This is a genomic window from Magnetospirillum sp. (genome assembly GCA_027532905.1).
Classification (GTDB): Bacteria; Pseudomonadota; Alphaproteobacteria; order CACIAM-22H2; family CACIAM-22H2; genus Tagaea.
In genome coordinates, this window is sequence record JAPZUA010000001.1 from 850,032 (window position 1) to 906,347 (window position 56,316).

The following is a 56,316-nucleotide window of genomic DNA, read 5'->3' on the forward strand; positions in this document are numbered from 1 at the left end:
CGAAGAGCCGCCCCTCGATTCCCGTGAGTGCGAAGAGAGGGACAAAAACCAGGACAATGATCATCGTGGCGTAAACGATGCCCGATCGCACCTCCTGGCTTGCTGAAACGACGACTTCAAAGACCGAACGCGGGTTCCCTTTCTCGCGATTCTCACGTAGCCGCCGGAAGATGTTCTCGACATCCACCACCGCGTCATCGACCAGTTCTCCGATGGCGATGGCGAGGCCACCCAATGTCATGGTGTTGATGGAAAGGCCCATCAAATGGAAAATGATCGCAGTGACCAGGATCGAAAGCGGAATAGCCGTCAGCGAAATCGCAGTGGTGCGGGCGTTCATCAAGAAGACGAATAGAATGATCGCGACGACCCCGATCGCTTCCAGGAGCACCTTTTTCACGTTGCCAATCGACGTCTCGATGAAGCTTGCCTGCCGGAACAGCAACTGATCCGCGCGTATGCCATTCGGCAAGGTCGCGGTTATATCGCGAATGGCTTGCTCAACTTGAGCGGTCAGGCGGATCGTGTCGATGTTGGGCTGCTTCTCAACAGACACAATGACGGCGGAACGCCCCTGGAACCCCGCGTCGCCTCGCTTGATGCGCGGCGCGAAGGATACATCGGCGATCTGCCGCAATGCGACGGGCTGCCCTGCGACCGTAGCCACAACGACACTGCGGAGGTCATCCAGGCTGTGGGTACGGCCGATGTTCCGGATCAGGAACTCGCGGCTGTATTGGTCCGTGAAGCCCCCGCCGGTATTTGCGCCGAACTGAGCGAGTGCCGCTTCGACTTGCGACTGATTGACGCCCAGCGCGCGCATGGCGGCGGGATTGGGCGACACGCGGTATTGCCGAACTTCGCCGCCGATCGGAATGACCTGCGCAACGCCGGGGATGGCGAGCAGGCGCGGCCGGATCGTAAAGTCGGCCAACTCGCGCAGGTCCATTGCCGAGACGTGATCCGGGCCGGTAACGGCGATCAACATGATCTGGCCCATGATCGAATTGATTGGCCCCATTTGCGGGACGACGTTAGCCGGAAGCTGGGCTTGGACGAGCGACAAGCGTTCCGCGATCTGCTGGCGATTTCTGTAGATGTCCGTGCCCCAGTCGAACTCCACATAGATGATCGACAGCCCGACTCCGGACGTCGAGCGCACGCGGGTTACGCCGGGAAGCCCGTTCATCTGCGCTTCGAGGAGGACAGTGACGAGTTGCTCGACCTCAGGCGGTGCCAGCCCCTCGGCCTCCGTCATGATCGTTACCGTCGGCCGGTTCAAGTCCGGAAAGACATCAACCGGGAGCTTGGTGACGGTGAAGGCGCCATAAAGAACCAGCACGGCCGCAAAGGCCAGCACGAAGAGCCGGTTGCGCAGCGATTGCGTGACGAGAAAGTTGAACATCGCCTGCGCCTCAACGAATCTGGTTCAGGAGCTCGGCACCTTGTGTGACGATGCGTTTGCCGGCTTCGATCCCCGAGACGATCAGCAATCGACTTCCGTCAAGCGATTCGAACCGCACCTCGCGCGGCAAGAAGCGTTCGGCGTTCGTGTGCTCGTAGACGATCGATTGGCCGTTCGGGCCTCGAATGACGCTGGGGCGCGGAACCGCTATGCCCGTCCGTTCATCGCTGGTGGATGCGAGAACGGTCAGCAGTTGGCCGGCTCGAAGGCCGCCTACCGCCCCCTCCACGCTGAACTGGATCGGGATCGCCTGATTGCGCTCAGCCAGCCCCGAACCGCGGTAAGAGAGCGGCAAGGTACGTCCATCCCCCAAGCGCCCGTTTGCTGACCCGTTGATGGCATGAACTTCGAAACTCAACGCCTCCACCCAGAAACGCGAAGGATCGACGATCTGGAAGATGATCGCGTTCGGTTCGGCGATTTGACCCGCGATCGCCTGAACAGCCGCAATGACTCCCGAAACCGGGGCGACTAGCCTCTCGGCTTGCCGCTGAGCCCGCTCGAGATTGGCTCGCCGCGCGCGTAGCCCTTGCAGTTCTAACTCCGCATCTTCGAGCTGAGATCGGGCAATTACACTCTGGAGTTGCCGAAACCGCTCGAGACGGCGCTCCACAATAGAGATCTGCTGGTCGAGTTCCCGCGACTGCTGCTGTTGGCTGGTGACGTCTGCGGCCCCGACGGCCGGTTGAACTAGGGCAAGAACGTCACCGGCCGTAACGCGAGTTCCAAGCCGGGGGAAGCCGCCCGGCGGGGGAGCAAGCCGTCCGGCCACGGATGCCTGGACATAGCCCGCTGCGTTCGGGTCTGAAATGACGCGCCCAGGGAGTTCCACAGTTCCCGAAAATGTCCGAACCTCCGTGAAGACGGTCCTGATGGCGAGAATGCGCTGGGTCGTTTTCGGAACAAAGATTGCGCCGTCGGCAAATCGCTGTGCCACATCCCGCTCTGCGATCGCGGGAACGGAAGTCGATGGCTCGGCAGCGTCGGAAGGCGTTGCATTCATAAGGATCAGTGCCGCAAGCGCAACCATGGCCGTCTTGCGCGACAGTCGGCGGAACATTGCGGCCACAACGAGACCCGCAACAAATGCCAGACCGCCGACTATCCAAAGGCTGGCGTCTCTGTTTGCAAGCCGTGTCTGGATGACCTCTGCCCACAGGCCCCCAAAGATTGCATTCAACAGACCGCCACTTGCCCCCTGGCGTGCCGGAGGCTCGGGAATGGCAAGCGTAGCCGTGAGAACCTCGATTGTATCCTTGGCTTGGACAGTGAATGCGATATCGTAACTGCCGGGCCGAGCCAGCCACGGCGCGTCGACCATATAGGCGCCATCCGGCGTCGCCGACGCCTTGATCGTCCCAGCCGGGCCGTCTAGTTCGATCTCGGCATCGTGGATGGGCTCGTTGCCTCGAAATGTGTCGAGATAGATTCTCAGATTTGGGCCACGTGCAATAGCGACCAACTCGAAATCCGCCGACGACGCGTCTGCGCGCGGCGCAATCGTCAAAGACACCGGCGGCGGCGGCGCGCCGTGGTCATGCCCTTCGTGAGCCGCAGTTGGCAACGCGCCGAAAAGCATCGCCGACACCAACAGAAAAAACAGTTTATTCAAGGATTTGGAGATCATATCGGCCCTGTCGATGAAATGGTCCGACAATGACCGTAGTGAACGCTCTGCCAGAAATGATTTCGGCTCTGTAACCGATTATTTCAGGCCGAGGGCTGCGCCTTGGGGAGACTGACAGAAGCGACCAGCCCGCCATCAACGTGATTTTCGAACGTCACGGTGCCACCATGTCCCTCGATAATCGTATGCGCGATCGTGAGGCCAAGTCCGAACCCGCCGGTTTCCTGATTGCGTGATGGTTCGAGGCGGACAAAAGGCGCAAGGGCACGCTTAACATCATCCGGCGCGATGCCTGGCCCCCTATCTCGGATGCTGACGACGACGGTCTTGGGTCGATCCTCGACAACTACTTGTGCGAGGCGGCCATACTTGATCGCGTTGTCGACTAGATTGCCGAATGCGCGCTTCAATGCGAGACGTCTGCCGGAAACGCTGACGTTGGCGGCGCCTTCAAGCGTGACGGAACGCCCGCGATCGGTCGCGTCGTCCATAATCGTTTTAAGGATTGCGACGATGTCGATTTGCTTGATTTCCTCGTCGGCTCGATCACCGCGCAGATAGGCAAGCGTCTGGTCAAGCATCCTTTCCATCTCATCGAGGTCAGCCGCAATTGCTGCCCGCGTTTCTTGCTCCGCAACGTCCTCGATCCTGAAACGCAGCCGTGTGATCGGCGTCTTGAGATCATGCGAGACAGCCGCCAGCGCCTGGGTACGATCATCAATCAGTCTGCCGATGCGGCGCTGCATTTCGTTGAAGGCGACCGCGAGTGCTCGGACCTCGCGCGGCCCGTCTTCCGGCACGAGGACAGCGACCTTGCTTCTGTAGAGTTCTTTAGATGCAGCAGAAAAGCCCGTCAGCGGTCGCGTGAGCCAACGGACCAGCAGCACCGAGACGATGATCGCGCCTATCGCCATCAACGTCGTGGACAGAAGCGTCCCATGCACGACAGGCACCCGCGGGTTCCAGGCCACAAGGCTAACGTTGATCCATGACTGATCCGGCAGCCGGATCGAAAAAAGGGCGAGATGAGGATCGTCGACGGCGCGCCGGTTCGCCCCGATCACAAGGCCGTCTTCTGCGATTTCCGGGGCGACCTCCCGAAGACGCCGCCCCAAAGCCTCCCACTGGCCAGCCCCAGGCCCACCCGCGATTGCGTGCTCGGTACGGCTCCAATGCGCTTCTATCGGCCCCCCGGACATATCATGGGCGATCGGCTCCCGTTCGCGCTCGGGCGCCCTCATTACCGCCCGTTTGATCGCGAGGAGTTGGTCGGCCAATCGGGCTTCGTTTGCCAGATCCAATTCGCGCGTCAGGGAGTTCTGGTACGTCCAGAGGCTCGCAAGGTGCACGACGCCAATGCCGACCAACACAACTATCGCTGTGCGCAGTGCAAGACTGTCAAAGCGCCGCCAGAGACCAATGATCCCGTCCGCTCGTCCTTCACCCACGGATCACGTCCGCTGCAAAAAGATAGCCTGCTCCCCGGACCGTCTTGATGAGATCTTCGACGCCGTTGAGCTTGCGCCGAAGGCGGCTGACCTGAACATCGATGGATCGGTCGAATGCGTCGATCGATCGGTTTCGGGCCGCATCGAGCAGGAACTCCCGCGTGAGAACGCGCTGAGGCGCTTCCAAAAACGCGAGCAAGAGGTCGTATTCGCCAGTCGACAAGTCGACGACGACGCCGCGGGGATCTGTCAGCTCGCGCTTTAGGGTGTCGAGGCGCCAGCCCGCGAATTGCATCGCCCGTCCGCCTCGCTCGAAAGGTTGCTGATCCTGGGGCCGCATGCGCCGCAAGACGGCGTTTATCCGGGCGAGCAGTTCGCGTGGATTGAATGGCTTCGGCAAGTAATCGTCTGCACCGACTTCAAGCCCGATGATGCGGTCGGTTTCCTCGCCCTTTGCCGTCAACATGATGACGGGAATCGAAGATGTCCGACGCAGATCGCGGCACAGATCGAGGCCACTCCGCCCGGGCAACATCAGATCCAGAACGATCAAATCGACAGCTGTATGTTTAAGAGCCTCGTTCATTTCCGGGCCGCTGCGCGCTGTATGAACCCGAAATCCGTTCGTGCGAAGAAATTTGGCGACGAGGGAAAGCGTTTCGCCGTCATCATCGACGACAAGAACTTCGAACGACAGGGGCAATGGTCCCTTGTTGGTCTGCGCTTCTCGAACGATATCCCGACTCATCATTCAACCCGCAAAAACGTTCTGCCTCGACCGCGCGATGGGTTCGATTAAATTGACAAACTTTCCCAAAGTAACCTCCGAGCAATCTGATCGACCTTATCACAGGTCTGGTTCAACTTTCCTCCGGCGTGCAGAAGCGAACGTCGGTGGGTATCCTTCGTCCGAGAACAGCATAACCATGTAGTCGACAGGTACCAATGCGGCTCGCCGTCTGATCATTGCCGGCTCAGATCCTCGATAGCATCGAGGATGAGACCGGTCCCGGCCGCAATCAAAAGGATGTCGGCACCGACTCGCACATATTGGGAACCGCTCGGAATGTTCAGTCGGGCGCTAAGGCCTGCCGGCAGACCGTGATAGATTACGTCGCCGGGCAGACGCCGTCCCATCACCCACTTCTTCGCCTGGCCGGGCGGCATGCAGCCATTGTTCTTCTTAGAAAGCCCCGGCGGGCATCGCCCGCTGCTGAATTCGCTTCCGTAGTAGGCCCGAATGGTTTCGCGATCTGAATCGCCGATGCGGATGCTGATCGAAGCGCCGGCTTCATCTCCGGGCCCGGAGCGGCTCTTGTTGCGGCCGGGCGGATCGGCCAAGGCGGTACCCGAAACAAGCAAGCCCGCCAGAAACACTGCTGCGACCGATTTCAGCATCGAGCCCTCCGCTGTCGTGGGGTCGATGAACGTGACTGGGAAATGCGCCGTTTGTATGTCTGAGCCGCCTCAGAATTCGTTGAAACGAATATTCCAAGCTGCCGAGTTTTCAGAGCGGCTTTGCATTCCAACAGTGAATGGTAACGTCGTGGGCAAGTCGCTCTCGGTCTGGAAAGCCGCGGCAAGCGGCGTTCGCCCCGATCGCAACTTCAGAAATTCCGAACCGCTTTTTCTGCCCTTCGCCGGATCGGATAAAGCCTCTGAAATTTTGGCGATATTCATGGTTTTTCGTTGCACCCGAGGCTCGTCTGGATACGCACGACGGTGCGGCTACGGCTTCTTATCCGCCTTGCCCTGACTCTTCTTGGCGTCGCCTTTCGGGGATCTCTGGTCGTTCAGTTGCTTGACCTGGTCTGCGCGCTCCCTGCCGCGGACCTCGCCGCTCTTGTTGTCGCGCTCGGGCTTGGCTGGCTGCTGCGCGCCGGCAGAACCGAGCGAGAGGAAGATTGCCGCTGCGACGGCTGCGATTGCTATCTTCTTCATTTGGATCCCCTCTTGTGATTTGATAATTCGTATTGGAGATAAGTCGTCGATTACGGACTTGCCAAGCTAAAGAGCTCTAGTTTTTCCGAAAGTTTGAGACTGAAAAAGCGCGTAGCATCGCCGTTTTGAGCCACTTTCTAGTCTCAAACTTTCTGAGATCCTAGAGCCTCTCACACGTCGAGATTGGCCACTTTGAGCGCGTTCTCGACAATGAAGTCGCGACGCGGCTCGACGACGTCGCCCATCAATGTGGTGAACACGCCGTCGGCGTCGGCCGTGTCGGCGACTTTTACCTGCAGGAGATGGCGCGCCTGAGGGTCGAGCGTCGTCTGCCAAAGCTGCTCGGGATTCATTTCGCCAAGACCCTTGTAGCGCTGGAAGGTGAGGCCTTTTTTGCCCGCCTCCAGCACCGTGTCGATGAGCTTGATCGGCCCGACGACGTCGACCGCGCTGCGGTCTTTGGTTTCGAGGCGCGCGCGTTTGGCGTAGAGCGACTGCAATTCGGCCGCCATCTCGACAAGTCGGCGGGCTTCGATCGAATTGATCGTGACGGCGTCGATCGAAGCGCGGTCGGTTTCGCCGCGCAGCTTGCGCTCGAAATGCAAAGCGCCGTCCTTCGCACTGCCGACCCAGCCTCGCTCGGTTTCCGGTGCCAGCACGTTGAGACGCTTCGCGATTACGTCGGCGATCTGCTGGGCCTGGTTCGCATCGGCGAGGAAGCTCGGATCGAGGGCGCCCAGGATCGCAGCCTGCTCGACCGCATCGCGCGAGCCCACACGGCGCGCAAGGGCCAGGATCATCGATTTGGCCGCGCGCGCGCGTTCGACCGCCGCACGCAGATCGGGGCCGGCGCGCATCGCACCGTCGGCCCCGGTCAAGGTCATGCCTTCGATGCCGCCCGCGATCAGATGGTCTTCCATCGCGCGCTCGTCCTTGAGATAGACCTCGGACGAACCCTTCTTGACCTTGTAGAGCGGCGGTTGGGCGATATAGACGTAGCCCTTCTCGATGAGGTCGCGCATCTGGCGATAGAAGAATGTCAGCAGAAGCGTGCGGATATGGCTGCCGTCCACGTCGGCGTCGGTCATGATGACGATCTTGTGGTAGCGCGCCTTGGCGACGTCGAATTCCTCGGTGCCGATGCCCGTCCCGATCGCGGTGACGAGCGTGCCGATTTCGGCCGAAGACAGCATCTTGTCGAGCCGTGCGCGCTCCACGTTGAGGATTTTGCCTTTGATCGGCAGGATCGCCTGGTAGGCGCGGTTGCGCCCCTGCTTCGCCGAGCCGCCGGCGGAATCGCCCTCGACGATGAACAGCTCGGACTTGGCCGGGTCGCGCTCCTGGCAGTCGGCAAGCTTGCCGGGCAGCGACGCCATGTCGAGCGCGCCCTTGCGGCGCGTGAGTTCGCGCGCCTTGCGGGCGGCCTCGCGCGCGGTCGCGGCCTCGACGATCTTCTGCACGATGCGCTTGGCGTCGGCAGGGTGCTCGTCGAACCATTGCGTGAGCTTGTCGTTGCAGATCTGCTCGACGACGGGCCGCACTTCGGAGGAGACGAGCTTGTCCTTGGTTTGCGACGAGAATTTGGGGTCGGGCACTTTGACCGACAGCACGCAGGTGAGCCCCTCGCGCGCATCGTCGCCGGTCAGAGAGACTTTTTCCTTCTTGCCCGCATTCTCGCCCGCCACGCGCGCGATGGTGCGCGTGAGCGCACCGCGGAAGCCCGCCAGATGCGTGCCGCCGTCCTTCTGCGGGATGTTGTTGGTGAAGCACAGCATCGTCTCGTGGTAGGCGTCGGTCCATTCCATCGCCACTTCGACAGTGATGCCGTCCTTCTCGCCCTTCATCGTGACGGGCGCGTGGATCGCCTGTTTCGAGCGGTCGAGATAGCGCACGAACGCCTCGATGCCGCCTTCGTAGTGCAGCTCGACGCGCTTGGGCTCGACGCCGCGCGCATCCGACAGCACGAGCCGCACGCCGGAATTGAGGAACGCCAACTCGCGCAAGCGATGCTCGAGCGTGTCGAAATCGAACACGGTCTTGGTGAAGGTTTCAACCGACGGCAGGAACGTGACTTCCGTGCCGCGTTCAGCACCGGCCGGCCCCGTTTCGGCGAGCGGAGCCACGGCCACGCCGTGGCGGAACTCCATCGCATAGGCCTTGCCGCCGCGCCAGATGCGAAGGGTAAGCACCTGCGACAGCGCGTTCACGACCGACACGCCCACGCCGTGCAGACCGCCCGAAACCTTGTAGGAGTTCTGGTCGAATTTGCCGCCCGCATGCAGCTGCGTCATGATGACTTCGGCCGCCGACACGCCTTCTTCCGTGTGGATGTCGGTCGGGATGCCGCGCCCGTTGTCGCGCACCGTGACCGAGCCGTCTGCATTGAGCGTGACGCCGATCGAATCGCACCAGCCCGCCAGCGCTTCGTCGATCGCGTTGTCGACCACCTCGTAGACCATGTGGTGAAGGCCCGTTCCGTCGTCGGTATCGCCGATATACATGCCCGGGCGCTTGCGCACGGCATCGAGGCCGCGCAGCACTTTGATGGAATCGGCGCCGTAGGCGGCGGAAGCGTCTTCGATGTTCTTGGCGGGTTCGGTCATTTTCGCGTGTCTCGCAGTCTTTCAGGCAGCAACAATGCCGCCCGCCTCGACGCGCAGCAGATGCGCGCGTCCGGCGAGCGGGGCAAAAGCTTCGGGATCCGCACCGCTCGCCCAGAACTGCGCGCCCAGAGCGAGCAGTTCGTCGAACAGATGGGTGCGGCGGGCGGGATCGAGATGGGCGGCGATTTCGTCGAGCAGCAGCAAGGGCGGAGCCCCGTGCTCGGCGGCCAGCTCGCGCGCATGCGCAAGCACAAGCGAGACGAGCAGCGCCTTCTGCTCGCCCGTCGAAAGCTGGGCAGCGGGCGCATTCTTCTCGCGCCAAGTAACGGCCAGATCGCCGCGATGCGGGCCGAAGGCGGTGGTGCCGCTCTGCGCGTCGCGCGCGCGGTCGGAAGCCAGGCGCGCACGCGCGAAATCTTCGAGCGCCAAAGCGGGCATGGTTGCGCACAGCGTTTCGATTTCGCCGGCAAGCCCCAAAGACGGCGTGGGGAACGGGCCCACATTGGCACACGCCGCACGGTCGAGCCGCGCCACGAGCTGGGCACGCGCGATCGCGATGGCGACACCGTGGCGCGCCAGCGAATCTTCGAGGGCTGCGAGCCAATCGCTGTCGGCGCTGCCGTCGGCCAGCAGACGGGCGCGCTCGCGCAACGCGTGCTCGTAGGAGGCGACTTGCGTGGCGTGTTCGGGATCGAACGCATAGGCGAGCCGGTCGAGAAAGCGGCGGCGCGCCCCCGCCCCTTCGGCAAACAGCCGGTCCATCTCGGGCGTGAGCCACACGACGGCAAGGTGTGCGGCCAAGCCCGCCTGCCCGCGCATCGGCTTGCCGTCCACGCGCACGACGCGTTTTTCGCCGTCGCCGCGCCCTGTGCCGATACGAACCGTGTCGCCTTGCGTGACAAGCTCGGCCGAAACCGCCCACGGGTTTTGCGAACCGTGGCACTCGACCTCGCGCCCGCGCGCCCGACGCAATCCCTTGCCGGGGGCAAGAAACGACAAGGCTTCGAGCAGATTGGTTTTGCCGGCCCCATTCGGCCCCACAAGGGCCACGGGGCCAGCCGGGACCTGCAGATGCAGTTCGCGGTAGCTTCGAAACGCGACGAGATCGAGCCGCGTGACGGCCAAGGACGCACGCGAAAGCCCGGCCTGCGCCGGAAAAGCCACGATGCGGGCGGGTGCCGCCGTCACATCAAACGCGCATCGGCATGAGGACGTAGAGGGCACTCGCATCGGCCGAATCGCCGAGGATCGTGGGCGAGGCCGCATCGGCCATCTTGAACGCCGCGTTCTCGCCCTCGAGCTGCTCGGCAATATCGAGCAGATAGCGCGCGTTGAAGCCGATCTCGAGTGCTGCGCCCTGGTAGGCGATTTCGATTTCTTCGCTGGCAGTACCCGCATCGGGGCTGTTGGCGGTCAAGGTCAGCAGATTCTTCGACAGCGCCAGTTTCACCGCACGCGACTTCTCGGTCGAGATCGTCGCCACGCGGTCGACCGCAGCGGCGAACAGACGCCGATCGACTTCCATCGCCTTGTCGTTGCCCGACGGGATCACGCGCTCGTAGTCAGGGAAGGCGCCGTCGATGAGCTTCGATACGAGCACGGCCTCGCCGAAAGCAAAGCGTACGCGCGTGTCGGACAGCGTAACCTGCACCGCCCCTTGCGCCTCGTCGATGAGCTTGCGCAGTTCCATCACGGTCTTGCGTGGCAGGATAACGCCGGGGATGTTTTCGGCCCCTTCGGGCAACGGCATTTCGATGCGCGCCAGGCGATGGCCGTCGGTCGCGACTGCGCGCAGCACCTTGACGCCGTTCGAACTGGCCGCATGCAGATAGATGCCGTTGAGATAGTAGCGCGTCTCTTCGGTCGAGATCGCAAAGCGCGTCTTGTCGATTAGCGTCTTGAGGTCGCCTGCCCCGATCTCGAACGCGTGCGGCAATTCGCCCGCCGCCATTTTCGGGAAATCGTCGGCCGGCAACGCGGCAAGGCCGAAGCTCGAGCGACCGGCGCGCAACGCGACCTGGCCCTTTTCGGCCGACCATTCGAGCCCGACCTGGGCCCCTTCGGGCAGCTTGCGCACGATTTCGTAGAGCGTGTGCGCCTGCACGGTCGCGGAACCCGGCTTGGCAATTTCGGCCGCCACGGTTTCGACGAAAGCCACGTCCATGTCGGTTGCCGTCAGCGCGAGCTTGCCCGCACCGCCCTTGGCCGCCGAGGCTTCGAGCAGCACGTTCGACAGAATCGGGATCGTGTTGCGGCGTTCGACGACGCTCTGGACATGGCCCAGCGCCTTCAGCAAAGCGGCGCGCTCGATCGTGATTTTCATAGCGGGAACAATCTCGGCAAAAGGGTTGTCGCGCGAATCGATTTTTCAGCGCCTGAGTATAGCAGAACCGTATGCCGACAAAAGCCCCGCAATTGCCGAGGGAGGCCGCGAAAAGCTGCTATTTCAGGGCTTTGCGCGCAAGCTCCGCCAGTGCGATGCGGATCGCCGCAAGCTGCAGACGCAAGCCCATCGAGGCGGCTTTTTCCGGCCCCGCAAGCGTGCCGCGGCGCAGGGCGTCGGCGACCATTTCAGGTGTGGCCGGCACATGCACGAAGCCGCACGGACGGACTTCGGCGCGCCCCACGAGATGGTAGAAAACGGCATTGCACAGATAGCGCCCGGCATCGTCCGACAGGCGCGCCGGAATGCCCGCCGCCAGCAGGCGCTTGAGGATCGCAGGATAGGGCAGGCTGCCGCTGCGCGCGGCAGGCCCGCCGCGCAGGATCTTGCCGGTCGGGCTCTTGCCGTCATTGTCCGGAAATGGAAATTTGAGCGCGTTTTGCGCCGTGCGCTCGAGCCGGATGCAGCTTTCGCCGCCCGCAAGCCCCAGGGCCAGGATCGCGGCTGGCTGGACCTCTTCGAGGAGTGCCTCGAGGGCGGTTTCGATCTTGCCGATCGAAACCGGCAGCACGCGCCCGACCACGCGCGCATCGCCGACCCAGTCGCCGTCAAGGCGCTTAGCGAGGCTTTCGGTCGGGTTGGTGCGGTGCGGCCCAAACGCCTCGAACCCGGTCAGCAGCAAGCGCGGGACACGCGCGGCCAATTCAGGCCTCCAGCATGCGCCGCAGCAATTCGACGTCTTCGCTGAACGCCGCGTCGGCCGCACGCAGCTCGTCGATCTTGCGCACCGCATGCATCACGGTCGTATGGTCGCGACCGCCGAATTTGCGGCCGATCTCGGGCAGCGAGCGGCTGGTCAATTGCTTGGCCAGATACATCGCGACCTGGCGCGGGCGGGCGACTTGGCGGGCCCGGCGCGGCGAGTGCATGTCGGCGAGGCGAATCGCAAAATGCTCGGCAACCTTCTTCTGGATCTCCTCGATCGTCACGCGGCGATCGGAGGCGCGCAGCAGATCGTGCAGCACTTCTTGCGCACTCTCGAGACCGATGGGCCGGCCCACGAGCGTGGAGTGCGCGACGATGCGGTTGAGCGCACCCTCGAGTTCGCGCACGTTTGCCACGATCTTGTGCGCAAGAAACTCGAGCACCTTGGGCGGCATCGGCGTGCCGAGCTTCTCGGCCTTCGACTGCAGAATGCCCAAGCGCAGCTCGTAGGTTGTGGGATGGATGTCGGCCACAAGCCCCCAACCGAGGCGCGAACGCACGCGGTCTTCGAGACCTTCGAGATCGGCCGGGCTCTTGTCGGCCGACAGCACGATCTGCTTGTTCTGGTCCACGAGCGCGTTGAAGGTGTGGAAGAATTCTTCCTGCGTGGCGTCCTTGCCGGAGATAAACTGCACGTCGTCCACGAGCAGCACATCGACCGAGCGGAACTGCTCCTTGAAGGACATCGTGTCCTTGAAGCGCATCGCGCGGATGAACTGGTACATGAATTTTTCGGCCGACAGATACACCACGCGGCGCTGCGGATTGCGCTTGCGGATGTGCCAGGCCATCGCATGCATGAGGTGCGTCTTGCCGAGACCCACGCCGCCATAGAGGAACAGCGGGTTGAACGGCACCTTGCCCTCGTCGGCCACGCGGCGGGCGGCTGCAGCGGCGAACTCGTTCGACTTGCCTTGCACGAAAGTTTCGAAGGTGAAGCGCGGGTCAAGAGGTGCGCCGAAACTTTCGACGTCGTCCTGCGTGCGGCCGATCATCGCGGTCTGCAGGGCCGTCTGCGCCGAAGCATTGGCGGCCTGCGGCGAGGCGGCCATGCGGTTCGCCGCCTGGCCGTTGGCGCTCGCCGACGTGTTGGCACTGCCATAGACATTGCGGGACGCGGCCGACGCGGTCGGGCGCTGCGCCGTACCGGTGGCCTGGACCGGTGCGGGTGCTTGGTTGCCGGCGGCGGCCTGGACCAGGATCTCGACCGTGCGCACCATTTTGTTTTCCGCGCGCCACAAGGTCTTGATGCGGTCGGCGTAGTGCTGGCGCACCCAATCCTGCATGAAGCGCGTGGGCACTGCGATGCGAGCGACGCCGTCATCGATGCCGATCAGCGTCAGCGGCTTCAACCAGCTTTTGTAGGCGGCTTCGCCGAACTCGCCCTTGAGACGGGCGCGCACGCGCACCCATTGGGCTTCCAAGGAGGGGCCGAAATCTTGCGGACGCATGGCGGCTACTCCTGCGTCCAGGCGAGGCCGGCGGCTTTCCAGCCGCCCGACTGGCCGCGATGGCCGGCCGCATCGCGGTCGCCCTCGAAGCCGCCCGCAAGATTGTAGGCGCGGGTGAACCCGTTCGACGTCATCGCGATCGCGGCCGATTTCGAGCGTCCGCCGGAGCGGCACAGGAAAATCGCCGGCGCGTCTTTTTCGACCGCACTCGCGATCGCGGCCGCGAACTGCGGATTGGGTACCATCTGGGCGCGGCCGTCCAAACTCGTCGAATAGTTCTGCCACGAAACGTAGAGCGGCGCCTTGCCGAGCGCGGCGAGGCTGGCCACGCCCACGAACGTCCATTCCGCACGGCTGCGAACGTCGATCAAAACGGCGTTCTTCTCGCGCGCCAGCATGTCCCACGCTTCGCGCGGCGACAGATCGCCCGAATAGCCCAACTCGTGGCCGTCGCCTGCGGCCTGCTCTGCTGATTTCGCCGTATCGCCCATCGTACCCAACCGTTCTGTCGTCTCGTCGCCCGCTTGTCGTTCACGCAGAATGTAAACCGCGTGCTCGGGATCTCTCTCGTGTGCCAGTCATGTTTGCGCGCTGCAGAAGGCTCCGGGCCGAAAGGCTCGGCAGCTTCGCGCGCAATGGGGAACGTATGACGTTCCCCCGCTTGACCCGCGTCAGCTGAAGGCTGAGCGGCGCGTTCGCGCGCGATAGGCGATCAGGCGGCGATCGAAATACGAGCGACGGCGGGCGACAAGCGCATCGGAGTTGTTCACGGGAAAAGACCCCTGTCGTTGCGTCTGTTGGCGTTCAGACTTTTTGTGGTTGAGCGCGGCCGATGCGCGCGGCTTTTTGGCGAGAGCGAAACGTGACGAATTTTCGTACATGCAACCCATCGTCCCGTCCTGCTTTCCTCGCGCGCCCTTGCCGAGGGGGCGCAAAACTCGATCGGCATTTCGTTCGCGCTGCGAAGCACTCGACTACGCGCATTCGCGGCGTCACGAAGACGCAAAATAAAACACGGCGCTTGGCCGCAAGCAACAGGTCCGTTGTGCGAACAAGCGAATCGCATCGCATGTGGCACGGATACGACGCGTGGAAGTTTTGAAATTTTATTTGCGAAGAATGGAGAAAACTTCAGACGCGCTTTCGCACGCGGAGATTCAATGACTTGCACGACGATGCGCGTGCGGAGCGGCAACTTTGCGGACGGCGTTTGCGCATCCGCGAAGCTGTTGCCCAAAAAATCAAGCGCCGTCTTCGAGGTTTCGAAGACGGCGCTTTGTCGTCTGGAAGATTTTCGCGCGCAAGGAATTGCGAGCGAGGCGGATCTCGAAGCGTCAGGCCTTGATCGCCTTGATACGCGCCGACAGCCGCGAGATTTTGCGCGACACGGTATTCTTGTGCACGATGCCGACCTTGGCGGTGCGCATCAAAATCGGCTGTGCGGCCTTGAGGGCTGCAGCGGCCGCAGCCTTGTCGCCCGAGGCGATCGCTTCTTCGACCTTCGTCACGTAGGTGCGCATGCGGCTGATGCGCGTGCGGTTAACTTCCGTGCGGCGCAGCGTCTGGCGCGCGGCCTTCTTTGCGGACTTCGTATTCGCCATGGTCTTTCGATCTTTCGGTTGCGGCAGGTCTGTCGATCACCGACAGGTCTGCATTTCGTTCAAAGGGGTCTTCGCGGCAGCCGCCGGGACCGCCCAAAAAGGTCGCGCGTTATAGCCCCCCCGGGCAGGGGGCGTCAACCCCGGCCGATCAGCGGTTTTTCCAGACCGGCGGGCGCTTTTCGACAAAGGCGGCCATGCCTTCTTTTTGGTCTTCCGTCGCGAAGGTCGCGTGGAACACGCGCCGCTCGAATTTGATGCCCTCGGCAAGCGTGGTCTCGTAGGCGCGGTTGACCGCTTCTTTGGCCATCATGACGATGGGCTGCGACAGGCCCGCGATCTTTTCAGCCGTCTTGGCGGCCTCAGCGAGGAGGTCGGCCGCAGGTACCACGCGGCTAACAAGGCCCGCGCGCTCGGCCTCGGCCGCATCCATCATGCGGCCGGTGAGGCACATCTCCATCGCCTTGGATTTGCCCACAAAACGCGTCAGGCGCTGGCTGCCGCCAGCCCCCGGGATCGTGCCGATCGTGATTTCGGGCTGGCCGAATTTGGCTGTGTCGGCAGCAATGATAAAGTCGCACATCATGGCAAGCTCGCAGCCGCCGCCGAGTGCAAAGCCAGCCACCGCCGCCACGATCGGCTTGCGGCAGGTCGTGACCCGCTCCCAGCCCTTGGTGATGAAGTCGGCGAGATAAACGTCCATGTAGGACGACGTCGCCATCTCCTTGATGTCGGCCCCGGCGGCAAAGGCGCGCTCAGAGCCGGTCAGCACGATGCAGCCGATATTGGGATCGGCTTCGAACGCGTCGAGCGCCAAGCCCAGTTCGGCGATCAGGGCAGCACACAGCGCGTTCAGCGCCTTGGGCCGGTTCAGCGTGACAAAGCCGACCTTGCCCTTGGTTTCGACCAGGATGTTTTCGTAGGCCATCGGCGCAATCCTCATTCGGGTGTCAGAAAAAAGCGGACCTTGACGGTGCCGCGCGCGTCGGGCGGGTCGGCGTCGATCGCGAGTTTCTCGCCCTCGCGCACGAATACGTTGCCCGTCGTCGCGCGTCGCCAGCCGAGTTCGAGCAACGTGCGCGCATAGAACGTCGCGACGGCCCCCGCCGGCACGCGGCCTTCGGCGAGCGCCTCGACCACGCGCCCTTGCGGACTGTCGAACACGCTTGAGTCGCCGGTTTGCGCCAGGCCCGGCATTAGCGGCAGATCGTCGATGCCGTCCACGAAGCTTTGCGCGGCCACCGGCACAGCCAGCAGCAGCAACCCGAGCACCAGCGTGGCAAGCATGCGCATGGCGTCTTTCATACGTCAGCGCTGGCGCTTGGGACAATAGAAAGTCGAGCGCCCGGACTGCACGATGCGCTTGACGCTTTTGCCGCAATCGCAACCCGGGCACGGCTGGCCCTCGCGGTCGTAGACGCGCCATTGATGCTGGAACCAGCCAAGCTCGCCCGAGGCTTGCACGTAGTCGCGCGCCGACGAGCCGCCGGCTTTGATCGCGTCCTCGAGCGTGGCCTTGATGGCAGCGCACAAAGCAACCGCGCGGGGCCCCTTTACGGTCGAGGCTTTGCGAAGTGGGCTCAAGCCCGCCCGGAACAGTGCCTCGCACACATATATATTTCCGAGACCAGCCACATTGCGTTGGTCGAGCAAGGCCGACTTCAGCGGGCTCTTGGTGTGGGAAAGCGCTTGTTCGAGGCTGGCCGCATCGAACGCCGCATCGAGCGGCTCGGGGCCGAGTTCGGCAAAGCGCTTGTCGGCGGCAAGATCCGCCGTGTCGAGTGCGTCGACCACGCCGAAGCGGCGCGGATCGGTGAAGCGGATCGTGGCACCGGCATCGGTGACGAAATCGACATGGTCGTGCGGACCTGGCGCCGGGGCATCGCCGGGGAGCAGCACAAGCCGCCCCGACATGCCGAGATGCACAAGCACGCTTGTGCCGCGATCGAGGCCGAGCACAATCCATTTAGCGCGGCGCTCGACGCTCTGCACCACCGCCCCCACCACGCGCTGCACAAAGTCGGGGGCAATGGGCGTGCGTATGTCCGCGCGGCGCAAGACCACGCGTGCGAGGCGCTGCCCTTGCAGGTGCGGGCGCAGGCCGCGCACCACGGTTTCGACTTCGGGCAGTTCGGGCATGATCCTGCCACCCTGCCCAACTGTTCTCCCAATTTCCAGTGCGGCTTGCTATGGTGCGCCCCGCAAATGACCCAAGCTTCTGACGAAACGACCCATTTCGGCTTCCGCGAGGTGCCCAAGACCGCCAAAGCGGGCTTGGTGCGCGAGGTTTTCGATTCCGTCGCCGGGCGCTACGACCTTATGAACGACGTGATGTCGCTGGGCGTGCACCGGCTGTGGAAACAGGCGTTTGTGCACCAAGTGGCCCCGCGCACGCGCGAAAAATTCATCGATCTTGCCGGCGGGACTGGCGACATCGCGTTTGCGCTGGGCGAGGCCGGCGCCGACGTAACCGTGTGCGACTACAATGCGCAGATGCTCCAGCAGGGCCGCAAACGTGCTGCCGACAAGGGCGTGACCGACGGCCCGCTGTGGGTTGCGGGCGATGCGATGGCGCTGCCTTTCCCCTCCGCCTCGCGCGATGCGATCACGATCGCGTTCGGTCTGCGCAACGTTACCGAGCCCGCCAAAGCGCTTTCCGAAATTCGCCGCGTGCTGAAACCCGGCGGGCGCTTTTTCTGTCTCGAATTCAGCCAGGTCGCCGTCCCCGTGCTCGACCAGCTTTACGACGCCTATTCCTTCAATGTGCTGCCGCGCCTGGGCCAATGGATTGCCGGCGACGGCGATTCTTATCGCTATCTCGCCGAAAGCATTCGCCGCTTTCCAAGCCAGGATCGGCTGCTTGCAATGCTGGGCGAGGCCAAATTCGGCCAGACCGGCTATCGCAATCTTTCGGGCGGCATCGCCGCGATCCATTGGGGCTGGCGCACCTGATGCTGGGCTTCAATCTGCCCGGCCGTTTGGTGCGCATCGCAAAGATCGCGCGCACGCTCGTCGCCTACGACGCGTTCGAGGCGTTGCGCCTGCCGGAGCTTTCGCCGATGGCCGCCCGCTTGGCCGCACGGCTGCGGCGGCGCGATTTGCCGCAGCGCCCGGGCCAGCGCCTCGCACTCGCTTTGGCCGAGCTCGGGCCCGGCTTCGTCAAATTGGGTCAGGTGCTGTCCACGCGCGCCGATCTCGTTGGCGAAGCGGTCGCGGGCGATCTCACCAACCTGCAAGACCAAGTGCCGCCATTTCCCTTCGCCGAAATCGAAGCCACGCTTGAACGCGAGTTCGGCCGCCCGTTGGCCGAGCTCTACACCTCGATCGACCGCACCGCGATCGCCGCCGCCTCGATCGCGCAGGTGCATTTTGCGGTGGCGCTGGACGGGCGCGAAGTCGCGGTCAAGGTCTTGCGCCCGGGTGTGGAAGCAGCATTTGCGCGCGACGTCGATCTGCTCGCGTGGTTCGCAAGGCTTGCCGAGCGCTTTGCGCCGAGCCTGCGGCGCTTGAAGCCGCAGGCGGTGGTCGAGACCTTGGCGCAGACCGTGCGGCTCGAGATGGATCTGCGCCTGGAGGCGGCCGCCTGCGACGAGCTTGCGCAGAATTTCAAAGACGACGCCGAATTCCGCGTGCCCAAAGTCGATTGGACGCGCACCGCCAAGCGCGTGCTGACGACCGAGCGCGTGATCGGCATCCCCATCGACGAGCGTGAAAAACTGATCGAGGCGGGCCACGATCCGCAAGAAATCGTCGCCAAGGCCGCACGCGCCTTTTTCCGCCAGGTTTTCCGCGACGGCTATTTCCATGCCGACATGCATCCCGGCAACATGTTCGTGGCGGCCGACGGCGCTTTGGTCGCGGTCGATTTCGGCATCATGGGCCGCATCGACCGGCCGACGCGCATCGTGCTGGCCGACATGCTGGCGGGTTTCCTCAACCAGAATTACCGGCAGGTCGCCGAGGTGCATTTCCGCGCCGGATTCGTGCCCGCCTCGCAGGATATCGGCGCGTTTGCGCAAGCAGCGCGCGCCATCGCCGAGCCTATCCTGGGCCTGCCGCTCGAAGAGATTTCGCTCGCGCGCCTGCTCGCCCAATTGTTCGAAGTGACCGAGCAGTTCCAGATGGAAACCCAGCCGCAATTGCTGCTCCTGCAAAAGAGCATGCTGGTCTGCGAGGGCGTGGGCCGCGCCCTCGATCCACACATCAATATGTGGACGCTCGCCCGCCCCCTCATCGAAGACTGGATGCTTGCCAATCGCGGGCCTTTGGCGCGGCTTGGCTTCGGCAGCGAAGCGTTGCTGGCGCGCCTTGAAGACCTGCCCGGCCTCGTCGCCAATCTCGACCGCGCGGCAGCCCAGATCGCCGGCGGCGGCGTGCGCCTGCATCCCGACACGCTGGCCGCCTTCGGCGCCGGGCGCCAAGCCCCGCACTGGCCCTGGCTCGTGGCGGGTTTGGTTTTCGGCGGGTTGGCGGTCTGGCTTTTCCATTGAGCGATTCCCTGTTGCACGCAGTGTAGTTTGTGGTTAGATTTACCCCCTTGCTTTTGGGTAAATCAGCATGCTTGCCGGCAAACGCGTCCTTCTGATCATCGGCGGCGGGATCGCCGCCTATAAGTCGCTCGATCTCATTCGCCGCCTGCGCGAAGGCCTGGCATCGGTGCGCTGCGTGCTCACCCCGGCGGCCAAGCAGTTCGTCACACCCCTGTCGGTCGGCACGCTGTCGCACGAACGCGTCTACGACGATCTGTTCGACCTCACGGCCGAGCACGAGATCGGCCATATCCGCCTTGCCCGCGAATGCGATCTGGTGCTGGTCGCACCCGCGACAGCCGATCTTCTGGCCAAGATGGCGTTGGGGCTCGCCAACGATCTTGCCAGCACGGTGCTGCTCGCAACCGACCGACCGATTTTCGTGGCCCCCGCCATGAACCATGTGATGTGGGGCAACGCCGCCACGCAAGAAAACGTCGCGAAGCTGGCCGCACGCGGTGTTGCCATCCTCGGCCCCGACGCCGGCGAATTGGCCGAGGGCGAGATCGGCCTTGGCCGCATGCGCGAACCGGCCGCCCTCGTCGCTGCCATCGCCCAGCATCTGGCGGCGTACGCGCCGCTCGCCGGCAAGCGGGCTCTTGTCACCAGCGGCCCCACCTACGAGCCCATCGATCCCGTGCGCTACATCGCCAACCGCTCGTCGGGCAAACAGGGCCATGCGATCGCTGCCGCCCTTGCGAGCTTGGGGGCTGAGACCACGCTCGTGAGCGGGCCCACGCGCCTCGCCGATCCGCCGGGCTGCCGCGTGGTTCATATCGAAACCGCGCAAGAGATGCTGGCCGCAAGTTTGGCCGCGCTGCCCGCCGACATTGCCGTGTGTGCGGCTGCCGTCGCCGATTGGCGCCCGGCTCATGCGGCCGCCGCCAAGCTCAAGAAAGACGGCTCGGCCCCGCAGGCTTTGGCACTCGCCGAGAACCCCGACATTCTGGCGACCCTTGCGCAGAACGTGGCGCGCCCGCGCCTCGTGGTCGGGTTTGCCGCCGAGACCGACGATTTGCTCGCCCACGCCGCCGCCAAGCGCGTGCGCAAAGGCTGCGACTGGATCGTTGCCAACGATGTCTCGCCCGAAACGGGCACATTCGGCGGCGACGCCAACACGGTGCATATCCTCGATGCGGCCGGCACGGAAACCTGGGCGCCGATGTCCAAAAAAGACGTCGCAGCCCGCTTGGCCGCGCGCATCGCCAAGGCGCTCGCATGACCGCAGCGCCCGTCAAAATCCCACTTGTGCGGCTTCCGCATGCAGCCGACCTGCCGGTGCCGAGCTACGCGACGGCGGGGGCCGCCGGCCTCGATCTATTGGCTGCGATCGACAAACCGGTCGATCTGGCGCCGCGCCAATTCAAGCTGATCCCGACAGGTATATCGATCGCCTTGCCGCACGGGTTCGAGGCGCAAGTGCGCCCGCGCTCAGGCCTTGCCCTCAAACACGGGCTCACGATCCTCAATTCGCCGGGCACGGTCGATGCCGACTATCGCGGCGAGATCGGTGCCTTGCTCATCAATCATGGCGAAGCCGTCATTCGCCTCGAACGCGGCATGCGCATCGCCCAGCTGGTGATCGCCGCCGTCGCCCAAGCGCATTTCGTCGAATGCGCGTCTCTCCCCCCCACGGTGCGCGCCGAAGGCGGCTTCGGCTCGACAGGAACATAGGAACCTCAAACCGCCATGCTTCGCCTGACCAAAAAACTGCTGTTCGGCCTCGAAGCCGTGCTCGACATCGCCTACAACGCGAAGGCGCGTCCCGTGCAGGCCGCCGCCATCACGCGCCGCCAAGGCATTCCGAAACGCTATCTCGAACAGGTGCTGCAAGCGCTGGTGCGCGACGGCATGCTGATCGGCCAGCGCGGCCCCAAGGGCGGCTATCGCCTTGCCAAGGAAGCGAGCGCCATTTCGGTCGCCGACATCGTGCGCATCGTGCGCACCATCGAAGCCACCCCCGATCCGCTGATCGGCGCACCGGCCTCGGCCCTCGGCCATCGCATCGTGCGGCCGATCTGGCAGGATCTGCAGGCCCGCCAGATCGCAGCCCTTGAAGCCTTGTCGCTCGCCGATCTCATCGAGCGCGCCAAGTCGCAGGGCGTCGAGGCGGAGACGTAAAGCAGCGATGGACTCGGCGAATGGATCGGCGGGCGCCTTCAAGGAGCTCAGCGACGCGCAATTCACGCGCTATGCGCGCCATCTGATCCTCGACGAGGTCGGCGAGGAAGGCCAAGCCAAGCTTCTCGCCGCCCGCGTGCTGATCGTGGGTGCGGGCGGCCTCGGCTCGCCCGTCGCCCTCTATCTCGCGGCGGCCGGCGTGGGCACGCTCGGCCTCGTCGATTTCGACGTGGTGGATGCCACGAACCTACAGCGCCAGATCCTGCACGGTACCGCCGATATCGGACGCGCCAAGGTCGAGAGTGCGGCCGACACGCTGAAGCGCCTCGACGCCGACATTGCGATCGAAATCCACCGCACGCGGCTCGACAAAAGCAACGTCGACGCGCTCGTGCGCGGCTACGATCTCGTGGTCGACGGGTCGGACAATTTCGCCACGCGCTATCTCGTGCACGATGCCTGCTTTTTCGCGCGCAAGACGCTCGTGGCCGGCGCCTTGCTGCGCTTCGAGGGCCAGCTTTCGACCTACAAAGCATATGCGGGCGAAACGGCCTGCTATCGCTGCCTGTTCCCCACCCAGCCGCCTGCCGACCTCGTTCCGCGCTGCGAAGAGGCGGGCATTCTGGGTGCGGTTGCGGGCGTGATCGGCACGCTGCAGGCAACCGAAGTTCTCAAAGAGTTGCTGGGATTGGGCACGAGCCTTGCCGGGCGGCTGCTGATCTACGATGCGCTCGACACCAATTTCCGCAAGATCGCCGTCCCGCGCGATCCTGCCTGTGCGCTGTGCGGAACCCGGCCTACGATTCTGCCGCCCGCACCATAAGCGCACTTGCTCTTGCCCACCGCCTGCCCCGATAATCGCGCCGCTTTTGTCCTCCCCCCCCAAACTCGGGTCTTCGGCCATGCGCGTTTTCCGTTTTCTCGTCATCGCGTTTCTTCTCGTCGCATTCGGCGCACCCGTCCAGGCGCAAGCGCCCGCCGACCGCGAAAATCTCCTCTATATCGATCTCGACTACGGGCGCGTCGTGATCCGCCTGCGCCCCGATATTGCACCCCGCCATGTCGAGCGGGTGAAGGAGCTGGCGCGCGCCAAATTCTACGACGGCCAGGTTTTCCATCGCGTGATCGAAGGCTTCATGGCGCAAACGGGCGATCCCACGGGCACGGGGCGCGGTGGCTCGGGTCGCGGCAACGTCAATGCCGAGTTCAGCCGCGTGCCCTTCGAGCGCGGCGTCGTGGGAGCCGCGCGCTCGCAGAGCCCCAATTCGGCCGACAGCCAGTTTTTCATCATGTTCGCGCGCGCTTCGAGCCTCGACGGCCAGTACACCGTGTGGGGCCAGGTGATCTCCGGCATGGAACATGTCGACCGCATCCGCCGCGGCGAACCGCCCGCACGGCCCGACCGTATGCTGCGCGTGCAGGTCGCCGCCGACGCACCCAACTGATTTTCCAGCAGCGACACCTCTCGAAAACCACGCCTCAAAAAAAAGGACCACGACCATGACGGCCGATCTTGCGAACACGCTCTATCTCGATCTGGAATGGGGGCGTGTGACGATCGAACTGCGTCCGGACCTCGCCCCGGGCCATTGCGCGCGCATCCGCGAACTCGCCGGCGAAGGTTTCTACGACGGCATCGTGTTCCATCGCGTGATCGACGGCTTCATGGCCCAAACGGGCGATCCCACCGGGACCGGCATGGGCGGCTCGGACAAAGGCAATCTGCGCGCCGAATTCTCGAAAGCTCCCTTCGACCGCGGCGTGGTCGGGGCAGCGCGTTCGCAGAACCCAAACTCGGCCGACAGCCAGTTTTTCATCATGCTCGACGAGGGCCATTTCCTGAACGGCCAATACACGGTATGGGGCAAGGTCGTGGACGGCATGGACCATGTCGACCGCATCGCCAAGGGCGAGCCGCCCAAGAAGCCCGACAAGATCGTCAAGATGTCGCTGGCGGACGCCGCGAAGTAAACCTGCGGATCACGCGTCCGGCCAGCGGCGGTGCAGCCACAACCACTGGCCGGGACGCGCCCGGATCCATTTTTCGAGATCGTCGTTGATCGCCGCCAGAATCGCCATCTGGCGGCTTTTGTCGTCGGCGCCGGGCAGTGAAGCAAAATCCATTGGCGCACCCACCGTCACGGCAAAGCGTGCCGCTCGGCCCAGCCGTTCGATGCGCACCGGCAACAGCGCGCAATTGAAGCGCAAGGCGAGTGCTGCCACGGCCGGGGCCGTCATCGCGGGCACGCCGAAAAAGGGCACGGCCACGCCGTCGTTCATTTTCTGGTCGAGCAGCATGCCGAGCGCCTTGCCGGCCTTTAGCGCTTCGATGGCGAGCTTCGCCCCCTTCTTGCCCTTCGGGATCAAGCCCGCCGAGATGGCCCCGCGCCCGGCGTGGAACAGTTTTTCCACATAGGGGTTGTTGGCCTCGCGATAGACCAGCATCACGCGCGTGCCGAAACCGGCGGCCGTGACCGTGCCCATCTCCCAATTGGCGAGATGGCCCGCATAGAAAATGATCGGCCGGCCGGCGGCTTTGGCGGCATCGATAAATTCGCCCCCCGTCGCGGCAATGCGCGCATCGGCACCGTCAATCGCGAATTTGTGCAGATGCGGATATTCGGCCGCCGTTCGGCCGAGATTGTCCCACATCTCGACGATCGCAGCCTCGATCCCGTCGGGTCCAAGTTCCGGCATGAAGCGTTGGAGATTGCGCCTTGCGCGCCGCGTGAGCGGCAGCAGCGGCCCGACCGCGCGCCCGATCGCACCGCCGATCGCCGAGGCAACATCGAGCGGCAGCAGCCCAAGCAAACGATAGAGGCCGACCACGAAGATCGCCTCGCCGAAATAGCGCAGCCGCGCGAACGCGCTCATTTGAGCGCCCCCCCTGCGAGTCCCTGGGCGAGTCCCTGGGCCAGCAGACGCAGCAAAGCGGGCTGATCGGCAAAACGCAGTTCGACCGGCACGGTGCGGATCTGTGCGGCGAGATCGGCCGGCACCCGCACAAAATCCTTCTCGGTCGTGACAAGCACGGCGTGCTGCTCTTTGGCTATGATCAGCAGCCGTTCGATCTGGCGGCGCTTGTAGGCGTGGTGATCGGCAAACGGATAGGTGCCGCGCAGTGCCGCCCCTAGGCTCGCAAGCGTATCGAAGAATTTCTGCGGCCGGCCGATGCCGGCAAAGGCCACGACCGGCACGCCTGCCCACGCGGCCTTGTCCGTCGGCACCAGATCGGCGCGCAACACGGGGCCACCGAAGCCGAAGGCAGCGGCGTTTGCGTCCGCACCGATCATCACGAGGGCGTGCGCGCGTGCAAAGCCTGTCGCCACAGGCTCGCGCAACGGGCCTGCCGGGAAAACGGACCGATTGCCGAACCCCGCCGCCCCGTCGACCACGACCAGCGACAATGTCTTTTCGATCTGCGGATTCTGGAAGCCGTCATCCATCAACAGAAGATCGGCACCGTCGGCGATGGCGGCTTCAGCCCCCGCCTTGCGGTCGCGCGCGACATAGACGGGGGCGACCCGTGCGAGCAGCAGCGGCTCGTCGCCGACATCGCGTGCACCGTGCCGGGCCGGATCGACGCGCGAGGGCCCGCGCAGCCGCCCGCCATAGCCGCGGCTCAAGATGGCCACGCGCCGCCCTTGGCTGGTCAGCGTTCGGGCGAGCGCTGCGACCGTCGGCGTTTTGCCGGTCCCACCCACGGTGAGATTGCCCACACACACGACCGGAACGGGGGCGCGCCACGGCTCGGCAAAACGGCGGCGTAGATCGCCGCCGAGCGCATAGGCGGCACCGAGCGGTGCGAGGACGCGCGCAAGGCCGCCTTGCTTGGTCCAGAATTCAGGTGCGCGCATGGTCGAGCGCCTCCGGCCCGAGACCGATCAGCACTGGCCCGAGGGCCGCCAGCACACGCTCGACCGTTCCCGCCCCTTGGGCAGCAAACGCGGCTGCGGCAGCGCCTTCGCGCGCGACCAAGGCCGGATCGGCCAAGTGCCCTGCAACCCAAGCGGCGAGCGCATCTGCATCGGCAACGCGTGTGGCGGCACCGGCGGCGCACAAGGCGTCGGCGATTTCCGAAAAATTCTCCATCGACGGGCCGAAGGCGATGGCTGCACCCGCACGCGCGGGCTCAAGCGGATTGTGGCCGCCATGCGGCTCGAGCGAGCCGCCGACAAACGCGATCGGGCAGGCTTGGTAGAACAGTCCGAGCTCGCCCATCGTATCGGCGATATAGACGGCACCTGGTACGAACGCTTCGCCACGGCTGCGCAAGCGTGCGTCCAAGCCAAGCGCTTGGGCAGAAGCCGCCATTTCGGGCCCGCGTTCGGCATGGCGCGGGACGAGCACAAGGGCGGCCTGGCCGTTGAGCTTGCGCTGCGCTTCGAGAATGGCGCCGAGTTCGATGGGATGGATTTGGGCCGCAAGCCAACGCGGCGCCGTACCGGCTTCGGCCGTAAAGGCTGCGAGGGCAACCGAGTCGATCGCGAGTTTGGGCGCATCGTGTTTGAGATTGCCGATGGCGACCGTTTGGCCAAGGCCCAAGGTGCGCAAGCGTTCGGCGATTTCCTCGCTTTGCGCCAACGCCACGGCAAACGCCTCGAAGGGCGGGGCAAACACCCGGCGCGCCTGCATCCAGCGTTTGGCCGAGCGTGCGGTGATGCGCGCATTCACGAGAGCGGCAGGGATGCGCCTTGCAGCAACCTGCCCCAGCAGATTGGGCCACAATTCGCTTTCGAGCCACAGCACCGCATCGGGGCGCCAATGGTCGAGGAAGCTCGCGACCCAGCGCGGCACATCGAGCGGCACGAATTGGTGGAAGGCGCGCGCACCGTCGAGCTCGCGCGCGAGCATCTGCGCGGACGTAAGCGAGCCGGTCGTGACGAGGATCGACAAAGCCGGGCGCGATGCGAGCAGGCGGCGCAACAGCGGCAGCACCGAGCGCGCCTCGCCGAGCGAAGCCCCGTGGATCCACAAGAGTTTGCCCGCCGGGCGCGGCCGGCCGCCGCGGCCCTTGCGCTCGCCGAGCCGCGACGCGTCTTCCTTGCCGCGCGCGACGCGGCGGGCGAGCAGCAATTCAAGGGCCGGGATGCTCAATGCGGCGAGGCCCCGATAAAGGGCGCGCATCATGGCGCTTTGAGCCCGACGCGCCGGTCGGCGTCGACGCACAGCGCATCGAGCCGCGCTTCGAGTTCGAGGGAAAACGCCTCGATCTCGGCGCGCGTGGCGGGCGGGGCCATGGGCTCGCCCCAGATCATCACGCCGCGCGAGAACGGCAGCGGGATCAGCATGCGGTCCCACGAGCGCATGAAACGCGCGCGCGACACCGAATAGGCGACCGGAATCACCACGGCCTGTGCGAGCATCGCAACCGAGGCCACACCCGGGGCCGCTTTGCGCGCAGGCCCGCGCGGCCCATCGGGCGTGATGGCCACCTGCTCGCCCTGGCGCAATTTCTCCACCATCATGCGCAAGGCCGCCGCCGCCCCGCGATTGGTCGAGCCTTCGATCATCTTCACGCCGAAATGCGCGATCGCCTTGGCGATCAGGATACCGTCGGCATGGGTCGATGTCAGCATGTGCAGGTTGCGCCGATGCGCCCAGATCGGCGGCAGCATCAGCATGCGCTGATGCCAGAAACAGCCAATGAACGGCTTGCCGGCAGCCGCGCAGTTTTCCGGATGTTCGTTGCCCAGCGTCTGCCATCGCGTGGTGGCATGGACAAAACGCATGTAGCCGGCGGCAAGGGCCGCCAGCAGCGTCTGGCCAAAGGCCGAGCGGAAGAAGTTTTTGAGCAATTCCGTGCCGAATCGTGTTTTTCTGCCTCGAAGAGCCGGAAAGAACACGCTTCCGCCCCGCCGCGCAAGAGGCAGCCTTGTGCCGGTCACGGCGGCGGCGGCATACTCCGGCCAATGGTTTTTCCCGCCCCTACCGCAGACTGAGGCGAAAAAGAGCCCCCTTTGACCGCCGCACCCGAATTCAAAGAGCCCAAACTCGCCGAGTTGTTCGCCTTCTGGCAGGCGCGCCAGCGCGGGGGCCGCTATCCCGACCGCGCCGACTTCGACCCGGTCGACATGCGCGCATGGCTCGGGCACCTGATGCTGGTCGAGCTTGCCGAAGAGCGCTGGATCTACCGGCTCTACGGCACCTATTTCGTCGAAACGTTCCGCCGCGAAATGACCGGCAAAGCGATCGACGAATTGCCGCCCGAACAGGCCAAGTTGCTGCAGGAAGAATACGACCGCGTGCGCATCGGTGCCGCCCCGGTCGTGCGCACCTATTCGGCCCTGTTCGAATTCGGCACGCTCGACGGGCGCAAAAGCTGGCAACTCGACCAGACATGGGAACGCGTGTCGCTGCCTTTGTCCGACCGGTCCAAAGGCGACGACAGCGTGCGCCTCGTGCTCGTGGGTGCCTATATCGTCGCGGGCCACGAAAGCTGAAAACGAAGATGCATCCTGCCCTGTCCGAATTCGTCGACGGCGCCAAACGCGAAATCGACCGCCTTCCAGACGTTGCCGACCGCGTCGATGCGATCGCCCCTTTGATGCAGCGCCTGACGCAGCTTGCGCCCGAGTTTCTCGGACCCGAACATCGCCAGTCCGATCCCGCGCACTATCGGCGCAACGCGATCTATCTGTGCCCGGACGACAAGCTGTCGCTCTACGCGCTCGTGTGGCTGCCGGGCCAATGGACGCCCGTGCACGACCATGGCAGCTGGGGCGTGGTCGGCGTCGTGGAAGGGTTCCTCGAAGAGCGCGCCTATATGTGCCCGCACGGCGAAATCTGCGCCGATAGCGGTATTGCGCTCAAACGCGGCGGGGTCGTGCTCCTCAATCCGGGGGCGGTCACGAGCTTCGTGCCCAACCCCGACCATATCCATATGACCGGTGTCGCCGCCGGCAGGCCCACTTGCGTGTCCTTGCATCTCTACGGCCGCAACATGAGCTCGTTCCACATGTACGACGTCGCGGCCGGTACGCGCCGGCGCATCGATGTGGGCCACCACAAAACGACGGACTGAGCAGCCGCAGCAGCGCTCAAAAAATCGTATGCACGACTTTGTCGGGCGGGGTGTGGCCGTCGACGAAGCTTTTGATGTTCACGATGACCTTCTCGCCCATCGCGTCGCGGCCCTGGTGCGTGGCCGAGCCGATATGCGGCAGCAGCACGACGTTGTCGAGTTCGAGCAGGCGCGGATGCACCTGCGATTCGTGCTCGTACACGTCGAGCCCGGCCCCCGCGATCTCGCGCGCGTAAAGCGCACGCGCCAGCGCTTCTTCCTCGATCACCGAGCCGCGCGCCGTGTTGACCACGATCGCGCGCGGCTTGAGCAAGCGCAGGCGACGCGCCGACAGCAGATGGTACGTGGCCGGCGTGTGCGGGCAATTGACCGACAGCACGTCGATATGGCCCAGCATCTGGTCGAGGCTTTCCCAATATGTCGCCTCGACCTCGCTCTCGACGGCCGCGTCGATGCGGCGGCGATTATGGTAGTGGATCGACATGCCGAAAGCGCGCGCGCGCTTTGCGACCGCGAGACCGATGCGCCCCATGCCGACGATGCCGAGGCGCTTGCCGGCCAAGCGCATGCCGAGCATGGCGGTGGGCGCCCAACCGGTCCAGCGACCGCTGCGCACGAGACGCTCACCCTCGCCGATGCGGCGGGCGACCGCCAGGATCAGCGCCATCGTCATGTCGGCAGTGTCCTCGGTCAGCACGCCCGGCGTGTTGGTGACCGTGATGCCGCGCGCCTTGGCGGCGTCGAGTGCGATGTGGTTGATGCCCGTGCCGAACGAAGCGATGAGCTTGAGATCGGCCCCCGCGCCGTTGATCAGCACGGCGTCGAGATTGTCGGTCACGGTCGGGACCAGAATTTCGACCTCCGCCATCGCGCGCATGAGCTCGGCTTGGCTGAACGGATGGTCGTCGAGATTGAGCCTGCACTCGAACAGTTCCATCATGCGCGTCTCGATCTGGTCGGGCAGTTTGCGCGTGACGATCACAAGCGGGCGGCGACGGGTCATGGTTGGGCGATGTCCGGCTGCGGCTTAACGGGGAGATGCCCTTCGCGTAGCAGCCCATCCCCCCCTCTGTCCAGAACCGCCGGATCCACTATAATGGCGCCCATGATTCGCTTGCTCACCACGCTGCTGCTTCTCCCGGTTTTTGCCGCCCCGCTGGCGGCACAAGCCCAGCGCGAAAACCTGCCTGTACCCCGCTTCGTGTCGCTGCGCTCGGAAGAGGTCAATCTGCGCACCGGCCCCGGCGTACGCTATCCGGTCGAATGGGTGTTCGTGCGCCGCCAGATGCCGGTCGAGATCCTGCAGGAATTCGAGACGTGGCGGCGCATCCGCGACCGCGACGGCACCGAAGGCTGGGTGCATCAAAGCATGCTCACGGGCCGCCGCTCGGCCGTCGTCGAAGGCGAGATGCGCAATCTGCGCCGCCGCCCGGAAACGGACGCGCCCGTGGTGGCGCGCGTCGAGCCCGGCGTGATCGCGGCCATTCTCGAATGCCGCGACGCGTGGTGCCGGCTCGAGACGGCGGGTTTCCGCGGCTGGGTCCAACGCGGCGAGATTTGGGGCGTCTATCCGAACGAGGCGATAAAATGAGCGACCAAACGGTTTACGTCGAACCTGGCGACATCGTCGCCGTGCGGCGTGCGGCCTATTGGCATGTCGGCATTGCCGACGGACGCGGCCACGCGATCAGCCGCCTGCCGCACCAGGGTGTGGTGCGCCTTCCGCTCGAGACCTTCGCCAAAGGCCGCGCCCTCTATGTGGTGCCGATTGACCGGCCGAGCTTTCCGCCCGCCGAGATCGTGGCGCGCGCGCAGGAACGGCTCGGCGAAGCGGGCTACGATTGGCTCGAAAAGAACTGCGAGCATTTTGTGGGCGAATGCGCGTTCGGCGAAGCGCGCAGCCGCCAAGTGCGGCTCGCCGGTGCCATCGGCACGCTTGCCGGCCTCGCGCTCAATTTCGTCGGACCGAACTGGATTGCCGCAGGGGCCGTGGGCCTCGTGTCGGCCGCAACCTTTGCGCTCACGGCAAAGCCGCCGCGCGCAGTTGCCGCCGACGACGCGGCTCTGGGCCACGCCGCCGACGCAAACAGGATCGCTTAAGCCGAGAAATCCTCGGCCAGAGCCGCGCGCACGTCTTCGCCGAGCACGGCCATGTGGCCGTAATTCGGATGGTCGATGCCGAGCAGCACGCGCGCACCCGGCTTGCAAAACGCCGCGATCGAAGCTGTGTCGAACGCAAAGCGCAGGAAATGCACGGACGAGGTCTTGCCGTCGTCCTTGGTGCGCTCGACGTCGGTTTCTCCTGCGGCGGCAATGCGCTTGCCGCCCACTTCGAACGCGATGTGGCGCTCGATATGGCCGAGCTTGTTGAGCGTGGCCGCACGGCGCACCGCATCGTCGATTTCGATCATCATCGTGGCGACGAGTTCGGCACCCTGCGGGATCAGCGGGTTGAACGCGGCAAGCTCGTCGGCGATCTGCGCTTCGCCGCCCTTTTCGATGAACAGCATCTCGTGCACCTGATGCCACATCGTCTGGTAATTCTCGAAATAGAAGGTGGCGTCGGGGCCGACGGAAACACGACGCAGGCGCTTGGCCGCGACCACGCTTTCGCGCAACGCCTTGCGCTCAAGCGCATAGGCTTCGATAGGCAGAATGTCGGCGCGCGAGATTTCGCGCTTCACGGCGAGAGCCATAATCGTCACTCCTTCAATTCGAGCCCGTGGGGGATACGAGCCCGTAGGCTTTGGCAAAAAGTTCGATGGGATGCAGCGAATGGTCGATCTGCGGCTTGTCCGCCATGTCGAGCCGCTCCAGCCCTTGCACCAAATGCTCGCCCGCAAGCGGGCATTCGGAAGAGAGATAGGTCTTTTTGTTGGCGGCGACAGCCTTGATCGCGGGTTTTCCGACTTTAAGAGCCGTCTCGAAATTGTTTTTCATGACCCCCCACGAGCCGCCGTGGCCCGAGCAGCGCTCGATGATGGCCACGCTCACTTTGGGGATCAGGCGCAGCATTTCGGCGGCCTTCGGGCCCATATTCTGGGCGCGTGCATGGCAGGCGAAATGCATCGATACGCCGCCGTCGAGCTCGCTCAAGCCCGGTGCAAGCCCGTGCTTCTTGTGGATGTCGACGACGTATTCGGACGCGTCGAACGTCGCCTTGGCGAGCTTGGCCACGAACGGATCGTCGGGCAGAATCAGCGGCCATTCGAATTTGAGCATGAGCGCGCACGACGGGATCAACGCAACGATGTCGTAGCCCTCGTCGATCAGCGGGCTCAATTCGCGCGCCACGAGGGCCGCATTCGCCGCGACCTTGTCGATCTCGCCATGCTCAAGCTGCGGCATGCCGCAGCATTTGGGATACACGACCTTGCTGTCGACGCCGTTTTTGGCCAGCACGGCGCGCATCGCCATGCCGATATTCGGGTTGTTGTAGTTCACGAAGCACGTCGCGTAGAGCGCTGCCTTGCGTTTGCCGAAGGCGGGGGCCTCGGGGTTCGGCACGAGTGTTTCGCGCTTGGCACGCACTTCGAACGTCGCCCCGTGGAATTTCGGCAAGGCCGCTTCGCGATCCACGCCCGCGACGTTTTCGAGGAGTGCACGCGTCGTTGTGTTCTTGGTGTCGGTCGCCCAATTGGCAACGCCCGACACGAGGCCGGCCAAGCGGCCGTTGCGGTCGGTCTTGGTGAGTTCCTTCTCCGCGAACGGCACCTTGCCCTTTTTGGCTTCGATGGCGCGGTAGCGCAGCATCAGATGCGGGAAATCGAGATTGAATTCGTGCGGCGGCACGTAGGGGCATTTGGTGAGGAAGCACATGTCGCACAGCGTGCATGCGTCCACGACGCCCTTGAATTCGCTCGACGGCACTTCTTCGAGCACTTCGCCCGGTGTGGCATCGACAAGGTCGAACAGCTTGGGGAACGAGTCGCACAGATTGAAGCAGCGCCGGCAGCCGTGGCAGATGTCGAACACGCGGCGCAATTCGGCGTCGAGCTTTTCTTCGTTCCAGAAATCCGGATTGGTCCAGTCGAGCTTGTGCCTTGTCGGCGCTTCGAGACTGCCTTCGCGCATGGAACGGACTTCCCTGTGAGATATCGGAATAAAGAAACGGCCCCCTCGCGGCGGCACGAAGAAGCGCCGCCGGAGGGAGCCGCTTGGGGTCTTAGGCCGAAGCCTTCATCGCTTCGAGCGTCTTGGAGAACTTGCCGGCATGCGACTTCTCGGCCTTGGCCAAGGTCTCGAACCAGTCAGCAATTTCGTCGAAGCCTTCTTCGCGCGCAGCCTTCGCCATGCCCGGATACATGTCGGTGTATTCGTGCGTTTCGCCGGCGATCGAAGCCTTCAGGTTCTGCTCGGTCGTGCCGATCGGCTCGCCCGTGGCCGGGTCGCCGACTTCCTCGAGGAACTCGAGGTGGCCGTGCGCGTGGCCCGTTTCGCCTTCGGCCGTCGAGCGGAACACGGCGGCGACGTCATTGTAGCCTTCAACGTCGGCCTTTTGCGCGAAATAGAGATAGCGGCGATTGGCCTGGCTTTCGCCGGCAAAGGCTTCCTTCAGATGCTTTTCGGTCTTGGTCCCTTTGAGTGCGGGCATGGGCAGGCTCCCTCTGGCGCAAATAAAAAACGGCGGGGCGTCAAAGCACCCCGAAAGCGGGCCGACGGACCCGCTCGGCGTCTTATATGGACCTGGGAGGGTGCTTCGTCAATAGCCTGGAATCGTTCCAAATTTATTTTGAACGATTTGTTATGTTTTGGCTATTTCCGCTCGGATTCGAGGCGAATAACGACCTCGACGCGCGCCACTTTGGTGCCCATCGGGGCCGGCGGCAGGTCGGAAACCGATACTGCATCGACCGGGATGTCCTGCAGGCGGCGTTCTTCTTCGAAATAGAAATGGTGGTGCGGCCCGATATTGGTGTCGAAATAAGAAATACCAGGGGCGATCACCACTTCGCGCAGCAAACCGCTTTGCGTGAATTGGTTCAATGCGTTGTAGACGGTGGCGAGCGACACCGACAGGCCGATTTTTTTGGCTTCGCGCGCCAGATCGTCGGCACTCAAATGGCGATTGCCGCCCGCACGCAGCAAATGCAGGAGCTGCACGCGCTGGCGCGTGGGGCGCAAGCCAGCTTCTTTGAGGGCGTCGACCGCCAGGGTGAATGTCCGATCGCGAGTCATAATCATTTAAATAGGGCAAACCCTTGCGAAAGGGAAGAGGCGGTATCGAGAAACCTAAATCCCGCCCGTGCGGTCGGGAAAACCGCACGGGCAGGACCGGCCTTACTTCAAGTCGAAGCGGTCGAGTTCCATGACCTTGGTCCAGGCTGCCACAAAATCCTCGACGAACTTGGTCTTGGCGTCGTTGGCGGCATAGACCTCGGCCAAAGCACGCAGCTGCGCGTTCGAGCCGAACACGAGATCGGCAATCGTGCCGGTCCATTTGCGGGCACCCGAGGTGCGATCCACACCTTCGAACACGCCTGCCGTGTCGGTCTTTTTCCACTGCGTGCGCATGTCGAGCAGATTGACGAAGAAGTCGTTGCTGAGCACGCCCGGCTTGGCCGTGAACACGCCGTGCGCCGCCCCGCCCGCATTGGCGCCGAGCACGCGCAAGCCGCCGACCAGCACGGTCATTTCAGGCGCACTCAGCGTCAGCAGCTGCGCCTTGTCGAGCAGCAATTCGCCCGCAAGCGCTTCGAGGCCCGGCCGCACAAAGTTGCGGAAGCCATCCGCCGTGGGTTCGAGCACGGCGAAGGACTCGACGTCCGTATCGGCCTGGCTTGCGTCCATGCGGCCGGGTGCGAACGGCACGCTTGCCGCCACGCCGGCCTTCTTGGCCGCCTCTTCGACCGCCGCGTTGCCTGCGAGCACGATCAGATCGGCAAGCGAGATCTTCTTGCCGTCCTTCTGCTTGGCATTGAAGCCTTGCTGGATCGCCTCGAGCTTCGCCAGCACGCTCGCCAGCTGTGCGGGCTGGTTGACCGCCCAATCCTTCTGCGGTGCCAAACGAATGCGAGCACCATTGGCCCCACCGCGCTTGTCGCTGCCGCGGAACGTCGCGGCCGAGGCCCATGCCGTCTGCACGAGCTGCGCAGCCGGAACGCCCGAAGCCAACACCTGTGCTTTCAGGGCCGCAATGTCCGCCGCATCGACGAGCTTGTGGTCGACTTGCGGGATCGGGTCCTGCCAGATCAGCGTTTCCTTCGGCACGAGCTTGCCGAGATAGCGCGCGCGCGGCCCCATGTCGCGATGCGTGAGCTTGAACCAAGCGCGCGCAAACGCGTCGGCAAACAGCGCCGGATTCTGGTGGTAGCGGCGCGAGATCTTCTCGTAGGCCGGATCCATGCGCAGCGACATGTCGGCCGTCGTCATCATCGGCGGGTGCTTTTTGCTGGGATCGTGCGCATCCGGGATCATGTGCTCGGGCTTCACGTTCTGGGCGACCCACTGGTGGGCGCCGGCCGGGCTCTTGGTGAGCGCCCATTCGTAGCCGAACAGCATGTCGAAATAGCCGTTGTCCCACTTGGTGGGATTGGGCTTCCACGCACCTTCGATGCCGCTCGTTGTGGCGTGCACGCCCTTGCCGGTGCCGAATTTGTTGGCCCAGCCGAGGCCCTGCTCTTCGATTCCCGCACCCTCGGGCTCACGGCCGACGAGCGACGTGTCGCCCGCCCCATGCGCCTTGCCGAACGTGTGGCCGCCGGCCACCAGCGCGACGGTCTCTTCGTCGTTCATCGCCATGCGCGCGAAGGTTTCGCGCACGTCGCGGCCCGAGGCGACCGGATCGGGCTTGCCGTTCGGGCCTTCCGGGTTCACGTAGATGAGGCCCATCTGCACGGCCGCGAGCGGGCTTTCGAGCACGCGATCGCCTGTGTAGCGCTCGTCGCCGAGCCAGGTCTTCTCCGAACCCCAATAGATGTCCTGCTCGGGTTCGTAGATGTCCGGGCGGCCACCCGCGAAGCCGAACGTCTTGAAACCCATCGATTCGAGGGCGACGTTGCCCGCGAGCACGAACAGATCCGCCCACGACAATTTGCGGCCGTATTTCTGCTTGATCGGCCAAAGCAAGCGCCGCGCCTTGTCGAGATTGCCGTTGTCGGGCCAGCTGTTCAGCGGCGCGAAGCGCTGGTCGCCGGAGCCGGCCCCGCCGCGCCCGTCGCTGGTGCGATAGGTGCCCGCCGCGTGCCACGCCATGCGCACCATGAGGCCACCGTAATGACCCCAGTCGGCGGGCCACCAATCTTGCGAGTCCGTCATCAGCGCCGTGAGATCCTTCACGACCGCGTCGAGATCGAGCGTCTTGAATTCGGCCGCATAGTCGAAATCTTCGCCCATCGGGTTCGAAGCCGGGGCGTGCTGGTGCAGCATGCCAAGCTTCAATTGGTTGGGCCACCAATCGGCATTCGAGGGGGCGGCCGCAACGGCGTTTTTGCCGACGACATGGTGGAAGGGGCACTTGGCTTCAGTGGACATCTTGCATCTCCGATTTCGGGTTGGCGCGGCCAAATGCCTCGCTTTCAAGTTCCTATATGGACCCGTCCCCGGACGTCGTCAATAGTTTAGAATTATTCTAAACTAAAATTCAGATAACTGAAATATTTCGAAAAGTTCTCAAAATTTTGCAGAAGTTTGCATGCGTCGACACGGCAAACGCAACCAAACGCCCGAACGACACGGTCCGGCGTCCTAAAAACTAAAGTTGAATATGTTCCGATATTGTCAGCGATGCCGTGGGACAAACGGGGTCAGCCCGGCACGCCCTTCGTGGTCGAGTATTCGAAATGCAGCACCTCGCCCGGATGCACGAGCTTGTGTGCGGCATGCGCGGCCATGGCGGCTTCGGCAAAGCCTTGCAGGATGAGCTTGAGCTTGCCCGGATAGTCTGCGATGTCGCCGATCGCGAAAATGCCGGGCACGGACGTGGCGAGCGTGGCCGCTTCGACCGCGATGTTGCCCTTGTGCAAGGCGAGGCCCCAGCCCGCGATGGGACCGAGATTCATCGCAAGACCAAAGAAAGCGAGCAGCGCATCGGCCTCGAGCTTGCGGATATTGCCGTCGAGATCCTTGAGCACCACATGCGTAAGCGCCCCCGGCTCGCCTTCCAGCCCTTCGAGCTGGTAGGGCGTGACAAGATCGATTTTTCCGGCTTTGGCGAGATCCATGACTTTGGCGACCGTGTCGGGCGCACCGCGGAATTTGTCGCGGCGGTGGATCACCATCACGCGCGCGGCGACGTCGGCCAAAGACAGCGTCCAGTCCAAAGCGGAATCGCCGCCGCCGGCGATGGCGACGCGCTTGCCGCGGAAATCCTCGCGCCGCTGCACGAAATAATGCACGCCCTTGTTCTCGAAATCGTCGATGCGGGCGAGCGGCGGCTTGTTGGGACCGAAGGCACCCACGCCCGCCGCTAGGATCACAGCCTTGGCGCGGATCTTGGTACCCTTGGCGGTTTCGAGATCGAGCCAGCCATCCTCGCCGCGCACCAATTTCTCCACGCGCTGGCCCAGATGGTAGACCGGGTTGAACGGGGCCGCCTGGGCCTGCAGATTTTCGATGAGCTCGAGCGCCCCCACTTTGGGATAGCCGGGAATGTCGTAGATCGGCTTCTCGGGATAAAGCGCCGCACACTGGCCGCCCGCCATGTCGAGCGCGTCGACCACATGCGTCTTCATCTTGAGCATGCCGCATTCGAAGACGGCAAACAGCCCCACGGGGCCTGCACCGATAATCGCAACGTCGGTCGTGTGGATCGGCTGTTCGGACATGGGGGATGGGCTTTCATCAAGGAGACAAGACGGCAACATTGATAGCGTGCGGCCCGCCGATTTCAATGAGTTTTGCCGGGGAATTCGCCGGGCTCCGGCTTCCCAAGCCTTGGCGGCACGCGCTAGAAAGGGGCGATGGAAACGCAAGGTGCGAGTCGCGCAACGACGCTCGAAAATCCAGCCGCGACCGCTGCCCTGGCGGCGCAGTTGGCAGGACTCGCGCGCGTGGGCGATGTGCTCGCTTTGTGGGGCGATCTCGGCATGGGCAAGACCGCCTTTGCGCGTGCTTTCATCGCGGCACGCGCCGGCGAAGCGCTCGTCGTACCCAGCCCCACTTTCACGCTGCTGCAGACCTACGATCTGCCGAACGGGCCTGTCTGGCATTTCGATCTCTACCGGCTGGCGAGCCCCGACGATGTGTGGGAACTCGGCTGGGAGCAGGGGCTCAGCGAGGCGATTTTGCTCGTCGAATGGCCGCAGCGCCTGGGCGATTTTCTGCCCGCCGACAGGCTCGACGTTTCGTTCGCGCAAGGCGACGGGCCGGAGCAGCGCCTTGTGCGGCTCGCTGCGTCGGGTGCTTGGGAAACGCGCCTGGATGCTTGCCATGTTTGAACCGCGTGCCGCCGCACGGCCGTTTCTCGATGCGCATGGCTGGGCCGGGATAGCACCCGCCCCGCTTGCGGGCGACGCCAGCTTCCGCCGCTATTTTCGGCTCGCCGACGGCAAGCGCCGCGCCGTGCTGATGGACGCACCCCCGTTGCACGAAGACGTCCGGCCGTTTGTGGCGGTGGGCGAGCATCTCGCCGCCCTCGGCTTTTCGGCCCCGCGCATCGAAGCCAAAAATCCGCATGACGGGTTTCTGCTGCTCGAGGATCTCGGCGACGCGACGTTTACCCGCGTGCTGCGCGAAGGGGCAAACGAAGCCGAGCTCTACGCGCTTGCGGCCGACACGCTGGTCGCACTCCACAAGCACCCGGCCCAGACAAACGTCGACGTGCCGCCTTACGACGCCGCAACGCTCGACCGCGAGGCGGCCTTGCTGGTCGATTGGTTCCTGCCGGCCTGGACGGGTGCCGCCCCTTCGCCTGCCTTGCGTCGCGATTATCTCGAATTGTGGCGCAAGCTCTATGCGCTTGCCGACATCGGAACCCCCTGCCTCGTGCTGCGCGACTATCATGTGGACAATCTGGTGCTGCTGGCCGATCGCCCCGGCATTGCCGCCTGCGGCCTGCTCGATTTCCAGGACGCGCGGCTGGGGAGTTGCGTCTACGATCTGGCGAGCCTCGTCGAAGACGCGCGCCGCGACGTGTCGCCCGACGTGCGGGCTGCGTGCGTCGCGCGCTATCTGGCGGCGTTCCCGCAAATCGACAAAGCGGCGTTCGACGCAGGCCTTGCCGTTTTGGGCGCCCAGCGCAGCGCCAAGATCATCGGCATTTTCGTGCGCTTGGCCCTTCGCGACGGCAAGCCGCAATATCTCGGCCACATCGCGCGCGTATGGCGCCTGCTCGAGGCAAGCTTGACGCACCCGGCGTTGGCCTATCTCGAGCACTGGTTCGCCGCAAACGTGCCGAACGAATGGCGCACCGCCCCCAAGATCGAGACCGCTGCATGAGCAAAATCCGTACGGCGATGGTGCTCGCGGCAGGCTTGGGCAAGCGCATGCGTCCGCTTACCGACACGCTGCCCAAGCCTCTTGTCGAAGTCGCCGGGCGCAGCCTCATCGACCGCGTGTTCGACCGGCTGATCGCGGCGGGCGTCACGCGCATCGTCGTCAATCTCCATCACCATCGCGCCATCCTCGAAGCGCATATCGCCAAGCGCAGCGACGCCGAATTCGCGCTGTCGCCGGAGGCCGAGCTACTTGAAACCGGCGGTGGCGTTTTGAACGCGCTGCCGCTGCTGGGATCCGAGCCCTTCTATTGCGTGAATGCCGACGTGCTGTGGTTCGACGGCGCCACACCCGCTCTCGTGCGCATGGCCCAAGCCTGGAACGCCCAGCGACCGAACGCGTTGTTGCTGATGAATTCGGCCGCCAGTGCGCGCGGCTACGAGGGGCGCGGCGACTATTTCATGGACGGGTTCGGCCGTGCCCGTCGCCGCCAAGGCAATCAGATCGCGCCCTTCGTCTATGCGGGCGTGCAAATCCTCAAGGCTTCGTGTTTTGCGGGCCAAGCACCCGGCCGCTTCTCGCTGAACCGCGTCTACGATGCGCTCGAAGCGGCCGAAGGGCTGGTCGGCATTGCGCATGACGGTCTGTGGTTCCATGTCGGCACGCCCGAAAGTGTTGCCGAGACCGAATTCGAACTGGGCTGGTCGCACGCGCGGCCCTATCCGCCCGCGCGATGAATGCGGCCACGCCGAAACTTTTCGACATTCCGGCCGGAACGCCGTTCCTGGCGGCCCTGGCCAACGGCATTCGCAAACAACTCGGGTCCGATCCGCTTGCGTTGTCGCGCGCCACGGTGCTGCTGCCCAATCGCCGCGCGGTGCGCGCCCTTGGCGAAGCGTTTCTGGCGGCAGGCGACGGGGCCGCACTCTTGTTGCCGCGCATCGCGGCCATCGGCGACGTCGACGAAGATGAGCTGACGCTCGCGGCCGAGACCGCGGCGCTTGCCGCCGAATTGCCGCCGGCGATCGACGCGCTCGCGCGCCATATGCTGCTCGCCCGCCTCGTGGCCGCACGCGGCGATCTTGTGCCCTCGCCCGCTGCCGCCTTCAAACTCGCCGAAGCGCTGGCGGCCCTGCTCGACGAAATGCAGATCGAAGAGGTCGGCTTCGAACGTTTTGCCGATCTCGTCCCGGCCGATTATGCCGCCCATTGGGGCGAGACCTTGGCCTTCCTCGACATTCTGCGCGAGGCATGGCCCAAGATCCTCGCATCGCGCGGCGAGATGGATGGCCAAGCGCGACGCGCCAAATTGATCCGGGCACTTGCCGCACATTGGGCCCGCACGCCGCCGCCGGGCCCGATCTGGGCGGCAGGCTCCACGGGCTCGGTGCCCGCGACTGCCCATCTGCTCGCCACCATCGCGCGCCTTGAGCACGGGGCTGTCGTGCTGCCGGGGCTCGATCGCACGGCCGACGCCGCGACGTGGGAAGCGATCGGCGAGGACCCGAGCCATCCGCAATACGGGCTCAATCTGCTGCTGCGCCGCATGGAGGCCACGCGCGCCGATGTGCGCGACTGGCCCGACACAGCACCGGGGTCGCGCGCGCGCCTCATCGCCGCCGTTCTGCTGCCTGCCCCTGCCACCGAAAGTTGGCGCGATATGCCCGCTTTCGCGCCCGAGGCGTTTGCAGGCTTGCGTCGGCTTGAGGCCCCCGACGCCGACAGCGAAGCCGGTGCTATAGCACTCCTGTTGCGCGAAACGCTCGAAACGCCGGGCCGCACGGCAGCGCTCGTCACCGCCGACCGAAACTTGGCGCGCCGCGTCGCGGCCGAACTCAAACGCTGGAACATCACGGCCGACGACACGGCCGGCCTGCCGCTTAGCCGCACGGCACCGGCGACGTTGCTGCGCTTGGCCGCCCACGCAGCCAATGAAGATTTCGCCCCCGTTGCGCTGCTGGCCTTGCTCAAACATCCGCTTGTGCAGCTCGGCCAGACGCGCGAGCGCCATCTTGCCCGCACGCGCAGCTTCGAGCGCGACTTCTTGCGCGGACCGCGCCCCGCCCCGGGCCTTGCGGGCCTGCAAACGCTCGATGCCGACAATCCGCTGCTTGCCGCATTGGCCGCCGCCTTTGCCGACGCTGCAAACGCAGGCGAAACCTTGGCCGAATTGCTGCCCGCGTTCCTTGGTGCGGCCGAAGCAATGGCAAAGGACGAAACCGGCCAGACGAGGCTGTGGGACGGCGATGCCGGCGAGGCCGTGGCCGCGTTTGCAGCGCGCCTTGCCGAGGCGGCCGACGCGTTCGGCCCGCTCAAGCGCCGTCATTTTGCCGATTTTCTCGACACGGTGCTGGCAACCGAAGCCTATCGCCCGCCTTACGGCGGTCATCCGCGCTTGGCCATTCGCGGCACGCTCGAAGCGCGCCTCGTGGCGGCCGACCGCGTGGTGCTGGGCGGCCTCAACGAGGGTGTGTGGCCCGGTGAGGCGCGCGAAGATCCGTGGCTGTCGCGCCCGATGCGCAAAGCCGCCGGCCTGCCGCCGCCCGAACGCCAGATCGGACTTGCCGCGCACGACTTTGCGCAAGCGCTTGCCGGGGCCGACGTGGTGCTGTCGCGCGCGCGCAAAACCGACGGCACGCCGACCTTGCCCGCACGCTGGCTGCTGCGCTTCGAAGCGCTTGTCGGCAAAGACAATCCGCAATGGCAGAGGCTGCTGTGGCAGAAGCCGCTCGGCTGGGCGCGACTGCTCGCGGGCACGGACGAAAAAGGCCGCACGCTGCCCAAACCCCGCCCGACCCCGCCCGTCGCCGCACGGCCCGCAAAACTCGCCGTCACCGGCATCGAAAAACTCGTGCGCGATCCCTACGCGATCTTCGCGCGCTATGTGCTGCGCTTGGCCCCCCTCGATCCGATCGACGCGGATGTGGATGCGCGCGACCGCGGCAACATGATCCACGCCGCCCTCGAGACTTTCGTGCGGCGCTTTCCGGGCGATCTGCCGAAGCGGCCCGAGGCCGAGCTCCTGGAAATCGGCCGGCGGATTTTCGCCGAACACATGGATCGCCCAGCCGTCGCGGCCTTCTGGTGGCCGCGCTTCGCGCGTATCGCCGAATGGTTTGCCGCCCTCCAGACCGAACGCCAGGCCGACGGCTTGCGCATTGCCGGCGTGGAGTGTGCGGGCGAGCTTGATCTCGGCGGCTTCACGCTGACCGCACGCGCCGACCGCATCGATATGGGCCCCGACGGCCGCCTCGAAGTGATCGACTACAAAACCGGGGCCGTGCCCACGGCCCGCCAAGCGCTGTCGGGCATGGCGCCGCAATTGCCGCTGACGGCTGCCCTCGCCAAGGCAGGCGCCTTCGAAGGCATTCCCGCCGCCGCGATCGGTGCCCTCGTCTACGCCAAACTCGGCGGGGCCAAACAGGCCGGCGACTGGAAAACGCTTGCACCGGGAAAAGAAATCGCCGACGCCGATGTGTTTTCCGACGAAGCGCTTGAAGGCTTGCGCCGCTTGCTCAAGCGCTACGGCGATCCCAATCAGGCTTATCTTTCGCGTCCGCGCCCGCAATTCGTGTCGCATGCGGGCGACTACGACCACCTGGCGCGCTGGCTCGAATGGTCGCGCGACGGGGACAGCGAATGACCGCACCCGTTCCCGCCGCAAGCGTCGATCCAAACGCAAACCAGCTCGCCGCCGCCAATCCGGCCAGGTCGGTTTGGGTGGTGGCCAATGCGGGCTCGGGCAAAACCCACGTGCTGACCACGCGCATCGTGCGCCTGCTGCTGGCGGGTGCCCGGCCCGGCGCCATTCTGTGCCTGACCTTCACCAAAGCGGCAGCAGCCGAAATGCATGCGCGCTTGAGCGGCTTGTTGGCCAACTGGGCGACGGCCGACGACAAGAGGCTCGACGAAGAACTGAACAAGCGCCTGGGCCAAAGCCCGAGCGAAGAAACGAAGCGTGCGGCGCGCACGCTGTTTGCGCGCGTGATCGACGCACCCGGCGCTTTGCGCATCCAGACCATCCATGCGTTCTGCGAGTCGCTGCTGAAGCGCTTTCCGGTCGAAGCGCGCGTACCGCCGCATTTCGCCGTCGCCGACGAAGGGGTTGCCGCCGAACTGATGGCGCAGGCGCGCAACCAACTGCTCGCCGACGCGATGCACGACACGCCATTGCGCGACGCGCTCGCGGTTGCGGTCGGGCGTGCGGACGAGCGTATGTTCGCCGAGGCGATCGACTATCTTTTGGCCGGGCGACGGCGGCTGCGCAGTGCGATCGGACCGACGGGCGAAGGGCTCGAGACCGCGATCGCCGATCTGTGGCGCGAATTCGGCGTCGCACCCGGCGACAGCCCGCAGCTTGCCGTGCGCCGCTGCTTCGAAAGCGTGGACCGCGCAGGCTTCGCTGCCGCGATTGCAGCGCTGGCTGCGGGCGGCAAAACCGACATCGCCCGTGCCGACCGCCTCAGAACAGCGCTTGCTGCACCGACCGCGCCGGAATTCTACGCGCTGTGGCGGCGCGCGTTTTTGACGGCCGAAGGCACGCCAAACAAAAGCCTCGCAACCAAGGCCGTGCAAGCCGCAAGCCCCGCGAGCTTTACTCTGTTGCAGGAAGAGCAGGCGCGCATCGTCGCCCTCGACGCATCGCTGAACAGCATTGCGGCAGCGAGTGCTTCGGCCGCCTTGCTGCGCTTGGGGCACGCGCTGCTGCAGCGCTACGACCGCCTCAAACAGGCGCGCGCCTTGCTCGACTACGACGATTTGATCTTGCGCGCCGTCGCCCTGCTGCAAGGGGCGGCACCCTGGGTGCTCTACAAGCTCGACGGCGGCATCGACCATCTGCTCGTCGACGAAGCGCAAGATACCGCCCCCGAACAATGGCAGGCGGTGGCGGCCCTCGTGGACGAGTTTTTTGCGGGCGACGGTGCGCGCGAAACGCGGCCGCAGCGTAGCGTGTTCGTCGTCGGCGACGAAAAACAGTCGATCTTCAGTTTCCAGGGTGCCGATCTTGCGGCGTTCGAGCGCATGCGCAGCACGCTTGCCGCCAAAGCGCGCGAAGCGTGGCACGAAGTGCCGCTCGAAGTTTCGTTCCGCTCGTCGCAATTGGTGCTCGATCTTGTGGACCGCACCTTTGCGGAACCGGACCTGGCGGCGGGCGTGGTCAGCGGCGGCAAGACCGTGGCGCATCGCGCCGCACGTCTTGGGGCCGCGGGCCATGTCGAATTGTGGCCGCCGCTGCTGCCGGACCAAGCCGCCGATCCAGTCGCGTGGGATGCCCCGCTCGACTATGTGTCGATCGAACATCCGTCGGTGAAGCTTGCAACCCGCATTGCGCGCACGGTCAAAGGTTGGATCGGCACCGAATATCTGCCTGCCCTCGGCCGAATGGTGCGCGCGGGCGACGTGCTCGTGCTGGTGCGACGACGCAACCGGTTTTTCGACGCCTGCGTGCGCGCCTTCAAGGATGCGGGCGTGCCGGTCGCGGGGGCCGACCGCATGCAGCTGCTCGACCAGATCGCGATCATGGATCTGCTGGCGCTTGCGCGCTTCAGCCTGCTGCCCGGCGACGATCTGGCCTTGGCCGAGCTGCTCAAATCGCCGCTCTACGGCTTCGACGACGACGATCTGTTCAAGCTTGCGCATCTGCGCGAGGGGCGGCTGTGGCAGGCCTTGCGTACGCGCGCAGCCGAGAATCCCAAATGGCAGGCGGCGGCCGACGAAATTTCCGAGCTGCTCGCGCGCGCCGACTATGTGCCGCCCTACGAGTTCTATGCCGATCTCTTGCATGCGCGCAGCGGGCGAAAGCGCATGCTCGCCCGCCTCGGCCCCGACGCCGCCGATCCGATCGACGAGTTTCTGGCCAAGTGCCTTTCCTTCGAACGGCTGTCGGCCCCGAGCCTGCAAGGCTTCGTGCAGTGGTTCCAGTCGGGTGCGACCGACATCAAGCGCGACATGGAGCAGGGGCGCGACGAAGTGCGCGTGATGACCGTGCACGGCGCCAAAGGCCTCGAGGCCGAAATCGTGTTCCTGCCCGACACGTGCGCCGTGCCGACGATCAAAGACCGCGTTCTGTGGCGCAGCACAGGCACGTCGCTGCCGCTGTGGCCGCCTTCGGGCGCCAAAGGGCTTGGCCCCATCGAGACCGCGCGCAGTGCCGCCAACGAAGCCGCGATGGCCGAATATCGCCGCCTGCTCTATGTCGCGATGACACGCACGCGCGACCGGCTTTACGTGTGCGGATGGACAAGCAAAGCCCCCAGCCCCAATTCCTGGTACGCAGGCATCGCAAAAGGGTTCGACAAGCTCGCGGCGGAGCATGAGAGCTTGGGCACGGCGGACGAACCGCCCGCACCGCACGTGATCGATGCCGATATCGACGGCCTGAAGGTGCGCGCAATCCGCACGCCGCAAACGGGCAAGATCGACAAAAAGGGCGTCGCGGTCCCGGCTGCGGCTTCCGTGCCATTGCCCGCATGGGCGCCGACGCGCGAAGCCCCGCTTGAGCCGCAGCCCCCGCGCCCGCTCGTCCCTTCGCAGCCGCAGATCGCCCCCCGCGTGGCAAGCCCCTTGGCTGCCAAAAATCGCGATGCGTTTTTGCGCGGTAAGCTCATCCATCGGCTGCTGCAGAGCTTGCCAGATCTTGCACCGGCCGCGCGCGAAGCGGCCGCACGCCGCCTACTCGCGCGCAACGCCTACGGGCTCGACACCGCACAGATCGACGAGATCGCGGCCGAGACGTTGCGCGTGTTGGCCGATCCCGGCTTTGCCGCGGCTTTCGCACCCGGCAGCTTGGCCGAAGCACCCATCGTGGCGCGCATCGGCACACGTGCTTTGGCAGGGCGCATCGACCGGTTGGCGATCGAGCCTGCGCGCGTGCTCGTCGTCGATTTCAAAACCAACCGCCCGCCGCCGGCGGACGCGGCCGACGTCGATCCCGTCTATCTTGCCCAGCTTGCCGCCTATCGCGCGGCGTTGCGGCCGCTGTTTCCCGGCCGCGCAATCGCGTGCGCGCTGCTATGGACCTATGCGCCGCGCTTGATGGCGATCGACGATGCGCTGCTCGACCGCCATGCGCCGCTTGGCTGAAGGCAGCAAACCGCTGGAAAGCTTTGCAAAAGAGTGCCCAGCCAGACGCAGCTTGACCGGACCCTTGCGGCTTCCTACGTTTCATGTCCGTCGAATCGAGAGGAACGTCCCATGAGCGCCACCACGACCAAAGTAACCGATGCCAGTTTCCAAGCCGACGTGCTGCAATCCGGCACGCCTGTGCTCGTGGATTTCTGGGCCGAATGGTGCGGGCCGTGCAAACAGATCGCCCCTGCCCTCGACGAGCTCGCCAAGGAAATGGGCGACAAGCTGACGGTCGCCAAAATCAACATCGACGAAAACCCAATGACGCCGTCCAAATACGGCGTGCGCGGCATCCCAACTTTGATGCTGTTCAAGGGCGGCGAAGTGGCCGCCACGAAAATCGGCTCGCTGCCCAAGAGCAAGCTCTACGAATGGGTGCAAGCCAACGTGTGAGCCGCAGCGCCTGATTATGCATGACGCGAAAACCCCGCCCTCGTGGCGGGGTTTTTCATTGAGGTGTCCTAATTCAGCTGTGCGTGGAGCCAAGCCGAAAGACGGTCGCCGTAATGCGCCCAGGTAAACTCTTCGGCGCGCTTGCGCGCGGCCGCACCCATGCGGGCGCGCAAATCGGGATCGCGCGCAAGCTGGCGCAAACGTTCGACGAGCGCGTCCACGTCGCGGATCGGGACCAAGAACCCTTCCACGCCGTCCTGCACCACGCTGCCGGTGTTGGGCGTGCACACGACCGGCAGGCCCGAGGCCAGCGCTTCGTAGCTCGCAAATGCCGAGCCTTCGTGCAAGGACGGGTACGCAAACGCATCGGCCGTCTGGTAGAGGCGGTGCACCTCGTGGAATGGCACGTGCGGCACGTGGCGGAAGAAATCGGCGTAGGGGGCGAAGGCTGCGTCGCTGCCCAGTTTCTTGCCCACGCACACGAGCTCAAGATTGGGGATCGCCGCACGCTTGGCGGCTTCGAGCAGATATTTGATGCCCTTGCGCTGCGTGAGGCCGCCCACGAACAACACACGGAATTTGCCGTCGTCGGCGCGCGGACTCGGGGCCGGGCAAAAGCGCTTGGTGTCCACGCCATACGGCAGCACGAAGATACGCGTAGGGTCGGTGCCGTTCGCGACCATCGTGTCGGCCACGTATGTTGAGGGCACGATCACGCGGTCGGCTTCGATCGCTTCGGTCGCGCATTGCGCGATTACGCGCTTGGGCGGCAGCGGCAGCGTTTCGGCGAATTCGGGTGCCAAGGCTGCTTCTTGCGCAAACAGCTCGAGGCCCGTGGCGATATGGCCGATGACTTGGTTGAGGATCGCAAGACCCCCGTAGCGTTGCGCCGCACGCTGGGCGGCCAGGGCCGAGCTGTCGTGGCCGACGACAAAATCCGGGCGTTCGTCGGAAACGCGCGCGGCAAACTGCGCGTCGAAGAGATCGTTGCGCCACGCGATCGCGGCAAGCTGCGTTTCGGGGGCGAGCTTTAGGCGCGTCGTCGCGATGTAGAGAAGTTCGGCGAGCGGGCGCTGCGCCACGCTTGCGGCGGCGACACCCGCATGCGAACGGCGTTTGAGTTCGCGCTCGAGTTTGGCGCGCGAGGCTTCAGGCAGCAGTGCTGTGACCTTCGGCACGAGGCCTTTGCCGGTCCAGAACACGCCGGTTTCGAAACCGACGTCGAACCCATGGCGCTGCAAGGCCGCAACAAGCTGATACGCCAGGTGATTCGAGCCCGGATGGCCGACGAGGCCCCTTGCAGGCGAACTCATCGGCGGACCTTTGCGAGCACGGCCGTGACCTGCGCCCAATCGTCGGGCGTGGGCTTGAACATCGCGAGCACGGGTGCACCGATCTGGCGGTTGAGCGAACCCGCCATCGCACCCAGGGCCGCGATGTTCGCGACTACGAGCGCCCACGCAGCGCCCTCGATGCCGAGCCACGGCAGCAGCACGAACAAGGCGGCAAGGGCGGCGGCAAGGCCGAACGCCTCGGCCCAGCCGATCGCAAGCGATCGGTCGAACGCGTTGAGGGCCTGGATGAACATGAGCTTGGCCGCGAAAAAGGGCAGGCCCAGCAGCATGATCTGGCACAGGGTCGCACTCTGGTCGAAGGCCTGGCCGAAGATCAGCGGCACCACCCATTCGGCCAGGATGGCGAGGCCCACGGCACTTGCGATGGACATCGCCATGGCAAGGCGCAGATAGATGCCGAAGATCCGCAGCTTCTCCTGGGCACTGGGTGCTCCGCTGATCTTCGGGAACGCCACACCCGCGACCGTGTTCACGAGGATCATCGGGCCGTTCGCCACGGTCAGCGCCACCACGTAAAGGCCCATGTCGTGCGAGGTGAGGAAGGCTGCGACGGCGATCTGGTCCACGCGCTGGCGCAGGCTGTTGATCATCTCGCCCAGATGCACGCGTGCCCCGTAGCCGAGCATCGCCTTCGCCACGCCGAAATCCGGGCGCCAGCCGGTCCACCCTTTTCGGTAGAGCCAGACGACGCCGACAATCCCCGAGAGTGCCGTGCCCGCCACGTACGCCATCGCGAAATGGCCGACATCGTCGAAGCCGGCGGCAAGGAACAGCCCGATGAAGGCGAGATATCCAAGGCCGACGATGGCGCGCACGACGTTCCAGCCGAACAGGTCGAGATGGCCCTGGAACATCACCGCCACGAACAGCGAAAACAGATAGATTGGCACGAAGGCGGCCAAGTACCAGCTTTCGACCATGCGCACGGTCGCCGTCTCGGACGCGAGGACCAGCGGCATCAGGAGATAGCCCGCCACCACGAGAATCACCGCCATCGCGGCACCGATCCACATTACGGTCGCGAACAGCACCTTGGGCGGGGCAAGGCGCGTGGCCGCGCGATAGAGCAGCGCATCCGACATTGCGAGGATGCCGAACTCGAGCAGCAGACCCGGCCACAGCATGATCTCGGCAAGCTCGCCGCGCCCTTCGGGCAGCAGGATGCGGGCGGCAAGCAGACCTGTGAGGATATTCACGATCTGGATCAGGATCGTGGTCGCGAAGGACGTCGACATGTCCTTCATGGCGCGATCCTTCCGGGCAGCACATGCGCCAACGCCGCGCGCAGGCCCGCCACGTCTTCGGCGAAGCTCCAGCGTTCGATGATGGCGCGCGATTCTTCGCCCATCTTCGCGAGTTTTGCTTCGTCGCCGATTACGTCGGAGAGAGCGCGCGCAAGATCGGCTTCGTCGTCGGTGCGGAAGATGGCCCCGTTGCGGCCCGGATGCACAAGATCGGGGGCCGCGCCGATCTGGTCGGAGCAGATCACGGCTTTGCCCGCACACATGACCTCGTTGACGACGAGGCCCCAAGCTTCCTGGCCCGAGGGCAGCACGAAAACGTCGGCCAGATCGTAGCAGGCCGGCAAGTCGTTCTGCGTCTTGAAGCCGAGGAAGCGCACGGCATCGGGCCCCAGCGCTGCGGCGGCCGCCTCAAGCTCGGCGCGCTGCGGCCCGTCGCCGACGAACGCGAGCACGGGGTTGCGCATGCGCGGATCGGCGGCGATGCGCGCGAAAGCCCGCATCAGCAGGGCCGGACGCTTGCGCTCGATGAGCTTGGCGCAGAACAGCACCACGGGCCGGCCCGGTGCGATCCCGAGTTGCTGCTTGAACGCATCGCGCGAAGCCGAAGCGGTCGCCGCTTGGGCCGCGAACCGCGCATTGTCGACCGCGTAGGGCACGGTGAAGATGTCGGAATCGGCGATGCCGTAGCCGCGATAGTAAGCGCGGTTCAACGAACCGATCGCGAGATACGCGTCCACGCCCTGTTTGAGGGCTGCGAAGAAAGCGCGTTTGGCGAGCTGCTTGGCGGGCGAGCGCGTGGCCGAGATCGCGTGCGCTTCGTCGCGCAGCAGCACTTTGATGCCGCGGCGTTTGGCGCTCAGCATCGCGGCCCAGTGGCTTGCATGCGCGTAGCCGTGGATCCACAGCGCATCGAATGCGCCTTCATCGAGCGCTTTGGCAAGCCCGCGCGAAAACGGCCGCCACAGATCGAGCGGTTCGAGAATGCCGGGCGGCGGCTGCGGATCGAGGCGCGGCAGAACGTGGCTGCGATAGCCTTCGAGCAGCGGCACGTCCCACACGATTTTCTGGCCGAACTCGCCGGCCACGAACGGCCTCGTGGTGAAGTCGGTGCCGAAAAACGCCGTGAAATCGATGTCAGGCTGCTGTGCCACCAGGCGCAAAAGCGGTGCTTGGTAGGGGATCGGATGCGTCACGAGATAGGCGAGTTTGAGCTTCGCCATCGCTCAAGCATCCACGAAGGTGCTGTAGACATGGTTGGCCCAGCCGCGCAGCCCGCGCAGATGCCCATGGCGGTCGCCCGCCCCCACGAGCCATTCGCGCACCGGCACGACGAAGCCGGTCTTGGGCCGATCGCGTAACGCGTCGGGCAAAGGCGGCTTGGGTGTCGCGGCCAGATCGCGTTTGCCGGCGTGTGCCAAATGCGGCAAGGCGTTTGCGAGGAACACCGGATCGACGAACGGCACGCGGATCTCGACTGAATGCGCCATGCCGGCCCAGTCGCTGTCGCGCAGAAGCCGGTCGCGCATATAGTTCGCGATCTCGAGCGCCGACACTTTGAGCCGATCGCTGGAGGCGGCACCCAAGCCGCGATCGAGCGTGTCGGGATATCCCAACTCGGCCAAACCTTCTTCGGCCATGCCGCGCGGCAAGAGCTTGGCGATTTCCCACGGCATGTAGAGCGCACGACGCAGCAGATACGCGCCCTCGAACGTGCCGCCATATTCGAGCAGGCCCGCATATTTCGGCGAGGCGATGCGGCCGATCCAGTCTTGCGTGGCAAGCCGCACGGCCGGGCCCATGAAGCCGAAGGGGGCCGCTTGGCGCACGAGCTTCGGGATCTGCGCGAAGCTCGGGTAGCCCGCAAAAATCTCGTCGCCGCCGAGGCCCGAGAGCGCCACTTTGAGGCCAACCTGTTTGGCGGCTTCGGCCACGAAGTAGGTGTTGATGCCGTCCACGGTCGGCTGGTCCATCGCCGCGAACAAAGCGTCGCGGGCGGCCGAAAAATGCGCGCGGTCAATCCACACCGTGTGCTGGCGCGTTCCGCGCGCGGCCGCGAATTCTTCAGCAAGCGCGGTCTCGTCGTTCGCCGAGCCGCGGAACGTATCGAAGCCGAGTGTCACCGTGTCGAGCTGGCTTGCGTTGGTTTCGGCGGCGATGCCTGCGAGCACGGTCGAATCAATGCCGGCCGACAGGAACACGCCGACAGGAACGTCGGCGATCATGTGGTGGCGCACCGTATCGACGACCGCTGCGCGCAGATCCATCGCGGGTGCGCCGCGCGCCGACAACGCCGCGCACAGATCGAAAAACGGCGCAGGTTTGCGCATGCCGCGCGCATCGACGATCGCGAAATGGCCGGCGGGCAAAGCGGAAATGCCGCGATAGAGCGTGTGCGGATCGGGCACATGGCCCCACAGGAAGAAGCCCGCATGACCGGCCGGATTGGGCCGCCGGTCGACTCGGTCGCTTGCCAGCAGCGCCTTGACCTGGCTTGCAAAGCGCAGCGTGCCGCCGTCGTCGGCGATGTAGAGCGGCTTGATGCCGAACGCATCGCGCGCGAGGAACATCTCGCCCTTGGCCGCATCGTGGATCGCAAACGCGAACATGCCGCGCAGGCGGCCGAGCATGGCGACCCCGTCGCGCGCATAAAGATGCAGCAGCACTTCGGTATCGGATGCGGTTTCGAACACGGCACCTTGTGCGGTCAACTCGTCGCGCAAGGCTTGGTAGTTGAAGATCTCGCCGTTGAAAACGATGTGGAGGCCGCTGCCGGCCAGGCGCATCGGCTGGTCGGCCACGCTGCGCAGATCGACGATGGCCAAGCGCCGATGGCCGAGGGCGAGGCGCCCGTCGATCGAGAAATACTCGCCCGTGCCGTCGGGTCCGCGCAGGGCCATCGCATCGCGCATCGCGCGCAGCTCGGCTTCGCGCAGTGCCGGCGCATTCGCCCCGTACGCAAAAGCCCCGGCAATGCCGCACATCTATTTCACCGCCACGGCGTAGAGATTCTGCGTCAGCACGCGATGTTCGCGCGAGCCGGTCTCGGCCAGCAGATAGAAGCGCAGCAAGGCACGGATCATGCGCCACGCCGCATAGCGCATGGCACTCTTGAGGCCGTGCACTGCCGGCGGATCTTCGTAGCTGGCCACGCTGGTCCAGCCCGAGGCGAGGAAAAGCTGGGCGAGGCTCTCGGGCGTGAAGGCCACCTCGTGCGTAAAGTCGGAATAGATCATCAGCGTGCCGAAGGGCGAAGCGCCGTTTGGCACATGCAGGATCAAGCGCCCGCCGGGTTTGAGCACGCGTGCGATTTCGTCGACCGCCGCCACGATCTCGTCGCGCGTGAGATGCTCGAGCACGTCGAACGCCACCACGGCATCGAGGCTTGCGGGTACCGTCTTGGCCAAAGCTTCCATGAGCTGGCCTTCGCGCACGCCTGCAATGCCGAGGCGCGCTGCAGCGGCGACTTGGGCGCTTGAGCCGTCGATGCCCTCGATGTTTTTGTAGCCTGCGATTTGCGCAAAATGCAGCAAGGCGCCGTGGCCGCAGCCGAGCTCGAGAATGCGCGCCTGCCGATCGGCCGGAAAATGCGCGGCAATCAACCGGCGCAGATTGGCCGCACGCGGGGCCAGGCCCGCCACGGTTTCGGGTGCGAGCGGTGCATTGGTCGCCGAGGTGTATTTGGCGTAGATGCGCGCGCGATAGGCGGTCTCGGTCATGCCGCCCTCGCCGAGGTCGCCGCCACAAAACGCGCAAGAAGGCGCTCCTGCTGCTCGACATAGCGCTCGAACGCAAAGAGTTTTTCGACCGTGCGCACGCCCGCATCGCCCATGCGCATGCACAAGGCCGGATCGTCGCGCAAATTGCGCAGCGCTGCCGCGATCGCGTCCACGTCGAGCGGGCCGAGTGCGATGCCGCACGGGTCGGCCGCGTCGATCGCTTCGGGCGAGCCGTCCTCGTTGCCGCACAGAAACGCCGTACCGCACGCCGCCGCTTCGATGAGGCCGAGCGGAACGGCCTCGCCCCAGCCAGGCCCGCCGCGCGCGATCAAGGTCGCAACGTCGGCGGCGGCATAGAGGATCGGCAGATGCTCTTGCGGGGCGCGGCCCGTGAAGCGCACGCGCCCGTCGAGGCCTTTGGCATGCGCGTAAGCTTCGAGATCGGCACGGTCCGGGCCCGATCCCACAACGATATAGACGATGCGCGGATCGTCGAGCTTGGCGATCGCGTCCATCGTCTGGCGCTGGCCCTTGTTGGGCGGCAGCAGCATCGCGGCAACGGTCGTCGTCACGAATTTTCCCGCAAGATCGTCCCACCCGTAGTCGGCGGCAAGCCTTGCACGCGCAGCGCCCTTGGCAAGCGGCTTGAAGAAACCGACATCGACCGGATCGTAGAGCAAGCCCGTGGGCGGCACGTAGCGCCGGTATTTGGGCATCCAATCGATCGTGTATTGGCAATCGGCGATCACGAGGTCGGCCGAAGCGAACGCCGCCTCGCGCAAGGCCGGCAGCTTCGCCAGAATGTCGATGTTGTAGACATTGACCGTAAACGGCGTGCCCGACGTTTTTTTGACGAGCCAACCGAGGCCCGCGAGATAAACGTGGTTCAGCATCACGAGGTCGTAGCGCCCGCGCGCAGCCGCCGCCTCGCGCACCAGCGTCGCCACCGCCGCAAAGCGGTTGCCGAAGGCGATCTTGCGGTCGGCTATACCCTGCGCCAAACCGGGGCCGGTCTGCTTGTCGATCGATACGACCGTCGCCGTGTGGCCAAGCCGCTTCAGCGCGGCGATCTGGTAGCGACTATAGGTCGCAATGCCGCCATAGCCTTCGATGTCGAAGCCCAGATAGAGGATGCGCATCGGTGCGGGGCCTATTTGTGCGCCACGGCGACGAAGGTCTGGCTGAAGATGGCGTCGCCGCCAGTTTCGCCGGTTTCCGCCGCCAGCGCCAGCCGCAGCACGAAGCGCACGCAACGCCACAACACGCCGCGCACCGCACTCTTGAGGCCGTGCACAACGGGCTTGTCTTCGAAGCACGCCACGTTCTTGAAGTCGCACACGAGCAGCAGCTGCTCGATCGAACGGCGCGTGAAGGAGCCGGTCGCCATGATGTCCCAATAGCGCACGCGGCCCGAAAACAACGCCTCGCCGTTGGGCAGATGCAGGATGAAGCGTCCGCCCGGCTTCAGCACGCGGCGCACCTCGTCGGCCAGGCGCAGCTGCGTGGCCGGATCGAAGTAATGGTAGAGGTCGAACAGCACGATCGCATCAAGGCTGTCGCCCGGCATCGCGCGCAGTTCGGCCATCAAATCGCCTTGGCGCACGCCGGATATCTTCAGCGTGGCCGCCATCGCGACCTGCTCGGGGCTTGCATCCACGCCCGAAACGGCGGTGTAGCCCAAGCGCTGGGCGGCCCACACGATCGCCCCATGCCCGCAGCCCAGATCGACGATCTTGGCGCTTTTGTCGGGCGGGAAATGCGCGCCCACGAATTGCTGCAGGAACGGCCAGCGCCGGTCGAGATTGCCGGCCGCATCCGAAACGGCGGCATGGGTCGAGACGTAGCGGGCGAGGAAACGCTGGCGCCAGTCGGTCGCGGGATTCTGTTCGTGTTCCATCCGATTCTCTTCTTCGCCGTTTCAACGGCTCAGCCGCCAAAGCATTCCCGCCGCACGACCAGCTGTTCGGGCTCGCGCATCATGGCGGCATCGCCTTGCTGGTCGTTCAGTAGCATGACAAAGCGGTCCGACACCGCCCGAATCCGCCCTTCGGCCGCGATCAGCCAGTCGAACCTTACGATCCGGCGGCGGCGATCGGCCGGATCGCTGTCGATCGCGGTGATGCGCGCATGCGGCCCCACCCCGTCCAGCAGGATCGGGTCGGTCGCCATTTCCGACGCCCCGAACGTGCCGGGCTCCAGGAGCTTCAGATCGAGCTTCTCGAGGCATTCGGGCACTGGATCGGGCAGCCGCCAGCCCGCAAGTTCAAGGGTCAAAAAATCGAGTGCGAGCGCCATTTCGCCGCCGCGCGAGTCGCGCTGAGCCTGTGCGGGTGCGGCGCACAGCAGGGCCGCCAGGGCAGCCGACACGAAAATGGCAGAAAAAGACCGCATTGGGCCCTCGGGGCGGCGGGATGCAGGCGCTAGGTAGCGCGTTCGCTGGCCTCGCGGCAAGCGGCCTTTGCACCGCAACGGCTCCAAATACCGCCGAAGCGATGCTAATACTTGTCGCACGCAGGCAATCCGGGCTACCACGCTCGCCCGTCTTCCCCGATTGCCCGGTCCATGAAAAAAACCGCCACCCCAGACGAATTCAAGCGCGCCATGCGCCGCTTTGCCGCCGGCGTTACGCTGGTGACCACGGCCGGGCGCGGCGGGCGGGCGGGCCTCACCGCCACCGCCATGTGCTCGCTGTCGGCAGATCCGCCGCGCCTGCTGGTCTGCGTCAACCGCGATTCGGCCCCCAACCGCGCCATCGCCGCATCCAAGCGTTTCTGCGTGAACATCCTGGGCCAGAAACACCGTGCGCTTGCCTTGCGCTTTGCAGGTGCCACCGGCGTGCAGGGCGAGGAGCGCTTTGCGCAAGGGCGCTGGGGCAAGGCCGCGACCGGCGCACCCGTGCTCGAAGACGCGCTCGCCAGTTTCGACTGCACGCTTGCCGACGCCATCGAGTCCGGCACGCACACGATCTTCGTAGGCGACGTGCGTGCGGCCTCGGTTGCTGCACGCGGGTCGCCGCTCGTCTACGAAGGTGGCGGCTTCCATGGGCTGGCGGCACCCAAGCCTGCGCGCGCGACGAAAAAGACCAAACCCCGAAAATGAGAGCCTTCGCACCGCTGCGCGATCCGATCGTCGCACGGCTGTGGAGTGCCTT

Annotated in this window: 56 protein-coding genes (2 of these 56 running past the window's edge); 20 read left to right on the forward strand and 36 right to left on the reverse strand. The window is 64.9% G+C overall.

The window, feature by feature from the left end:
- From O9320_04100 to mutM, 17 genes are all read right to left on the reverse strand, one after another.
- Positions 1-1,405: the 5' portion of an efflux RND transporter permease subunit gene (locus tag O9320_04100; protein ID MCZ8310010.1), read on the reverse strand. 1,745 nt of this gene lie to the left of the window's left edge; 1,405 of the gene's 3,150 nt are visible here — the first part of the coding sequence; its start codon is at positions 1,403-1,405; the stop codon falls past the left edge of the window.
- A gap of 10 nt (positions 1,406-1,415) precedes the next feature.
- On the reverse strand, positions 1,416-3,092 hold the full coding sequence (locus O9320_04105; GenBank protein MCZ8310011.1) for an efflux RND transporter periplasmic adaptor subunit: 1,677 nt from the start codon (positions 3,090-3,092) through the stop codon (positions 1,416-1,418).
- An 83-nt stretch (positions 3,093-3,175) separates the two neighbouring features.
- On the reverse strand, positions 3,176-4,540 hold the full coding sequence (locus O9320_04110) for an ATP-binding protein (GenBank protein MCZ8310012.1): 1,365 nt from the start codon (positions 4,538-4,540) through the stop codon (positions 3,176-3,178).
- Positions 4,533-5,288 carry a response regulator gene (locus O9320_04115; GenBank protein ID MCZ8310013.1) on the reverse strand — a complete coding sequence of 252 codons (756 nt, stop codon included), beginning with the start codon at positions 5,286-5,288 and terminating at the stop codon, positions 4,533-4,535. Before O9320_04115 ends, O9320_04110 begins: the two co-directional genes overlap by 8 nt.
- A 215-nt stretch (positions 5,289-5,503) precedes the next feature.
- Positions 5,504-5,938, reverse strand: a complete 435-nt coding sequence (locus tag O9320_04120; GenBank protein MCZ8310014.1) for a hypothetical protein — start codon at positions 5,936-5,938, stop codon at positions 5,504-5,506.
- A gap of 69 nt (positions 5,939-6,007) precedes the next feature.
- The gene (locus tag O9320_04125) at positions 6,008-6,220 is read right to left on the reverse strand and encodes a hypothetical protein (GenBank protein ID MCZ8310015.1); all 213 of its coding nucleotides are present in this window, start codon (positions 6,218-6,220) and stop codon (positions 6,008-6,010) included.
- A 48-nt stretch (positions 6,221-6,268) separates the two neighbouring features.
- Positions 6,269-6,481, reverse strand: a complete 213-nt coding sequence (locus O9320_04130) for a hypothetical protein (GenBank protein ID MCZ8310016.1) — start codon at positions 6,479-6,481, stop codon at positions 6,269-6,271.
- Between the two features lie 170 nt (positions 6,482-6,651).
- Complete coding sequence (gene gyrB, locus O9320_04135) at positions 6,652-9,084, reverse strand: DNA topoisomerase (ATP-hydrolyzing) subunit B (protein ID MCZ8310017.1); 2,433 nt, start codon at positions 9,082-9,084, stop codon at positions 6,652-6,654.
- A 21-nt stretch (positions 9,085-9,105) separates the two neighbouring features.
- Positions 9,106-10,272, reverse strand: a complete 1,167-nt coding sequence (gene recF, locus O9320_04140) for a DNA replication/repair protein RecF (GenBank protein MCZ8310018.1) — start codon at positions 10,270-10,272, stop codon at positions 9,106-9,108.
- A gap of 1 nt (position 10,273) precedes the next feature.
- Entirely contained in the window at positions 10,274-11,407 is a 1,134-nt protein-coding gene (gene dnaN, locus O9320_04145; protein MCZ8310019.1) for a DNA polymerase III subunit beta, read from the reverse strand.
- 118 nt (positions 11,408-11,525) lie between these two features.
- Positions 11,526-12,170 (reverse strand): pyrrolidone-carboxylate peptidase, encoded by a 645-nt coding sequence (locus O9320_04150; GenBank protein MCZ8310020.1) that lies wholly within the window; start codon positions 12,168-12,170, stop codon positions 11,526-11,528.
- A gap of 1 nt (position 12,171) precedes the next feature.
- Positions 12,172-13,683, reverse strand: a complete 1,512-nt coding sequence (dnaA, locus tag O9320_04155) for a chromosomal replication initiator protein DnaA (GenBank protein MCZ8310021.1) — start codon at positions 13,681-13,683, stop codon at positions 12,172-12,174.
- 5 nt (positions 13,684-13,688) lie between these two features.
- Positions 13,689-14,174, reverse strand: coding sequence for a rhodanese-like domain-containing protein (locus O9320_04160; protein ID MCZ8310022.1), 486 nt, complete (start codon positions 14,172-14,174; stop codon positions 13,689-13,691).
- Between the two features lie 843 nt (positions 14,175-15,017).
- The gene (rpsT, locus tag O9320_04165) at positions 15,018-15,284 is read right to left on the reverse strand and encodes a 30S ribosomal protein S20 (GenBank protein ID MCZ8310023.1); all 267 of its coding nucleotides are present in this window, start codon (positions 15,282-15,284) and stop codon (positions 15,018-15,020) included.
- Between the two features lie 148 nt (positions 15,285-15,432).
- Positions 15,433-16,209 carry an enoyl-CoA hydratase gene (locus O9320_04170; protein ID MCZ8310024.1) on the reverse strand — a complete coding sequence of 259 codons (777 nt, stop codon included), beginning with the start codon at positions 16,207-16,209 and terminating at the stop codon, positions 15,433-15,435.
- Between the two features lie 11 nt (positions 16,210-16,220).
- Entirely contained in the window at positions 16,221-16,574 is a 354-nt protein-coding gene (locus O9320_04175) for a hypothetical protein (protein ID MCZ8310025.1), read from the reverse strand.
- A gap of 15 nt (positions 16,575-16,589) precedes the next feature.
- On the reverse strand, positions 16,590-17,420 hold the full coding sequence (mutM, locus tag O9320_04180) for a bifunctional DNA-formamidopyrimidine glycosylase/DNA-(apurinic or apyrimidinic site) lyase (GenBank protein MCZ8310026.1): 831 nt from the start codon (positions 17,418-17,420) through the stop codon (positions 16,590-16,592).
- Positions 17,421-17,486: 66 nt separating this feature from the next.
- Here mutM and ubiE point away from each other — a divergent pair, with 66 nt between their 5' ends.
- The 8 genes from ubiE (at position 17,487) to O9320_04220 (ending at position 23,902) form a co-directional block, all read left to right on the forward strand.
- Entirely contained in the window at positions 17,487-18,233 is a 747-nt protein-coding gene (gene ubiE, locus O9320_04185; protein MCZ8310027.1) for a bifunctional demethylmenaquinone methyltransferase/2-methoxy-6-polyprenyl-1,4-benzoquinol methylase UbiE, read from the forward strand.
- Positions 18,233-19,771, forward strand: coding sequence for a 2-polyprenylphenol 6-hydroxylase (gene ubiB, locus O9320_04190; protein MCZ8310028.1), 1,539 nt, complete (start codon positions 18,233-18,235; stop codon positions 19,769-19,771). Before ubiE ends, ubiB begins: the two co-directional genes overlap by 1 nt.
- Positions 19,772-19,838: 67 nt before the next feature.
- Entirely contained in the window at positions 19,839-21,032 is a 1,194-nt protein-coding gene (gene coaBC / locus O9320_04195) for a bifunctional phosphopantothenoylcysteine decarboxylase/phosphopantothenate--cysteine ligase CoaBC (GenBank protein MCZ8310029.1), read from the forward strand.
- Positions 21,029-21,484, forward strand: coding sequence for a dUTP diphosphatase (gene dut / locus O9320_04200; protein ID MCZ8310030.1), 456 nt, complete (start codon positions 21,029-21,031; stop codon positions 21,482-21,484). Before coaBC ends, dut begins: the two co-directional genes overlap by 4 nt.
- Before the next feature lie 15 nt (positions 21,485-21,499).
- A complete protein-coding gene (locus tag O9320_04205) occupies positions 21,500-21,931 on the forward strand; it encodes an Rrf2 family transcriptional regulator (GenBank protein MCZ8310031.1) in 432 nt (143 codons plus the stop codon).
- Positions 21,932-21,938: 7 nt separating this feature from the next.
- Positions 21,939-22,754 carry a molybdopterin-synthase adenylyltransferase MoeB gene (gene moeB, locus O9320_04210; GenBank protein ID MCZ8310032.1) on the forward strand — a complete coding sequence of 272 codons (816 nt, stop codon included), beginning with the start codon at positions 21,939-21,941 and terminating at the stop codon, positions 22,752-22,754.
- Between the two features lie 79 nt (positions 22,755-22,833).
- Positions 22,834-23,376 (forward strand): peptidylprolyl isomerase, encoded by a 543-nt coding sequence (locus O9320_04215; protein ID MCZ8310033.1) that lies wholly within the window; start codon positions 22,834-22,836, stop codon positions 23,374-23,376.
- A gap of 55 nt (positions 23,377-23,431) precedes the next feature.
- Positions 23,432-23,902 carry a peptidylprolyl isomerase gene (locus O9320_04220; GenBank protein ID MCZ8310034.1) on the forward strand — a complete coding sequence of 157 codons (471 nt, stop codon included), beginning with the start codon at positions 23,432-23,434 and terminating at the stop codon, positions 23,900-23,902.
- A gap of 9 nt (positions 23,903-23,911) precedes the next feature.
- Here the strand turns inward: O9320_04220 and O9320_04225 are convergent, their stop codons facing one another.
- Genes O9320_04225 through O9320_04240 form a run of 4 tightly spaced genes read right to left on the reverse strand, consistent with a single transcriptional unit; the run spans position 23,912 to position 27,729 of the window.
- Complete coding sequence (locus O9320_04225) at positions 23,912-24,805, reverse strand: lysophospholipid acyltransferase family protein (protein MCZ8310035.1); 894 nt, start codon at positions 24,803-24,805, stop codon at positions 23,912-23,914.
- Positions 24,802-25,788 (reverse strand): tetraacyldisaccharide 4'-kinase, encoded by a 987-nt coding sequence (gene lpxK, locus O9320_04230; protein ID MCZ8310036.1) that lies wholly within the window; start codon positions 25,786-25,788, stop codon positions 24,802-24,804. Before lpxK ends, O9320_04225 begins: the two co-directional genes overlap by 4 nt.
- On the reverse strand, positions 25,775-27,061 hold the full coding sequence (locus tag O9320_04235; GenBank protein MCZ8310037.1) for a 3-deoxy-D-manno-octulosonic acid transferase: 1,287 nt from the start codon (positions 27,059-27,061) through the stop codon (positions 25,775-25,777). Before O9320_04235 ends, lpxK begins: the two co-directional genes overlap by 14 nt.
- Positions 27,058-27,729: a lysophospholipid acyltransferase family protein gene (locus O9320_04240; GenBank protein MCZ8310038.1), complete on the reverse strand. Its 672-nt coding sequence runs from the start codon at positions 27,727-27,729 to the stop codon at positions 27,058-27,060. The genes O9320_04235 and O9320_04240 overlap by 4 nt, the downstream gene beginning before the upstream one ends.
- 162 nt (positions 27,730-27,891) lie before the next feature.
- On the opposite strand from O9320_04240, the gene O9320_04245 reads away from it, so the two are divergent.
- Both O9320_04245 and O9320_04250 read left to right on the forward strand, forming a co-directional pair.
- Positions 27,892-28,374, forward strand: a complete 483-nt coding sequence (locus tag O9320_04245; protein ID MCZ8310039.1) for a PAS domain-containing protein — start codon at positions 27,892-27,894, stop codon at positions 28,372-28,374.
- 8 nt (positions 28,375-28,382) lie between these two features.
- The gene (locus tag O9320_04250) at positions 28,383-28,955 is read left to right on the forward strand and encodes a cysteine dioxygenase family protein (protein ID MCZ8310040.1); all 573 of its coding nucleotides are present in this window, start codon (positions 28,383-28,385) and stop codon (positions 28,953-28,955) included.
- A 16-nt stretch (positions 28,956-28,971) separates the two neighbouring features.
- Here the strand turns inward: O9320_04250 and O9320_04255 are convergent, their stop codons facing one another.
- Positions 28,972-29,958 carry a D-glycerate dehydrogenase gene (locus tag O9320_04255; GenBank protein ID MCZ8310041.1) on the reverse strand — a complete coding sequence of 329 codons (987 nt, stop codon included), beginning with the start codon at positions 29,956-29,958 and terminating at the stop codon, positions 28,972-28,974.
- Positions 29,959-30,051: 93 nt separating this feature from the next.
- On the opposite strand from O9320_04255, the gene O9320_04260 reads away from it, so the two are divergent.
- Together O9320_04260 and O9320_04265 are read left to right on the forward strand one after the other, a co-directional pair.
- Positions 30,052-30,546 (forward strand): SH3 domain-containing protein, encoded by a 495-nt coding sequence (locus O9320_04260; protein ID MCZ8310042.1) that lies wholly within the window; start codon positions 30,052-30,054, stop codon positions 30,544-30,546.
- Complete coding sequence (locus tag O9320_04265) at positions 30,543-31,055, forward strand: lecithin retinol acyltransferase family protein (protein ID MCZ8310043.1); 513 nt, start codon at positions 30,543-30,545, stop codon at positions 31,053-31,055. Before O9320_04260 ends, O9320_04265 begins: the two co-directional genes overlap by 4 nt.
- Here the strand turns inward: O9320_04265 and O9320_04270 are convergent.
- The 6 genes from O9320_04270 to O9320_04295 all read right to left on the reverse strand — a co-directional run bounded on the left by O9320_04270 (position 31,052) and on the right by O9320_04295 (position 37,720).
- Positions 31,052-31,651 carry a DUF3501 family protein gene (locus O9320_04270; GenBank protein MCZ8310044.1) on the reverse strand — a complete coding sequence of 200 codons (600 nt, stop codon included), beginning with the start codon at positions 31,649-31,651 and terminating at the stop codon, positions 31,052-31,054. The genes O9320_04265 and O9320_04270 overlap by 4 nt on opposite strands.
- 13 nt (positions 31,652-31,664) lie before the next feature.
- Entirely contained in the window at positions 31,665-33,029 is a 1,365-nt protein-coding gene (locus tag O9320_04275; GenBank protein MCZ8310045.1) for a heterodisulfide reductase-related iron-sulfur binding cluster, read from the reverse strand.
- A gap of 91 nt (positions 33,030-33,120) precedes the next feature.
- Positions 33,121-33,549 (reverse strand): rubrerythrin family protein, encoded by a 429-nt coding sequence (locus O9320_04280; GenBank protein ID MCZ8310046.1) that lies wholly within the window; start codon positions 33,547-33,549, stop codon positions 33,121-33,123.
- A 161-nt stretch (positions 33,550-33,710) separates the two neighbouring features.
- Entirely contained in the window at positions 33,711-34,133 is a 423-nt protein-coding gene (locus O9320_04285) for a Fur family transcriptional regulator (GenBank protein ID MCZ8310047.1), read from the reverse strand.
- 102 nt (positions 34,134-34,235) lie between these two features.
- The gene (gene katG, locus O9320_04290) at positions 34,236-36,428 is read right to left on the reverse strand and encodes a catalase/peroxidase HPI (GenBank protein MCZ8310048.1); all 2,193 of its coding nucleotides are present in this window, start codon (positions 36,426-36,428) and stop codon (positions 34,236-34,238) included.
- 272 nt (positions 36,429-36,700) lie between these two features.
- The gene (locus tag O9320_04295; GenBank protein ID MCZ8310049.1) at positions 36,701-37,720 is read right to left on the reverse strand and encodes an NAD(P)/FAD-dependent oxidoreductase; all 1,020 of its coding nucleotides are present in this window, start codon (positions 37,718-37,720) and stop codon (positions 36,701-36,703) included.
- 135 nt (positions 37,721-37,855) lie between these two features.
- Here O9320_04295 and tsaE point away from each other — a divergent pair, with 135 nt between their 5' ends.
- The 6 genes from tsaE (at position 37,856) to trxA (ending at position 46,850) form a co-directional block, all read left to right on the forward strand.
- Entirely contained in the window at positions 37,856-38,332 is a 477-nt protein-coding gene (gene tsaE, locus O9320_04300) for a tRNA (adenosine(37)-N6)-threonylcarbamoyltransferase complex ATPase subunit type 1 TsaE (protein MCZ8310050.1), read from the forward strand.
- Complete coding sequence (locus tag O9320_04305; protein ID MCZ8310051.1) at positions 38,325-39,332, forward strand: phosphotransferase; 1,008 nt, start codon at positions 38,325-38,327, stop codon at positions 39,330-39,332. Before tsaE ends, O9320_04305 begins: the two co-directional genes overlap by 8 nt.
- Positions 39,329-40,066, forward strand: a complete 738-nt coding sequence (locus O9320_04310) for a nucleotidyltransferase family protein (protein MCZ8310052.1) — start codon at positions 39,329-39,331, stop codon at positions 40,064-40,066. The genes O9320_04305 and O9320_04310 overlap by 4 nt, the downstream gene beginning before the upstream one ends.
- Positions 40,063-42,972, forward strand: a complete 2,910-nt coding sequence (addB, locus tag O9320_04315; protein MCZ8310053.1) for a double-strand break repair protein AddB — start codon at positions 40,063-40,065, stop codon at positions 42,970-42,972. The genes O9320_04310 and addB overlap by 4 nt, the downstream gene beginning before the upstream one ends.
- Positions 42,969-46,412 carry a double-strand break repair helicase AddA gene (addA, locus tag O9320_04320; GenBank protein MCZ8310054.1) on the forward strand — a complete coding sequence of 1,148 codons (3,444 nt, stop codon included), beginning with the start codon at positions 42,969-42,971 and terminating at the stop codon, positions 46,410-46,412. The genes addB and addA overlap by 4 nt, the downstream gene beginning before the upstream one ends.
- Positions 46,413-46,523: 111 nt before the next feature.
- The gene (trxA, locus tag O9320_04325) at positions 46,524-46,850 is read left to right on the forward strand and encodes a thioredoxin TrxA (protein MCZ8310055.1); all 327 of its coding nucleotides are present in this window, start codon (positions 46,524-46,526) and stop codon (positions 46,848-46,850) included.
- 68 nt (positions 46,851-46,918) lie between these two features.
- Here trxA and O9320_04330 read toward each other — a convergent pair whose 3' ends face one another.
- From O9320_04330 to O9320_04365, 8 genes are read right to left on the reverse strand one after another with little or no spacing between them, the layout of a single operon-like run.
- A complete protein-coding gene (locus O9320_04330; protein ID MCZ8310056.1) occupies positions 46,919-48,163 on the reverse strand; it encodes a glycosyltransferase family 4 protein in 1,245 nt (414 codons plus the stop codon).
- Positions 48,160-49,449: an oligosaccharide flippase family protein gene (locus O9320_04335; GenBank protein ID MCZ8310057.1), complete on the reverse strand. Its 1,290-nt coding sequence runs from the start codon at positions 49,447-49,449 to the stop codon at positions 48,160-48,162. Before O9320_04335 ends, O9320_04330 begins: the two co-directional genes overlap by 4 nt.
- On the reverse strand, positions 49,446-50,669 hold the full coding sequence (locus tag O9320_04340) for a glycosyltransferase family 4 protein (protein MCZ8310058.1): 1,224 nt from the start codon (positions 50,667-50,669) through the stop codon (positions 49,446-49,448). Before O9320_04340 ends, O9320_04335 begins: the two co-directional genes overlap by 4 nt.
- A 3-nt stretch (positions 50,670-50,672) precedes the next feature.
- Entirely contained in the window at positions 50,673-52,430 is a 1,758-nt protein-coding gene (gene asnB / locus O9320_04345) for an asparagine synthase (glutamine-hydrolyzing) (GenBank protein ID MCZ8310059.1), read from the reverse strand.
- Positions 52,431-53,165 (reverse strand): class I SAM-dependent methyltransferase, encoded by a 735-nt coding sequence (locus tag O9320_04350; GenBank protein ID MCZ8310060.1) that lies wholly within the window; start codon positions 53,163-53,165, stop codon positions 52,431-52,433. It lies immediately after the preceding gene.
- The gene (locus O9320_04355; GenBank protein MCZ8310061.1) at positions 53,162-54,304 is read right to left on the reverse strand and encodes a glycosyltransferase family 4 protein; all 1,143 of its coding nucleotides are present in this window, start codon (positions 54,302-54,304) and stop codon (positions 53,162-53,164) included. Before O9320_04355 ends, O9320_04350 begins: the two co-directional genes overlap by 4 nt.
- Before the next feature lie 11 nt (positions 54,305-54,315).
- Entirely contained in the window at positions 54,316-55,062 is a 747-nt protein-coding gene (locus O9320_04360; GenBank protein MCZ8310062.1) for a class I SAM-dependent methyltransferase, read from the reverse strand.
- Positions 55,063-55,091: 29 nt separating this feature from the next.
- Positions 55,092-55,556, reverse strand: a complete 465-nt coding sequence (locus O9320_04365) for a hypothetical protein (GenBank protein ID MCZ8310063.1) — start codon at positions 55,554-55,556, stop codon at positions 55,092-55,094.
- A 171-nt stretch (positions 55,557-55,727) separates the two neighbouring features.
- On the opposite strand from O9320_04365, the gene O9320_04370 reads away from it, so the two are divergent.
- Complete coding sequence (locus O9320_04370; GenBank protein MCZ8310064.1) at positions 55,728-56,264, forward strand: flavin reductase family protein; 537 nt, start codon at positions 55,728-55,730, stop codon at positions 56,262-56,264.
- Positions 56,261-56,316: the start of a hypothetical protein gene (locus O9320_04375; GenBank protein MCZ8310065.1), read on the forward strand. Its footprint extends 1,186 nt past the window's final position; the window shows 56 of its 1,242 coding nt (coding positions 1-56); the start codon lies at positions 56,261-56,263; its stop codon lies beyond the right edge, outside the window. The genes O9320_04370 and O9320_04375 overlap by 4 nt, the downstream gene beginning before the upstream one ends.

Coding starts and splice junctions, on each gene's coding strand:
- O9320_04105 (MCZ8310011.1), bottom strand. CDS start 3,092: ATGATCTCCAAATCCTTGAATAAACTGTTTTTTCTGTTGGTGTCGGCG.
- O9320_04115 (MCZ8310013.1), bottom strand. CDS start 5,288: ATGAGTCGGGATATCGTTCGAGAAGCGCAGACCAACAAGGGACCATTG.
- O9320_04120 (MCZ8310014.1), bottom strand. CDS start 5,938: ATGCTGAAATCGGTCGCAGCAGTGTTTCTGGCGGGCTTGCTTGTTTCG.
- O9320_04125 (MCZ8310015.1), bottom strand. CDS start 6,220: ATGAATATCGCCAAAATTTCAGAGGCTTTATCCGATCCGGCGAAGGGC.
- O9320_04130 (MCZ8310016.1), bottom strand. CDS start 6,481: ATGAAGAAGATAGCAATCGCAGCCGTCGCAGCGGCAATCTTCCTCTCG.
- gyrB (MCZ8310017.1), bottom strand. CDS start 9,084: ATGACCGAACCCGCCAAGAACATCGAAGACGCTTCCGCCGCCTACGGC.
- dnaN (MCZ8310019.1), bottom strand. CDS start 11,407: ATGAAAATCACGATCGAGCGCGCCGCTTTGCTGAAGGCGCTGGGCCAT.
- dnaA (MCZ8310021.1), bottom strand. CDS start 13,683: ATGCGTCCGCAAGATTTCGGCCCCTCCTTGGAAGCCCAATGGGTGCGC.
- O9320_04160 (MCZ8310022.1), bottom strand. CDS start 14,174: ATGGGCGATACGGCGAAATCAGCAGAGCAGGCCGCAGGCGACGGCCAC.
- rpsT (MCZ8310023.1), bottom strand. CDS start 15,284: ATGGCGAATACGAAGTCCGCAAAGAAGGCCGCGCGCCAGACGCTGCGC.
- O9320_04170 (MCZ8310024.1), bottom strand. CDS start 16,209: ATGGCCTACGAAAACATCCTGGTCGAAACCAAGGGCAAGGTCGGCTTT.
- O9320_04175 (MCZ8310025.1), bottom strand. CDS start 16,574: ATGCGCATGCTTGCCACGCTGGTGCTCGGGTTGCTGCTGCTGGCTGTG.
- mutM (MCZ8310026.1), bottom strand. CDS start 17,420: ATGCCCGAACTGCCCGAAGTCGAAACCGTGGTGCGCGGCCTGCGCCCG.
- ubiE (MCZ8310027.1), top strand. CDS start 17,487: ATGACCCAAGCTTCTGACGAAACGACCCATTTCGGCTTCCGCGAGGTG.
- ubiB (MCZ8310028.1), top strand. CDS start 18,233: ATGCTGGGCTTCAATCTGCCCGGCCGTTTGGTGCGCATCGCAAAGATC.
- coaBC (MCZ8310029.1), top strand. CDS start 19,839: ATGCTTGCCGGCAAACGCGTCCTTCTGATCATCGGCGGCGGGATCGCC.
- dut (MCZ8310030.1), top strand. CDS start 21,029: ATGACCGCAGCGCCCGTCAAAATCCCACTTGTGCGGCTTCCGCATGCA.
- O9320_04205 (MCZ8310031.1), top strand. CDS start 21,500: ATGCTTCGCCTGACCAAAAAACTGCTGTTCGGCCTCGAAGCCGTGCTC.
- moeB (MCZ8310032.1), top strand. CDS start 21,939: ATGGACTCGGCGAATGGATCGGCGGGCGCCTTCAAGGAGCTCAGCGAC.
- O9320_04215 (MCZ8310033.1), top strand. CDS start 22,834: ATGCGCGTTTTCCGTTTTCTCGTCATCGCGTTTCTTCTCGTCGCATTC.
- O9320_04220 (MCZ8310034.1), top strand. CDS start 23,432: ATGACGGCCGATCTTGCGAACACGCTCTATCTCGATCTGGAATGGGGG.
- O9320_04225 (MCZ8310035.1), bottom strand. CDS start 24,805: ATGAGCGCGTTCGCGCGGCTGCGCTATTTCGGCGAGGCGATCTTCGTG.
- lpxK (MCZ8310036.1), bottom strand. CDS start 25,788: ATGCGCGCACCTGAATTCTGGACCAAGCAAGGCGGCCTTGCGCGCGTC.
- O9320_04235 (MCZ8310037.1), bottom strand. CDS start 27,061: ATGATGCGCGCCCTTTATCGGGGCCTCGCCGCATTGAGCATCCCGGCC.
- O9320_04250 (MCZ8310040.1), top strand. CDS start 28,383: ATGCATCCTGCCCTGTCCGAATTCGTCGACGGCGCCAAACGCGAAATC.
- O9320_04255 (MCZ8310041.1), bottom strand. CDS start 29,958: ATGACCCGTCGCCGCCCGCTTGTGATCGTCACGCGCAAACTGCCCGAC.
- O9320_04260 (MCZ8310042.1), top strand. CDS start 30,052: ATGGCGCCCATGATTCGCTTGCTCACCACGCTGCTGCTTCTCCCGGTT.
- O9320_04265 (MCZ8310043.1), top strand. CDS start 30,543: ATGAGCGACCAAACGGTTTACGTCGAACCTGGCGACATCGTCGCCGTG.
- O9320_04270 (MCZ8310044.1), bottom strand. CDS start 31,651: ATGGCTCTCGCCGTGAAGCGCGAAATCTCGCGCGCCGACATTCTGCCT.
- O9320_04275 (MCZ8310045.1), bottom strand. CDS start 33,029: ATGCGCGAAGGCAGTCTCGAAGCGCCGACAAGGCACAAGCTCGACTGG.
- O9320_04280 (MCZ8310046.1), bottom strand. CDS start 33,549: ATGCCCGCACTCAAAGGGACCAAGACCGAAAAGCATCTGAAGGAAGCC.
- O9320_04285 (MCZ8310047.1), bottom strand. CDS start 34,133: ATGACTCGCGATCGGACATTCACCCTGGCGGTCGACGCCCTCAAAGAA.
- katG (MCZ8310048.1), bottom strand. CDS start 36,428: ATGTCCACTGAAGCCAAGTGCCCCTTCCACCATGTCGTCGGCAAAAAC.
- O9320_04295 (MCZ8310049.1), bottom strand. CDS start 37,720: ATGTCCGAACAGCCGATCCACACGACCGACGTTGCGATTATCGGTGCA.
- tsaE (MCZ8310050.1), top strand. CDS start 37,856: ATGGAAACGCAAGGTGCGAGTCGCGCAACGACGCTCGAAAATCCAGCC.
- O9320_04305 (MCZ8310051.1), top strand. CDS start 38,325: ATGTTTGAACCGCGTGCCGCCGCACGGCCGTTTCTCGATGCGCATGGC.
- O9320_04310 (MCZ8310052.1), top strand. CDS start 39,329: ATGAGCAAAATCCGTACGGCGATGGTGCTCGCGGCAGGCTTGGGCAAG.
- addB (MCZ8310053.1), top strand. CDS start 40,063: ATGAATGCGGCCACGCCGAAACTTTTCGACATTCCGGCCGGAACGCCG.
- addA (MCZ8310054.1), top strand. CDS start 42,969: ATGACCGCACCCGTTCCCGCCGCAAGCGTCGATCCAAACGCAAACCAG.
- trxA (MCZ8310055.1), top strand. CDS start 46,524: ATGAGCGCCACCACGACCAAAGTAACCGATGCCAGTTTCCAAGCCGAC.
- O9320_04330 (MCZ8310056.1), bottom strand. CDS start 48,163: ATGAGTTCGCCTGCAAGGGGCCTCGTCGGCCATCCGGGCTCGAATCAC.
- O9320_04335 (MCZ8310057.1), bottom strand. CDS start 49,449: ATGAAGGACATGTCGACGTCCTTCGCGACCACGATCCTGATCCAGATC.
- O9320_04340 (MCZ8310058.1), bottom strand. CDS start 50,669: ATGGCGAAGCTCAAACTCGCCTATCTCGTGACGCATCCGATCCCCTAC.
- asnB (MCZ8310059.1), bottom strand. CDS start 52,430: ATGTGCGGCATTGCCGGGGCTTTTGCGTACGGGGCGAATGCGCCGGCA.
- O9320_04350 (MCZ8310060.1), bottom strand. CDS start 53,165: ATGACCGAGACCGCCTATCGCGCGCGCATCTACGCCAAATACACCTCG.
- O9320_04355 (MCZ8310061.1), bottom strand. CDS start 54,304: ATGCGCATCCTCTATCTGGGCTTCGACATCGAAGGCTATGGCGGCATT.
- O9320_04360 (MCZ8310062.1), bottom strand. CDS start 55,062: ATGGAACACGAACAGAATCCCGCGACCGACTGGCGCCAGCGTTTCCTC.
- O9320_04365 (MCZ8310063.1), bottom strand. CDS start 55,556: ATGCGGTCTTTTTCTGCCATTTTCGTGTCGGCTGCCCTGGCGGCCCTG.
- O9320_04370 (MCZ8310064.1), top strand. CDS start 55,728: ATGAAAAAAACCGCCACCCCAGACGAATTCAAGCGCGCCATGCGCCGC.